The sequence below is a fragment of the Pseudomonas sp. fls2-241-TYG-175 genome (genome assembly GCF_030209155.1).
Classification (GTDB): Bacteria; Pseudomonadota; Gammaproteobacteria; order Pseudomonadales; family Pseudomonadaceae; genus Aquipseudomonas; species Aquipseudomonas viridiflava.
In genome coordinates, this window is record NZ_JARVSO010000016.1 from 1 (window position 1) to 57,671 (window position 57,671).

Annotated in this window: 37 protein-coding genes (1 of these 37 running past the window's edge); 12 read left to right on the plus strand and 25 right to left on the minus strand. The window is 58.5% G+C overall.

Translation table 11 applies throughout. From position 1 onward, the window contains the following. Window positions 1-261: 261 nt before the first annotated feature. The 6 genes from QRN20_RS13065 to kdpF form a co-directional block, all read right to left on the minus strand. Window positions 262-954 (minus strand): response regulator, encoded by a 693-nt coding sequence (locus QRN20_RS13065; RefSeq protein WP_058433045.1) that lies wholly within the window; start codon window positions 952-954, stop codon window positions 262-264. Between the two features lie 55 nt (window positions 955-1,009). Beyond that, entirely contained in the window at window positions 1,010-3,673 is a 2,664-nt protein-coding gene (locus QRN20_RS13070; protein ID WP_122605082.1) for a DUF4118 domain-containing protein, read from the minus strand. Window positions 3,674-3,817: 144 nt separating this feature from the next. Continuing rightward, entirely contained in the window at window positions 3,818-4,390 is a 573-nt protein-coding gene (gene kdpC / locus QRN20_RS13075) for a potassium-transporting ATPase subunit KdpC (RefSeq protein ID WP_058433043.1), read from the minus strand. A gap of 59 nt (window positions 4,391-4,449) precedes the next feature. Continuing rightward, a complete protein-coding gene (gene kdpB / locus QRN20_RS13080; protein ID WP_423242100.1) occupies window positions 4,450-6,510 on the minus strand; it encodes a potassium-transporting ATPase subunit KdpB in 2,061 nt (686 codons plus the stop codon). Between the two features lie 16 nt (window positions 6,511-6,526). Then, window positions 6,527-8,221: a potassium-transporting ATPase subunit KdpA gene (gene kdpA, locus QRN20_RS13085; RefSeq protein ID WP_043306358.1), complete on the minus strand. Its 1,695-nt coding sequence runs from the start codon at window positions 8,219-8,221 to the stop codon at window positions 6,527-6,529. Between the two features lie 8 nt (window positions 8,222-8,229). Further along, window positions 8,230-8,319, minus strand: a complete 90-nt coding sequence (gene kdpF, locus QRN20_RS13090; protein ID WP_004882540.1) for a K(+)-transporting ATPase subunit F — start codon at window positions 8,317-8,319, stop codon at window positions 8,230-8,232. 269 nt (window positions 8,320-8,588) lie between these two features. Here kdpF and QRN20_RS13095 point away from each other — a divergent pair, with 269 nt between their 5' ends. Continuing rightward, window positions 8,589-8,831, plus strand: coding sequence for a helix-turn-helix domain-containing protein (locus QRN20_RS13095; RefSeq protein ID WP_004882541.1), 243 nt, complete (start codon window positions 8,589-8,591; stop codon window positions 8,829-8,831). An 87-nt stretch (window positions 8,832-8,918) separates the two neighbouring features. On the opposite strand, the gene QRN20_RS13100 is transcribed toward QRN20_RS13095, so the two are convergent. From QRN20_RS13100 to QRN20_RS13125, 6 genes are all read right to left on the minus strand, one after another. Then, window positions 8,919-12,770: an RHS repeat domain-containing protein gene (locus QRN20_RS13100; protein ID WP_285360522.1), complete on the minus strand. Its 3,852-nt coding sequence runs from the start codon at window positions 12,768-12,770 to the stop codon at window positions 8,919-8,921. A gap of 78 nt (window positions 12,771-12,848) precedes the next feature. Beyond that, window positions 12,849-13,346, minus strand: a complete 498-nt coding sequence (locus QRN20_RS13105) for a hypothetical protein (RefSeq protein WP_029243925.1) — start codon at window positions 13,344-13,346, stop codon at window positions 12,849-12,851. Window positions 13,347-13,373: 27 nt separating this feature from the next. Further along, window positions 13,374-16,307: a hypothetical protein gene (locus QRN20_RS13110; RefSeq protein WP_096767757.1), complete on the minus strand. Its 2,934-nt coding sequence runs from the start codon at window positions 16,305-16,307 to the stop codon at window positions 13,374-13,376. Between the two features lie 3 nt (window positions 16,308-16,310). Then, window positions 16,311-18,695 (minus strand): hypothetical protein, encoded by a 2,385-nt coding sequence (locus QRN20_RS13115; protein ID WP_122605076.1) that lies wholly within the window; start codon window positions 18,693-18,695, stop codon window positions 16,311-16,313. A 100-nt stretch (window positions 18,696-18,795) separates the two neighbouring features. Beyond that, window positions 18,796-23,514, minus strand: coding sequence for a hypothetical protein (locus QRN20_RS13120; RefSeq protein WP_285360525.1), 4,719 nt, complete (start codon window positions 23,512-23,514; stop codon window positions 18,796-18,798). Between the two features lie 35 nt (window positions 23,515-23,549). Then, on the minus strand, window positions 23,550-25,346 hold the full coding sequence (locus tag QRN20_RS13125; protein WP_088234964.1) for a hypothetical protein: 1,797 nt from the start codon (window positions 25,344-25,346) through the stop codon (window positions 23,550-23,552). A 267-nt stretch (window positions 25,347-25,613) separates the two neighbouring features. Here QRN20_RS13125 and QRN20_RS13130 point away from each other — a divergent pair, with 267 nt between their 5' ends. The 5 genes from QRN20_RS13130 to QRN20_RS13150 all read left to right on the plus strand — a co-directional run bounded on the left by QRN20_RS13130 (window position 25,614) and on the right by QRN20_RS13150 (window position 36,276). After that, window positions 25,614-30,647: an RHS repeat-associated core domain-containing protein gene (locus QRN20_RS13130; protein ID WP_122605074.1), complete on the plus strand. Its 5,034-nt coding sequence runs from the start codon at window positions 25,614-25,616 to the stop codon at window positions 30,645-30,647. Between the two features lie 495 nt (window positions 30,648-31,142). Next, the gene (locus QRN20_RS13135) at window positions 31,143-31,694 is read left to right on the plus strand and encodes a fimbrial protein (RefSeq protein WP_004882549.1); all 552 of its coding nucleotides are present in this window, start codon (window positions 31,143-31,145) and stop codon (window positions 31,692-31,694) included. Window positions 31,695-31,795: 101 nt separating this feature from the next. Continuing rightward, window positions 31,796-32,551 (plus strand): fimbrial biogenesis chaperone, encoded by a 756-nt coding sequence (locus QRN20_RS13140; RefSeq protein ID WP_029243921.1) that lies wholly within the window; start codon window positions 31,796-31,798, stop codon window positions 32,549-32,551. Between the two features lie 37 nt (window positions 32,552-32,588). Then, window positions 32,589-35,102 (plus strand): fimbria/pilus outer membrane usher protein, encoded by a 2,514-nt coding sequence (locus QRN20_RS13145; RefSeq protein WP_285360529.1) that lies wholly within the window; start codon window positions 32,589-32,591, stop codon window positions 35,100-35,102. Window positions 35,103-35,163: 61 nt separating this feature from the next. After that, a complete protein-coding gene (locus QRN20_RS13150; RefSeq protein WP_502942161.1) occupies window positions 35,164-36,276 on the plus strand; it encodes a fimbrial protein in 1,113 nt (370 codons plus the stop codon). A gap of 30 nt (window positions 36,277-36,306) precedes the next feature. On the opposite strand, the gene QRN20_RS13155 is transcribed toward QRN20_RS13150, so the two are convergent. From QRN20_RS13155 to QRN20_RS13165, 3 genes are all read right to left on the minus strand, one after another. Beyond that, the gene (locus QRN20_RS13155) at window positions 36,307-37,743 is read right to left on the minus strand and encodes a hypothetical protein (RefSeq protein ID WP_032664240.1); all 1,437 of its coding nucleotides are present in this window, start codon (window positions 37,741-37,743) and stop codon (window positions 36,307-36,309) included. Window positions 37,744-37,925: 182 nt separating this feature from the next. Then, entirely contained in the window at window positions 37,926-40,244 is a 2,319-nt protein-coding gene (locus QRN20_RS13160) for an autotransporter outer membrane beta-barrel domain-containing protein (RefSeq protein WP_029243918.1), read from the minus strand. A 372-nt stretch (window positions 40,245-40,616) separates the two neighbouring features. Further along, entirely contained in the window at window positions 40,617-42,617 is a 2,001-nt protein-coding gene (locus tag QRN20_RS13165; protein WP_285360532.1) for a hypothetical protein, read from the minus strand. Between the two features lie 357 nt (window positions 42,618-42,974). On the opposite strand from QRN20_RS13165, the gene QRN20_RS13170 reads away from it, so the two are divergent. Both QRN20_RS13170 and QRN20_RS13175 read left to right on the plus strand, forming a co-directional pair. Next, the gene (locus tag QRN20_RS13170) at window positions 42,975-43,724 is read left to right on the plus strand and encodes a response regulator (RefSeq protein ID WP_029243916.1); all 750 of its coding nucleotides are present in this window, start codon (window positions 42,975-42,977) and stop codon (window positions 43,722-43,724) included. Further along, window positions 43,721-44,776, plus strand: coding sequence for a sensor histidine kinase (locus QRN20_RS13175; protein WP_029243915.1), 1,056 nt, complete (start codon window positions 43,721-43,723; stop codon window positions 44,774-44,776). The genes QRN20_RS13170 and QRN20_RS13175 overlap by 4 nt, the downstream gene beginning before the upstream one ends. A gap of 57 nt (window positions 44,777-44,833) precedes the next feature. Here QRN20_RS13175 and QRN20_RS13180 read toward each other — a convergent pair whose 3' ends face one another. From QRN20_RS13180 to QRN20_RS13215, 8 genes are all read right to left on the minus strand, one after another. After that, complete coding sequence (locus QRN20_RS13180; RefSeq protein ID WP_029243914.1) at window positions 44,834-45,883, minus strand: AI-2E family transporter; 1,050 nt, start codon at window positions 45,881-45,883, stop codon at window positions 44,834-44,836. A 91-nt stretch (window positions 45,884-45,974) separates the two neighbouring features. Further along, on the minus strand, window positions 45,975-46,805 hold the full coding sequence (locus QRN20_RS13185; protein ID WP_080665301.1) for a DUF4892 domain-containing protein: 831 nt from the start codon (window positions 46,803-46,805) through the stop codon (window positions 45,975-45,977). A 127-nt stretch (window positions 46,806-46,932) separates the two neighbouring features. Further along, complete coding sequence (locus QRN20_RS13190; RefSeq protein WP_122418855.1) at window positions 46,933-47,787, minus strand: alpha/beta hydrolase; 855 nt, start codon at window positions 47,785-47,787, stop codon at window positions 46,933-46,935. Beyond that, complete coding sequence (locus QRN20_RS13195) at window positions 47,784-48,605, minus strand: alpha/beta fold hydrolase (RefSeq protein WP_029243911.1); 822 nt, start codon at window positions 48,603-48,605, stop codon at window positions 47,784-47,786. The genes QRN20_RS13190 and QRN20_RS13195 overlap by 4 nt, the downstream gene beginning before the upstream one ends. A gap of 131 nt (window positions 48,606-48,736) precedes the next feature. Further along, complete coding sequence (locus tag QRN20_RS13200) at window positions 48,737-49,180, minus strand: hotdog fold thioesterase (RefSeq protein WP_096767767.1); 444 nt, start codon at window positions 49,178-49,180, stop codon at window positions 48,737-48,739. Window positions 49,181-49,248: 68 nt separating this feature from the next. After that, complete coding sequence (gene sixA, locus QRN20_RS13205) at window positions 49,249-49,704, minus strand: phosphohistidine phosphatase SixA (RefSeq protein WP_058433026.1); 456 nt, start codon at window positions 49,702-49,704, stop codon at window positions 49,249-49,251. Then, complete coding sequence (locus QRN20_RS13210; protein WP_058433025.1) at window positions 49,701-50,045, minus strand: DUF4389 domain-containing protein; 345 nt, start codon at window positions 50,043-50,045, stop codon at window positions 49,701-49,703. The genes sixA and QRN20_RS13210 overlap by 4 nt, the downstream gene beginning before the upstream one ends. 25 nt (window positions 50,046-50,070) lie before the next feature. Next, a complete protein-coding gene (locus tag QRN20_RS13215; protein ID WP_025996428.1) occupies window positions 50,071-51,096 on the minus strand; it encodes an NAD(P)H-dependent glycerol-3-phosphate dehydrogenase in 1,026 nt (341 codons plus the stop codon). 285 nt (window positions 51,097-51,381) lie between these two features. Between QRN20_RS13215 and QRN20_RS13220 the strand changes: the two genes are divergently transcribed. The 4 genes from QRN20_RS13220 (at window position 51,382) to QRN20_RS13235 (ending at window position 56,305) form a co-directional block, all read left to right on the plus strand. Then, entirely contained in the window at window positions 51,382-53,307 is a 1,926-nt protein-coding gene (locus QRN20_RS13220; RefSeq protein WP_122412540.1) for a response regulator, read from the plus strand. Between the two features lie 220 nt (window positions 53,308-53,527). Next, a complete protein-coding gene (gene fabA / locus QRN20_RS13225) occupies window positions 53,528-54,043 on the plus strand; it encodes a 3-hydroxyacyl-[acyl-carrier-protein] dehydratase FabA (protein ID WP_024686114.1) in 516 nt (171 codons plus the stop codon). Between the two features lie 10 nt (window positions 54,044-54,053). Next, window positions 54,054-55,271: a beta-ketoacyl-ACP synthase I gene (gene fabB, locus QRN20_RS13230; protein ID WP_088234953.1), complete on the plus strand. Its 1,218-nt coding sequence runs from the start codon at window positions 54,054-54,056 to the stop codon at window positions 55,269-55,271. A gap of 182 nt (window positions 55,272-55,453) precedes the next feature. After that, window positions 55,454-56,305 (plus strand): pirin family protein, encoded by an 852-nt coding sequence (locus tag QRN20_RS13235; RefSeq protein WP_122510922.1) that lies wholly within the window; start codon window positions 55,454-55,456, stop codon window positions 56,303-56,305. A 21-nt stretch (window positions 56,306-56,326) separates the two neighbouring features. Here QRN20_RS13235 and QRN20_RS13240 read toward each other — a convergent pair whose 3' ends face one another. Next, window positions 56,327-57,061 (minus strand): dienelactone hydrolase family protein, encoded by a 735-nt coding sequence (locus QRN20_RS13240; RefSeq protein ID WP_122410023.1) that lies wholly within the window; start codon window positions 57,059-57,061, stop codon window positions 56,327-56,329. 91 nt (window positions 57,062-57,152) lie between these two features. Further along, window positions 57,153-57,671: the end of a molecular chaperone HtpG gene (htpG, locus tag QRN20_RS13245; RefSeq protein ID WP_285360540.1), read on the minus strand. It continues 1,389 nt past the right edge of the window; 519 of the gene's 1,908 nt are visible here — the last part of the coding sequence; its start codon lies off the right edge, out of view; it ends in the stop codon at window positions 57,153-57,155.

Genomic DNA, 57,671 nt, shown 5'->3' on the forward strand with positions numbered 1-57,671 from the left:
CCCCCGAATCAGCGCCAGGACTCAGCCTTCACCCACGTCGCGTTCTGCGGTGTTCTTACCATCGCGTTAGAAAAGCGCATCAGTGCTGCTGCCTCTCTGGATAGCCAGGTGACTTGTGTAAAACGATGAGCGCTGGAGTGGGCGTGATTGGTGTGCTTGAGACCTCTGATCGTTACCACGCTCCAGCGTGGTAACGCCTCTCGGGACGCTCCGCGTCCGGCCGTGATGTGGCGCAGAGCGGCACGTTTGCGGGCACTGCGCTTAATCCCTGGCCAGCAACCGGTAACCCACGCCCGCCTCGGTCAGGATGAACCTGGGCGCTGTCGGGTCGTCGCCCAGTTTCTGACGCAGGTGCCCCACCACAATGCGCAGGTAGTGGCTGTCTTCCGTATGGGTCGGGCCCCAGATGTCCTTGAGCAGTTGCTGCTGAGTGATCACACGTCCGGGGTGGCGCGCCAGTTGCGCGAGCACTGCGTACTCCTTGCGGGTCAGTGCGACTTCGTTGCCATCCAGCAGCACTCGGCGATACGCCAGGTCCACCGTCAGCGGGCCGAAGCTCAGTGCGGCGTCGGGTTTTTCAATGCCGGAGGACTGGCGCAACAGTGACCTGACCCTGGCCAGAAACTCTTGAATGCCGAAGGGTTTGGTCACGTAATCGTTGGCCCCGGCGTCCAGCGCCTGAACCTTTTGTGCTTCGCTGGCGCGCACCGACAGCACCAGAACCGGCACCGCCGACCATTCCCGAAATTCGCTCAGCACTTGCTGGCCATCCATGTCAGGCAGCCCCAGATCGAGCACCAGCAGATCAGGTTTGTTCAGCGCCGCCTGAGTCAGACCCTCCGCGCCGGTGGCCGCTTCCAGCACTTTATAGCCCTGCGACACGAGGCTGATGCGCAGGAATTTGCGGATCTGCGGCTCGTCGTCGATCACCAGAATGGTTGCCGTCTGACTCATCGGTGCGCTGCCGTTTCAATGCGGGAAGTGAACACAAGCGTAACCCAGGATCGACTCAAGCCGGCTCCTCCGTTTCAGCATCGGGCTGAGCCTGCAACGGCAGAAACAGGGTAATGCGCGTGCCCAGACCGTCGATGCCTTCGCCGACGCTCAAACGACCGCCATGCGCGCCGACCATACCCTGACAGATCGCAAGCCCCAACCCCGTGCCCTGCCCGCCCCGGTCACCACGTGCAGCGGTGTAGAACATGTCGAAAATCTTCGCACGCTCCTCTTCGGGAATGCCCGGCCCCTCATCGCTGACCGAGAAAAACAGTTCGCTGTCGATAACGCCCGCCGCCACTTGCAGACGTCCTTCCGGCGGCGAAAATCGTGCAGCGTTTTCCAGTACGTTGACCAGCGCCTGCTCGATCAGCGCAGCATGCACGTACAGCAGCGGCAACGCTTCGGCGACCTGGGTGCTCACCTGTAACGGCGTCATGACCGCACGCAACCGGTTGAGCGCACTGCCGACGATGTCGGCGGGCGAGACCCAGTCGCGGGCCAGTTTCAAGGCGCCGTGACCGAGCCGGGTCATGTCCAGCAGGTTCTGGATATATCGATCCAGACGTTCGGCTTCGTCGCGCGTGCCCTCAAGCAGTTCACGACGATCCTCCAGTGGAATGGCCTCGCCCAGCGCCAGCAGGCTGTCGATGCTGCCGCGCATGGACGTCAGTGGCGTGCGCAGGTCATGGGAGACGGACGCCAGCAACGCGCTGCGCAATTGCTCGGTTTCACCGTGCAGGCGAGCCGCTTCCAGCTCTTCGGCCAACTGCGCACGTGCGAGGGCTTGTGCCAAGGGTTGAGTCAGCGCCGCCAGCAGACGCCGATGCTGCGCCGTGAACGACTGACCCTTGCGGGCCGTGACCCCGAGCAGCGCCAACGGCCCCTCTTCGGCGGTGATCGGCCACCACCACCATTGCCCTGACGGCAAGGTGCCGGTGCCGCTGCCCGCAGGCTGCTCATGTTGCCAGGCCCAGTCGGCTGCAGCGCGCTCGGCCTCGGTGAAGGTCAACGGCCCGCCGGTCTCGACAGTCCAGCCGCCCTGCTTGTCGCGATCCAGCAGACAAAGCTTCAATTCCTTCCAGCCACTGAAATGCTGTTCAGCGGCATGAAACACTGCCTTGCTGTCGGCGGCGGCGGTCATCTTGCGTGACAAGTCCAGCAACTCGCTGGTCTGTTCCTGAGTGTCGCGCAACGCCTGCAACTGCCGACGCTGACGTGCCGCCAGCTTGCCGGTGAGTGCCGACATCAGCAGAAAGAACATCAGGGTCAACACGTCTTCGTCGCGCTGGATGCTCAGCGAGAAACTGGGCGGGATGAACAGAAAGTCGTAGGCCAGAAACGACAGTCCGGCACAGGCCAGCGCCGGCCCCATGCTGCTGCGCACTGCTACCAGCAGCACGGCCGCGAGAAAGATCAGAGAAATGTTGGGCAACGCCAGTACGCCCGAAACGCCCCATGCCACCACACTGGCCAGCACCGTTGCGATCAGCGCCAGCCCGTAGTCGAACCACACCACATCACGAAGCGGCCGGGCGCGTGGCGGCTGATCGGGCTGCTGCTCGCTGTCGTCGAGCACACAGACTTCCAGCCCGTGCCCTTCACGCAGCAGCCTTGCGGCCACACCGCCGCCGAAAATACGCCGGTGCCAGTGTCGATGCGACTGGCCGACCAGCACCACATTGGCACGACGCTCCACCGCATGCTGAATCAGGGTTCGGGCCACCTCTCCGGCGCGCAGGGACACCACTTCGCCGCCCAGTCGTTCGGCCAATTGCTGGGCACCTTGCAGACGCGCACGGGACTGTTCGTCCAGCGTCTGCCCGTCGTCTACATGCACGGCGCTCCACGGCAGGTGACGGCGCTGGGCGACCCGGCTGGCATGACGCACAAGGCGCTCGGCCTGCGCATCGCCGTCAATCCCCACCAGCAAACGACCGCGCACTGCCGGAGCAGCCTGCCCCAGTTGCCGATAGCCCTGGGCCAGATCGTTGTCGACCTGAGTCGCCGCGGTCTGCATGGCCAGTTCGCGCAGAGCACTCAGGTTGGTCGGGGTGAAGAAGGCGTCGATGGCAGCGCGTGCCTGCTCCGGTACGTACACCTTGCCCTCACGCAACCGCTCCAGCAGTTCGCGGGGCGGCAGGTCGATCAGGATAAGATCGAAGGCTTCCTGCAACACCCAGTCGGGCAGCGTTTCGCGGACCTGCACGCCGGTGATGCCGCGCACTTGATCGTTGAGGCTTTCCAAGTGCTGAACGTTGACCGTGGTGTAAACGTCGATGCCCGCAGCCAGCAACTCCTGAATATCCTGCCAGCGCTTGGCGTGACGACTGCCGGGCGCATTGCTGTGCGCCAGTTCATCGACCAGTACCAGACTCGGCGCGGCCTTGAGCAAGGCGTCCAGGTCCATTTCTTCCAGCGTCATGCCACGGTATTCGCTGCGCAACAGCGGCTGCTGCGGCAGGCCGTTGAGCAGGGCTTCGGTTTCCGCACGCCCGTGGGTTTCCACGACACCCGCCATGACGTTCACGCCCTGACGCAGCTGTTTGTGAGCAGCCTGCAGCATGGCGTAGGTCTTGCCCACGCCCGGCGCCGCGCCCAGAAAAACCTTCAGCCGCCCTCGGCCGTCGCGGGGCAATTGAGCCAGTAATGCGTCTGCTCGACCGGAATCACTCACGTTGGGTATCACTCTCTTTCGGTGTGGCCTGGGCGCCGTTGAACATCATGGCGGCCGGAAGAACGCCTTTTCTGAAACAGCGTTGTCTCGCATCGAACACCGGACTGTGGGCGTTATCGCGAACCAGCGCTTTGTCAGCGAATGTTACAGCTGCGCGTTGCGTTGTGTAGACGTTATCTGATTCAGGCTCATATTCAAGGTCAATACGTTGACCACTGGCGGGCCGATCGATGGACGACGGGTGTTCGCTTCGATCAGCGCCTGAACCCTGTCCAGCGGCAATTTCCGCGCTGCAGCCACACGTGCGGCCTGCCAGTCCGCCGCTTCAGGCGACAGGTGAGGATCAAGCCCGCTGCCGGACGTAGTCAGCAAGGCCAGCGGCACCGGGCCCTGACCGGGAACAGCCAGTTTTGCGGCGTCTTCGGTAACACGTGTCGCCAGTGCCGGGTTGCTCGGTGCAAAGTTGCTGGCACCGCTGGCAACCGTTGCGAAAGCACCGGCCGAAGGACGCGGCTGGAACCACTCATCACCAGTAAACGCTTGGGCGATCAGCTCGGAACCGCGCACCTTGCCCTCGTTGTCATACAGCAGGCTGCCATTGGCCTGCGCCGGGAACGCCACTTGCGCCACACCCGTCACCACCAGCGGATAGGCCACGCCGGTGATCAGGCTCATCAACACAATCAGGCTCAGGGCCGGACGCACTACATTCGACATTTCTTCATCCTCAATCAGGTGAAGCTGCGCGCCGACCGGCGCGCAGCTCAGTCATCCACTCAAACCAGGCCAAACGCGACCAGCAGCATGTCGATCAGCTTGATCCCCACGAACGGAACGAAGATGCCGCCCACGCCGTAGATCAGCAGGTTGCGACGCAGCAGGTGCGCAGCGCTGGCGGCCTGCACACGTACGCCACGCAGGGCCAGCGGAATCAGCACCACGATGATCAACGCGTTGAAGATGATCGCCGACAGAATCGCGCTCTGCGGGCTGGCCAGTCGCATGACGTTGAGCACGCCCAGTTGCGGGTAGATCGCAGCGAACAGCGCGGGCAGCACCGCAAAGTACTTGGCCACGTCGTTGGCGATGGAGAACGTGGTCAGCGCGCCGCGGGTCACCAGCAACTGCTTGCCGATGTGCACCACGTCCAGCAGCTTGGTAGGGTCGCTGTCCAGGTCGACCATGTTGGCCGCTTCACGAGCCGCCTGGGTACCGTCGTTCATGGCCATGCCTACGTCAGCCTGCGCCAGTGCCGGGGCGTCGTTGGCGCCGTCGCCGCACATGGCGACCAGACGGCCTTCACCCTGTTCCTGACGAATCCGTTCCAGTTTCTTCTCCGGAGTGGCTTCGGCCAGCACGTCATCCACACCCGCCTCTGCTGCAATTGCCGCCGCAGTGAGCGGGTTGTCGCCGGTCACCATCACGGTGCGGATACCCAGCTTGCGCAACTCTTCGAACCGCTCGCGGATGCCCGGTTTCACCACGTCCTTGAGGTGAATAGCGCCCAGCAGACGGCCATTGGCGCAGACCAGCAGCGGCGTACCACCGGTCTTGGCGATCTTGTCGACTTCACGTGCCAGCGGTGCAGGCAGGTCGCTGCGCTGCAGGTTGATGAACGCCAGCAGCGAATCCACCGCGCCCTTGCGATACACATGGCCCTGGTAGTCCACACCAGACAGTCGCGTGTCGGCGCTGAACGGCACGGCGGTCACCGAGCTCAGCGTCGGCTCGTTCATCGGGTGCAGATTGCGCAGGAATTCGACGATGGATTTGCCTTCGGCGGTTTCATCGGCCAGCGAAGCGAGCAAGGCGCCCTCGCCCAACTCTTTGGGGGTCACACCGGGGGCTGCGTAGACGGCGGCGCAACGACGGTTGCCGAAGGTGATGGTGCCCGTCTTGTCGAGCAGCAATACGTGCACGTCACCCGCCGCTTCCACGGCGCGACCGGACTTGGCGATCACGTTGAGGCGCACCAGCCGGTCCATACCGGCGATACCGATGGCCGACAGCAGGCCGCCAATCGTGGTCGGAATCAGCGTCACCAGCAGTGCCACCAGAAACACCAGCGGCAGGCTGCCACCGGCAAAGTGAGCGAACGGCTGCAGGGTGATCACCACCAGCAGGAAGATCAGCGTCAGGCCGATCAGCAGGATATCCAGCGCCACTTCGTTGGGCGTCTTCTGACGCTTGGCACCTTCCACCAGCGCGATCATGCGGTCCAGGGTCGATTCGCCCGGGTTGGCGCTAATGCGCACCAGCAGCCAGTCGGAGACCAACCGCGTGTTGCCGGTCACGGCCGAGCGATCACCACCGGACTCTCGGATCACGGGGGCCGATTCGCCCGTGATCGCCGCCTCGTTGACGGCTGCAATGCCTTCGATGACCTCGCCGTCACCGGGAATCATCTCCCCGGCTTCGACGCGTACCACATCGCCCTTGCGCAGTTCGCTGGCATTAATGGTGCGCAGGCTGCCGTTCTCGTCACGGATACGGGCTTTCAGCCCTTCGCTGCCCGCCTTGAGGCTGTCGGCCCGCGCCTTGCCACGACCTTCGGCCAACGCTTCGGCGAAGTTGGCGAACAGCACGGTGAACCACAACCACAGCGCAATCTGCAACGCGACCGAGGTCGAGACCTGCGGATCGGGAATGAAGCACAGCACAGTGGTCAGAATGGCGGTCAGTTCCACCACCAGCATCACCGGCGAACGCTTGAGCAAACGCGGGTCCAGCTTGACGAAGGCTTGCACGAGCGCCGGACGCCACAGGGCCGACATACCGGTTTTGGCAGAGGTCTGAGCGGCCTGGGATTCGGCCTGTCTGGCAGAAGAAATAGGCATATTCATGGTCGGTTCCTCAGAAACCCAGGCTCAAGTGTTCGGCAATCGGACCCAGTGCCAGCGTCGGCAAAAAGGTCAGCCCGCCGACCAGCAGAATGGTCACCGTCAGCAATGTCACGAACAGCAGGCCATGGGTCGGGAAGCTGTCCTGACCCTGCGGTATGCTCTTTTTCATCGCCAGACTGCCCGCCAGGGCGAGGACCGGCAGGATGTAGCCGAAACGGCCGATGAAGATCGCCAGACTGAGCATCAGGTTGTGGAAGACGGTGTTGGCACTGAAACCGCCGAACGCCGAGCCGTTGTTGGCTGTGGCCGAGGTGTAGGCGTAAAGCAACTGGCTGAAGCCATGCGGACCGGGGTTGCTGATAGCTCCTGCAGGGCCTGGCAGGCTGGCCGCGATGGCGCCCAGTACCAGTACGCCGACCGGCATCACCAGCAGCGTCGCGACCAGCAGCCGCACTTCCTGAGCCTGCAGTTTCTTGCCCAGATACTCTGGCGTGCGACCGATCATCAGGCCTGCCAGAAACACGGCGATCAGCACGTTCAGCAGCATGCCGTTGAGGCCGACACCAACGCCGCCGAAGATCACTTCGCCGACCATCATGTTGACCAGCGCCACCATGCCCGTCAGCGGATTGAGGCTGTCATGCATGCCATTGACCGAACCGTTGGAAGCCGCGGTCGTGGCCACCGACCAGAGCACGGTGCCGGTGGTGCCGAAACGGGTTTCCTTGCCTTCCAGCGGTGCGGTCTGTTCGACGCCTGCCAGATTCAGCATCGGGTTAGGCTGGTACTCGGCCCACAGTGACACTGCACCGCCAATCAGCAGCAACGCCAGCATGCAACCGAGAATCGCGCGGCTCTGGCGCATGTCCTTGACGTAATGCCCGAAGGTGAACACCAGTGCCGCCGGGATCAGCAGGATCGAGACCAGCTCGAACAGGTTGCTCCAGGCCGTCGGGTTCTCGAACGGATGCGCCGAGTTGACGCCGAAGAAGCCGCCGCCGTTGGTGCCCAGTTGTTTGATTGCAATCTGGCTCGCGGCTGGCCCCATCGGCAGGCTCTGATCGGTGCCTTGCAGGGTCAGCGCATCGATGTAATGGGCGAAGCTTTGCGGCACGCCCTGCCAGACCAGAAACACGGCCAGCACGATGCTGATCGGCAGAAGGCCGTACAGTGTGGCGCGAGTCATGTCGGCCCAGAAATTACCCAGGCTGTTGGAAGAACGACGGCTGATGCCTCGGCACAACGCAACCAGCACGGCGAGGCCGGTGGCGGCGCTGACGAAATTCTGCACGGTCAGACCGACCATCTGGCTCAGGTAGCTGAGCGACGCTTCGCCGCTGTAGGCCTGCCAGTTGGTGTTGGTAATGAAACTCATCGTGGTGTTGAACGCCAGTGACCACTCCATGCCGGGCAACTGCTGCGGGTTGAGCGGTAGCGCGCCCTGCAACAACAGGATCGCAAACAACAGGACAAAGCCCGCCAGATTGAAGGCCAGCAAGGCCCAGGCGTACTGTTTCCAAGACTGTTCCACCCGTGGATCAACGCCGGATATCCGGTAGCAGGCCCGCTCAACGGGTCCCAGCACAGGCGTCAGCCAGGTACGCTCGCCTTCCATCACTCGGTAGTAAAAACGCCCAAGCCAGGGTGCCGGCAACAGCAGCAGCACCAGAAAGGCCAGGATCAACAGATAGTCATAACTGTGCATGGCCGCTCCTAGTTCTGGTCGGCGCGCAACAGCGCCACCAACAGATAGATGAACAGCCCGACTCCCATCAACAGAGAGATACCATCCATAACGCTCATTGCAATTTCCCCATGATCAGGCCACATCGAATACGGCGATGGCCGCGTAATGGCATTGTCAGGATCAAAGGCGTAAAGGAACGAGGGCGAGGCGGCAGAACCCGCATAAAGAAACTGTAAAATTCGGGATTTTGCGCTAAAAAACGCTCGCGCAAAGAACATCAGGTCGGTTGGCGAACCGGGAGTGAATAAATGACATTTCTGTCAGGTTTCAAGCGCTCATTGAAGCGCTAAGTTAATGGCTGGTTTTCAAGGATGAGGAACCGGCCATGAACACTGTAGAACGCTATTATCGCGCCCATGAAGCGCCCGTACGCTTGACCCCCAAGGAACAGGAGGCCCTGCACTGGGCCATGCTCGGCAAGACCGCGTGGGAAACCTCGCGCATACAGGATTGCAGCGAAGCGGCGATCAACTTCCACCTGAGCAATATTCGTCGCAAATTCGGGGTCAGCTCGATAAGAGCGGCGCTGGTCATCGCCATCAATCAGGGCATGTTGCTTTCCAGGTAGGCAACTGCTTGAAATGCTTTTCAATCCCTCATAAAAAAGCCGGCCAGGATACAAAGCATTCTTGGCCGGCCTTCTACAAGCAACGCCTCAACGCCTGACTTGCGTATCCTCAGAGCTTGCGACTGCCAGAGGATCGGCAGGGTCGTGGGGACTGTCAATCGTCACGCCCGGACTGCCGACCTCGATCAGACGGCCAAGGGCGTCGTATTTAAGCGTGCGGTTGCATTCATCGCGAATCAGATTGCCGTCCGGATCATAAGTCAGATCGATTCTGGCCGGGTAATCCGCGTGTTTATTCGTGACGGCGCTCAATTGTACAGGGTCGGGATTTTCGTAAAGATAGCTGGCAATATTGCTTTCGTTACCGAAGCTGGTCTGGACCAGTCTCAGGTTGTCCAGACCGTCGAAACTGAACAGTTGTCTGGAGACGGTCTTGCCGTAGGGATCCACCGGACAGTGAGTGCCTTCACAGGCGTATCGGGTCAGACGTCCACGCAGGTCATAACCGTAAGCCTCGTCCCGAATGACGGTGTTTCCTTCAGTCAGCAGACGCCTGGTCATGTCATCAACATGATCGTACTCCTGTTCCATTTGCTGCATGACGCCGGCAAGATCAAAAGTGCGCAGGATCTCGCGACCGAAATCGTCGTACTCCAGACCGACCGCGACACGCTGCTGATTTCCGGTGTCAGTCGTTGTGATGCTTCTCGTGCGACCCAGGGCATCGTAGGTGAAATCCGTGGATGTAGTACCCAGCGAGGTGTACCTCAAACGCCCGTAGTCGTCGTACAGGAAGGTTTGCTCCTGTTTGAGCACATCGGTATAGCCCAGCATTCGGCCAAGCCGACTGTAGCGATACTGCATTGAGTAAAGATTGCCATCGGAGAGCCGCTGCTCGCTTTTCAATTCTCCGGTGCTGTAGTAATTGCGCTCCAGACGTTCGCCCTGCTCCTGGGAATGAAGCAGACGTGCATTTTTCGGATCATAGGTGTAATCAGACGTCACGCCCTCCAGCGTCCGTTGCAACGGATCGGAGCCCAGCCGAGGCTCGTAGGTATACCCCACAGTTTTTCCGCTGGCCGTGGTGACCGACTGGGGTTGCAACATTCCCGCCTCATACTTCAATACGCGCTGTCGTCCACCCGTGACGGTTTTCCTGATGCGGTCAAGGCCATCGAACACCTGTTCGCCCAGTGGAAATGTCTTGCCGGCATGTTCGACGCTGATGGAAACAGGCAGGTCTTCGCTGCTGTGGCGCGCAAAGGTACGGTGCACGATGGCGTTATCCGGCAAGGTGGTTCTGACAGCCCGGCCAAAGGCATCATAGGAAAACTTCGTTTCCCTGAACGGTGGCTCGAGGCCGACGATCTCCTCCACGGTACGTCCCAGGCCATCGTAGTGGCTCTGCGTCTGGCTGACTTTTTTACCGTCACGGTCAAACCGGACGACAAGGGTGGGTTTTTCAAACAGATTGAGCCAGGTTTCGGTGACGCCGGTTTTTACAACGATACCGTTTTCGTCGGTTCCTTCGCTCCAGCTGCGCCGGACAGGTCCTTTGGACTCATCGGTACCGATAGGGTCGGTTTCTTCAAAATTCCTGACACCGTCCGGGCCCGTCACGCAGCGTTGTTCTCCCCAGTCGTCGTACTCGAATCTGCTGGTCAACGCCAGAGCACGCGCATCAAGCCAGTCGTACTCGCACTCCCACGCCAGCCGCCCCCATGGATCATAGTGGGCCGCATAGGTCGGACGTGTAAAACGGGTACCGAACGGGCTGGGGTTGTCAGCATCGTCACGTTCCTCGCGGATCACCCGGTGCAAGCCGTCCATGTAACTGATGGTTTTCACGCCCTTGACGTCGAACACCCCTTGCTCGGCCTGATCGCCGTCATCGGCGCAAAGGACATAGCTGTAGAACCGGGAAGCCTCGTACATCGTATCGGGCGCAACGGTCTCCGAAAAAACCCGTCTGAGCGAGTCGTATGCATAGCGGATTTCCACATCGTTGTCATCGCGATTGAGTAAAGGCTCACCCATGAGCAGAGAGTGCTCAAACGTCGTGACTTTCTGTTCGCAATCAAAGCCGGTGACCGTCTGAACCGTACGCTGCACACTTTCGCCAAAGACGGGGCTTTGCAACGTGTCGTAGGCGAAATCGGTTGCGGTGTCCTGGCCGTCCAGTGTCAAGATCTGTCGCCCGATGCGCCCATGCCGAAATGCATCGGTGGGCACGTCAATATAGTCGTAGAAAGTACTCTGCAGCGGCTGCTCGCTTTGTGCGACTTTCTTCCTGACAGCCTCGATGAGCTTGCGCGCAGTGCGTTGAAAGATAGGGGCCAGTTTTGAAACTACAGCCGCAGCCATTTTGTCCAGACTCGCTTGCAGCTTGTGTAGGGTCCCTGTCTCAATCTGCACCTGCGTTTCGCTCTGCACCGCCAGCCAGTTGTCGAGCTCGCTGTCCGCTATCGGATCAAGCGACGTGTAACGGTAGCGTGTAACAAGTGTCGGCGCCTGACCGTACTCCGAAGCCGCAGGCTCGACAGTGCGGCTCTTGATGTTACGAACAAACCCTTCCGGATCGGGCGGGCAACCATCCTCTCCTTCGGCCTCATACCACACACTGGTTTCGACCACCCCGTTTGCGTCGGTCTGACTGAGCAGGTTGCCGTGCGTGTCATAGCGGCTGCTGACGATTTCAATGCGCGGTACACGCCCACTTTCCAGTTGCCGCCATACTGTCCTGACCTCCCTGGGAAGCTGACAATAGTTGGGCTGCTGGTCGAAGGGCTTGTCCGGATCAACGTAGTAGAGGGTCTGCACCTCTTTGACATTGTTGTTCTGGCGGGTGGTTTCCAGGGTGAGCAGGTGGAACTGATTGAACACACGCTCAATCGTGCGTGCGTCCTGATCGTCCACGCACAGGGTTTCGGTCGTGACATAGTTATACGCTTGCGCCCCCCCGTATTTGTAAAGATTGTCGAGGCCGTCGTCCGCCCAATCAATCTCGAGGCCGGCACCGAGGAAATTATGCTCACGGCCTTCGCTGTCCTGATAGGTGTAGTGCACCTCCACTTCAGGCTGGTCAAAACCGGGCGTGGTGCGATGACAGGTCACGCGCGGCAATGGCTGACGTCCCGCTGACCCCGGAAACTGATGGCCGCCGTCCAGGTAGGCAATGTCTTCGTGACCTCCGGCAGGTGTGTCGAGTGATGTGACACAGAGGTGTTCGCGAAACACCTCGTAATCAAAACGCCAGGATGCGGCATTCTCGGTAGGAAGTTCAATCCTCTGGACACGATGATCCGAACCGCCCAGTCTCATCAAAAACTCGACGTCCGGCCCCTCCCCCGCACTCATCCGGAGACTGACAGACAGATCGTCTCGACAGATGCTCAGCAAGGTGTGGCCTGCATCATCGATGACTTCGCTGAGCAACTGATGGGTATTGTCGAAAGACGTGTAGGTCAGTTTCAAACTGTGCCCTTCAGGGGCAAACAGTTGCACGGGCAGCGCAACGGGATTCTCGCGACTCCCGACAACTTCAAGTATCTCTACCTGTCCGGACTTGTGCACGACCCGGTACGTCGAGTCGACCTGTTCGTGAAAGTGGAAACTGTCGATCTTCTTTTCCGACATCAGTAACTGATCGCCGCTACTGTCATCCACCTTGAACGTCTCGCCGGTGCTCAAGGCAAGTATCTGACTACCCGGTGTGTATTGCGACAACCCCAGATTCCAGCCCAGGCCAAAACCACTGTCTTGGGTATTGAGCGGGTTATAGTTCAATGCCAATGGAAAACCCGGACCGCGAAGCCCATTGGTTTTTATATCCGGCAATGTAATGGAAACGGTGTACTGACCGGTACGGGGGTCTACGCCACTTTGGACGAAACTCATGAAATTGAAAGCGTTGGAATGTACGGAAGTTGAAAGCGTCATTGCGTGATTCTCCCATTCTTTTTCGCAAGGGAAGACAGGCCTCATCGTTCCCTTGCAACGAAACCCATGCGCTCACCGTCAACGAGAGGTTCTCACCCTGACACAGGACAGCTTTCCTTTTATCTGATCGTCGTCTTCACGTTTTTTCCACTCGAGATAAACGCCCTCCCGAACGATATAACCAGGCTCTTGGCCTTTCAGTTCCTGGATGTCAATCCAGTCCGTACTCACCGGATCAACGTACGTCTTTAAAGCAAACACCCACCCACCGGAATCGTTACAGTGCCTCGACTCCAATTCGATGCCCGTGGCCGAACGAACATTATTCAGCTGAAAATAATTCATCTGATCATTCTTGCAGGGATTATCATCCGCGAAACTCCAATCCACAGTCGAATTGATGGGGACCGAGCACTGATCGCCCTCAGGTCTTTGATTTTCATATTTTTCTGCAAAATTTATGGAGCGTGATGTATCGCCTTCGAGCGCTACCGGCTGCCTGTCAGAGCCGAATCCTTGCAAACTCGTCAAGCCTGCCACCAGCAGGCAGGCAAAAAAACCATTCCTTATATTCATGACCCTGACTCCCTGTCGTTCAATAGCCTAAGGTTTAAAGGGGGTATACAAACTATGAAGCAGACGATTTCGTCTTCCGACACCGCTGGGTCTAAAGTCGATGTATCTTCGGTGAACGTTTCCTTTCTGATCAATCAACATGACCGCCAGCGGACGGTACAAACGATCGCGCACCGCATCGCCTGCGGGACGGTAAGGTATTTTCCAGGAGCGGTGCAGGCTGATGACCAGCGACCCCACTTCAAACCCCGGCAGTACCACGCCCTTATCCAGACTTTCACCGGTGCCTGTAACGTCCGAAACACCGGGATCGAATGAAATCTTTTCAACGCTCGGGCCATCCGGGATGGCCTGAAATATATAACCTGTCCAGCTGACAAACGACTCGTTCACTTGTTCGCTCTCCCAAAGCAGTGCCGAACAATTGATATCATCGCTCCCGTTGACCGAAGGCAGGAACTCAACGGTGTAAAACTTCATCCATTGACGCGTCATCGGATCCAACACTTTCAACGCCCAGAAATCAACAGACTTAAATACGAGATTGAATGCGGGGTCTGAAGTGACGTCGCCATCCGCCGCGGGCGGGGGCGGTTCCGCTGTGGGAGGAGGAATATCATTGCCCTCGACCCGATGCGGTTCGAACGAATAGTCTTTCGTGTCAAATACAACAAGCGCTAACGGCTCGATCGTTATCCTGTTGAACTCGTCGGCAAACTGGATCGATTCAAACCACGCTTTTGTTTCAGATTGAAACCTGGCATAAAACTCCGTGACCATTCCTGCAGGTGCACGACTTTGCAGATAAAAGGGCTGGACGACGGTGCTCGAACTAATAAGTGACGACTCGGCCGCGGCGAACGTATCCGGCACATCCGCACTGGCCATCGTCCAGGTAGCGAGATCGAAACGATTGGCGAGACTGTGGGTCGCCCACAGTTGCTGCTCTTGCAGTGCGGCCGCTTCAGCGATAGCCTCCTGACCATCAAGCAGGAATGCTATCTCCTGACTGGTAGCTTTATCGACCAGTCGCATCGAAGCCATTTCTGCCGGGCTCAACGGATAATTCACACCGCTGACGTCCATGGTTTGCGTCTCGACCCGGAACGCGAGTTGCTGGCGACCGTTCGGAAGCAACTTCCCGGCATGAAGGTTATATATGTTTGGCACCACCACCTTGAAAACACTCAGCTCACTCCACGTCGGCTCATCGATCAGATCCGACACCTCGATAACGCTATAGCCACAGGCCAGCACCATACCCTCGCGGACGATCTCACATCTGACCACGCTGTTTGACCCGGTATTCTCCAGAGGCGGGCTGAACTCGCCCTGGTCATTGACGCTGCCAGCGCCACTGATCACGTGCCAGCGGCGCTGAAAGCCCGGAAGCATCGTGGCGTCGTCGGTCAGCTTGACGGGAGTCGATTTTCGCGCCCGCGCTACAAAGACGGGATCGATTCGCAGCATGGGTTGCCCATTGGCTATCAAAACTGTGGCAACTTTCCCGTCCGCCCCCCCTGCCTCGATCTGCTGGGCGATCAGTGCCTTGTTTACAGATCGCTCATCGGGGGTGAACAGTGCACCACCTTCGACCTCACTCAGTACGCCGTACTCAGGACTGTGTAACGCCCAGAGCGTTACGGCACCGTCGGAATCAGATGCCTTCAGGGTCACAGATTCAGGGCGTGTTCCACCTGCGACGAGCACCAGGCGTGGCCCGAGTTCCAGTTTCTCGTACACGACCGTCACCAGCGCCGAAGCGACGCGAGGTCTGGCACCACCGTAAGTCGCGATGATCGCGACACGGAGGGATTCGTGGCCCAGCAGGTCCACGCGGGCTGCCGTGTAAACGCCAAGTGGATTGATCTTGCCCTGGCTTTCAAGCGTATGGCTTTCCAGGCCCCGCACCTCCCACCTGTCAACGTCCAATTCCATACCGTCAGCATCCTGCAGCACAAACCGCCGCTGCTCCCCGGCATACAATCTGGTCGTCGATGGGCTGATAGCAGCCTGCGGCGACGCGAGCGTACCGAACAGCACCAGATCGCTCGACACATCGCGCTCCACCTCGACAAACCTGCTCCGCCCAGCGAAGCGCAGGCTGTCAACGATCATCGCAAGCCCCTCGGCAGTCATGCCTCGTGCGTCGCGCGAAAGTGCCAGCGTCACCCCGAACCCAGCACGTTTGTCCGCGCCGGAGGCGTCAGGAATCAGGAATGGAAAATCACTGGTGGGTGGGAAACGTCCGGACTCAGGACGCCCCCTCAATCGCATGAATACCACCAGAGCACCCGCACCGAAGTTTCTGGCCCCCCGCACGTGCGATCCAGGCGCTGGCTGAATGAAAAGCCTGCTGCCCGAAAGCACCTGTGGAGGTAACTTCTGCACAAGAAAAAATGAACTCTGGTGCAGACGAAGATTGTTGAACTTCTGCTCAATAAATTTGGCAACAAGCGCACTGGAGACTTCGTCAGCCCCCGCCACGTTGCAGGTGAAGTCGAATGCTTTTGCCAGATCCAGTGTCACGCCAAGGTCATCATCAAGCTGCAGTTCAGCGACTGCCTGCAGGCTGAAACCCATGGCCTCAGTGATGCGTACATCCTGTGACACTGTGGTGGCGCTGCCTTGCGGGCAGCGCGATATTCGGCAAGTACCGGACACCACCCCAATCGTCACCTGCACGAACTGTTTGTACGCAGACGCACTTGAGATGGACAGAACCGGCACACCCAACTCGATGCGAGACAGATGAATGTTCACGGCCTTGTCTGTCGAGTCGATGTCACCGGAAAACGATGGAAGAAAACTCAACCGCGCATGGCGCTCCAGATACTGAACGAGCAATTGTTCGTTCAGCTCGGAGAAGCTGATGGCCAGAACAGCGCCCCAGCCTTGAGTGACCGAACCGTTGTCGGAAGTCTGTAACCGGTGTTTCAGATACCTGAGGGAAATTGACATGATTCACACTCCGGGCACAACAGGCTGCGCCTGGTCATCGGGTTTGATCGAAAGCGCCTTGACTACGGCCGCAGCCTGTTTGAGCGGCAGGGGCAGAATGATGTGCCCTGCCAACTCTCCGAGGAAATCGTCTTCCCAGGTGGCATAAATCAGGACGAAACAGTCGCCGGCATTGGAAGCGCTGGTGTAGACACCGTTCTGATCAATAGAGCCGGGGCCACCGGCAGGCAATGACCACACGAGCCCTTCCTCGTCGGAAGTCTTTGCCGGAATGCGTTCTCCCTTTTTCAAGCTCGTTGTATCGACGCCGCTCAAGACCTCCAGGCGAATTTGCCCTTCGGGAAGCGTTGCATCCTCGACAGGCCTGATCGCGAGCGAAGGCGGCATCTGCTTCACAAGGATCCAGGCCGAACGGGCGTCATTGCCATCGCTGACCGTCACTTCATCCAGCACATAGGTTTTATCTGCCACCCTCGGCCCGGCGGTGTAGATCTGGCCGCCTGCCGGATCAGTCTCGTCAGGCCCGAGGCTGCCGCCACTGGCCGCGTCCTTTTTCTTCCAGACAAGATCTGCGCCACTGACACTTCTGGCCGACAGCCTTACCGACTCGCTGTGATTGCAGACTTCGATCAGAGGGTTCAGGCTGACGCCATGAAACTGCACGGCAATCAGCGTTGTAGCGCGCTCGTTGCCGACAGCGTTCTCTGCGCTGATCAACACCTGATGAAACCGCTGCCCCATCGCCTCGGTATCAGGGGCCTGATACAGGCCTTGAGCACTGATCGTCCCCGGGGCGCCATGACTGCCATCAGGCAGAGTGACAGACCATCGCAAGCCTTCGCAGATGGGCTCAGCCCTCAACTGCAGGCTTGAGCCAGCCACAACCACGCCCTGAGGCGCGACAATCCTTAGCGTCGAGGAGTCAGGCCCCATTCGGCCGAACACTGCCAGATCGTGAGGCAGCCTCTTTGCCCGAGCTTGCAATCCGTGCCCGCCGCACAGTTTCAGACCCGACAGGTAGGTTTCACTGCCATCGGCACGAAAATGCGGGGCCAGTCCCTTGAGCAGACCATGTTTGGCCGTGTAGGCAACGAAGCCATTGATCTGTTGCAGTTCTGCGGGCGAAATGTCTGCCAAATGACCTGCCACAGGGGTGACCTGCGCATCATGGTTATAAGGGCAATAGAAATGGCCCTCGATCACATCCTTGTCGAATTCGCCAGGCGTCAGGTGAAACTCATGCTTGAGGGTGACGTTGAACGTTGCCTCCTGATACGGCTGCCACTCGCTACTGTTCAGCGCCCGGTACCGAAAGTTGAGCGTGCAGGGAAAACCCCAACTGTGAACAGCGTTGCCGTAATCGAAATCAACCGTCAGTGGCTGGTGCGTGTCAGAGGCCTGCACACTGAATGCGGAAGACTCGAAAACAAAGTCGGCGCTTTGGTAACTGTCGCCCGCCACGTCGAACGTGCCCGACCGGGCGACCATTGATCTCAGCGGCTCCTTGTCAGGCATTTCGAAAAAGAATTCGGGGCTATTGAGCATTTCCATCACGGCATGGCCAAGCGCGGCCCTGTGGAGCGCGTGAGAGGAAAACACCATCGCCGCCGAATAGTCAGCGCCTGCGTCATTGGGAATCAGATAACGGAAATCCGAGCTGTCATCCGGCAGCCCACCCGCCACGCCATAATCAAGCGTGACAAACAGCAGCAACGCTCCCTTGCCCTGCGCCTCTGCGGTTTGTCGAGAAACACCTTGAGCGTTCTCGAGCTGGGCTCTTGCCTCGATCCTGCGCACCTTCAACAACGGGTTGTCCGTGGCGCTGAATTCGACGATCGGAAACACGCGCGCAGATTCGGAAAGGCTTTGCAACCAACTGTGAAAATATTTGCCCGCCTCGCGCTGCTCAGTCTTCGTGCCGGCAATCGTCAGCTCCGGGCCCTCGCCAAGCGCCAGATCCACAGAAAGGGTATTGGATTCGCTGGCCAGCGCCAGATCCATATCAAGCGCCGGACTGTTAAGCGGCTCATAGGCCGATATCCGCAGTACCTCGTTCTGACCATACTCTCGGGCCAGAACAGTATGCAGGCCACCGACCATCGACACTCGCCATGCCAGTGGTGCATGTTCAAGCGAGGCCTGCCTGAGTGAAAGGCCTGGCGGCCCTGATACGAATCCCGAGAAAAAGTGCGAGATGTTGGTGTCGAGGATGGAGACGCTTCCGTCGGGTACGGTTGGCGTCACGCCATTCTCGAGGTTGAGCTGGTAAATGCCCTTCAGGCCCTCACTGACCTGTCGAGTATCCAGCGCTATCACATTATCCCAACCTCTCAACCGGGTCGTGTCCCTCAACCACACCAACAGACTGTCCATTGAATAACCCGCCATGACATCACCTCCTGTGATATCCGTGTGCATCTTGTTTACAAACTACCGTCAATTGCTTTGCTGAATACATTGCGAATCGTGAAGGCAGCCTTGACCCACTTTAGCGTTCACGCAAAGGCAACGGCAGAATGATATGCCCCTCGAACGCCCCCAGGATCGGGTGCTCCCACCTTGCGAAAATCAGAACAAATCGTTCGCTGGATTGCGGATCACTGAGGTAGGTGCCGGTTTCGCTGATTGACCCGGGCCCGTGCGCCCCGATTGACCAGTTAACGACCTGATCGGGCGGCAAGGGTTTGCCATTGGCGAACGCCAACAAATGGATGCTGTCTGCGGTAAGCCCCGCCTCTTCATGTTTGATCACCAGGCCTGGCGGCTTCTGTTGCACCAGCACCCAGGCCGATACGCAGCCGTCGACGCCTGTCACGACAACCTCATCCAGTACGTAGGTTTTGCCTCGTACGGCCGGCGCCGCGAGATAGGCGCGATTGCCGTTGTGATCACTGCCTGGTTGCTCGCTGAATTGCAGTTCTCCACTTTCGCCCTCGACAAAATTGTCAATGCGCCATTCCAGATCACCGCCGCCAAGGGCACCGGCAGCCAATTCCACGCTAGCCAGGGCATCGCAGACCTGAATAAGCGGATTGACGGTCAGCGCATTGGCCAGCACGGTAACCAGCGCCGAGCTGGCATGCCCGGTGGCCGGATCCGTGGCGGTGACCCTGATCCGGGTGAACGACTTTTCAAGCGAGCTGGCTTCCGGCGCGTAATACTTGCCCACCCCACTGATCGCACCAAAATCTTCGGATTCTCCGTACAGATTTTCGATACTCCATTGCACATCCACCTCGGGTGGATCGGTCGTGAACTTCATGGAGCTGTCAGCCGCCATCAGGTGCTCCTGAGGCGTCACGACAAAATCGTCTGCCACCGCAGCCACACGACCGACCGATAGGAAATCCCGAGGTGCACGCAACACATCGCTGGTGACGGCGCGATTGAAATTGAGCTGGACGCTTTCACGGATGAACCCGCTGACTTGCACACTCGCATTGAACGTACTTTCCAGGATGTCCGTAATCCTTGTGATGAACAGCGCCCGGCTGCTGGTCGAGGCAGCATAACCTGCTGCCATAATCAAAGTCATAAGCGCGAGAGAAGGGGTCGGGGCACCGGGTTCGATGCCGATATCCTGGTCTGAACTGCTTACGTCCAGGTTGAGCTCGGGCTTGAGGATCAATTCGCCGGTTTCATCGTTGAAACTGTACTGGACAGTCACGTCAATCGAGATTTTTTCCGCGAACACAATCGGCGGAAACTGTATGCCTTTCAGCTCAAGCATATTGGCAATCGTGAGGCTGTCCTTCCACTTCAGCAGAACACGGTTACGTCCGGCCAGCTCCAGAACCATCGGCTGCGATCGCGCAATATCAACCTGCGCACCGTTCCAGTAAATGTGGGGAGTCACCAAAACACCGTCGACCCTGCTTGGGAGAAGATCCTGACTGGAGGTCGGAAAATTCAGCAAACCACTGGTTGCAGTAGCATTGATCACGACGCCGTCAGCGTTTTGCTTATAGTCAAACTTGGCGGCCTCGAAGCGCGCCTTGATGGCCTCTGCCACCGTTTCAACGAAACGCGCGGCGTCAAAGGCTCGCTCAGCTTCGAGCAGGACGGTGGCTGAATAGTCCTTGCCCTGATCATTTGGGATGAGATACGCATACTCGACCGGAATATCTCCGCCCTCCGAGCTGCCCTCCATCCGTATGAACACGAGAAGAGCCCCGTCACCAAAGCTCGCCGCACGCCCATAGCGCGCAGCCATGGGATCGGACTGCGTACGCAGCTTGAACGACGCTGGCGCCAGCAACGGGTTGCTGTTCTTCTGAATGACACCCAGTGTCCAGATCCGCTGTGAGTCGGGCAGCTTGTTGAAGAGCTCGCTGAAAAAATCACCGCCCAGCTTTCGCTCATATTCGGTGTCTGCAAACGACAGCGTGAAATTGTCACTGTCCTTGAGGTCCAGTCGCACCCGACCGTCACTTTCGACAAGACCAGGAACCTGATCGAGTTGCAGGTCAAGCGTCAACTCAGGCCCCTGCAGCGGGTCGATGTACACCGCCTTTTCGACCTGCCAGACATCGACGTTGTTGTGAAGCGTGAACTGCGTTCCGCTGTAAATGGAACATTTCAAGGTCGCGCGTGAGCGACCAAGGTCATCATTGGTAAAGGCCAGACGTGGTGCATCGAGGATGAAATCGTGAATGCTTTCCTTCCACACCCCGTTCACTGTCGACACTTCACCGCTGATGGGCGGCAGGTAAGTGTCGCTGTCGAAACGGGCGGTATATTCCTGTAATAACAGATCGTTGATCTTGCCCCGTGCCATGGCACAGATGGCGCCCCACCCCCACATGACGTTGCTGTCGGGTTTGGCCATCCATTGCACGAGCCCCTCGAGGGAAGGATCATTGAGCAGCGATTTCTGACCCATTTCTTCCTCTTCAATGCCCACGCTCAGCAACCCCAGCTCGTCAGGGAAGTCTTCCAGCGGAAGTGGCAGGATGATGTGGCCTTCGATGTCGCCAAGAAATGCATCGTCATACGAGGCAAATATCAGGACAAACCGGTCATCGGTACCTTGAGGTGCGGTATAGATGCCCTCTGCATCGAGAGAGCCCGGACCTTCCAGCGGCAGACGCCATGAGACAGGCATGGCCTCGTCGCTGTCGAAGAAGGCTCGCAGACGTATCTGCCCGGCGGACAGGTTGACGTCCGGGAACGGTCTGACTGTCAACGGTGACACTATCTGCCTGACCAGCACCCAGGCAGAACGCGTCTCGCCTGCGCTGCTGACCTGCAGTTCATCGATCACATACGTCTTGTCCGGCACTCTTGCCGCCGCGACGTAGCTGCAATCGTGGCCAGGCACCTTACCGGGTTCCAGCGTACCGCTTTCCCCCGCCACCGGGTTGCGCACCGTCCACTGCAGCGCTGCATCGTCCAGTGCGCCGCCCGCCAGTTCCACGGTTTCGCCGGCGTTGCATACCTGAATCAAGGGACTGATGTTCAACCTGTGTTCCAGTACAGTGACAAGCGCAGCGCTGCTGTGCCCGTTGTGCGTGGCGACCACCCTTATGCGATTGATCGCGGGGCCTGACGTTTCAGCGCCAGGTGCCTTGTACAGCCCTGCAGAATTGATGCTGCCCAGGCCTGCACCGCCGCCTGCCGGGTCCTCCAGTGACCAGATCACACCTGCGACACCGGGTTGGGTGCTGAACTGCTGACTGCCTCCTGCCGCCATTATCGGCTGCAAAGGATTGATGACGAACGTCGTCAGGGTCGGGTTGACGCGGCCAAAAATGACAACGTCACGAGGGATGTGCAGGCTCTGGCTTTCGATGAACTGGTCAGCCCCCACCTTGATGTTGTCCTTCAGGAAAGCTTCGGCACCGGTCCCGGCCGAAAAGGTGGTTTCAAACATCGGATCGATGCTTTCGCTGACTGTTTCCAGAAATGCGTAGTGAACGAGGTCGAGTATCACCTGCTCGATAAAACTCCAGAACCAGCCCGTCCGGCGAGCCAGATCAAGGTCAGCGGGGGCAACGTATGTTTTATCGAGCGTATAAGCCGTTCTGGAGAACGTGAGGCCTTGCAGTTCATAAGTGGCGTCGAGCCTTAGGGACACACCAAAGGTGATGCTGTCCTCCTCGGACTGATCCTCTGCCGACATACGCATTGTCGCTGAGGCTGCCGAAGACCAGGTGATATGAATGCTGGTGCCCTCGATGCCCAGTACGAGCGGCTGCTCGACCGTGGCAGGGAACTTCATTTTTTCAATGACGCAAACCACCACATAACCCGTGTCCGGATCGGTTTGCTCGATCGTCATGGGCGGCACGCTCAATTCTCCGGAGGTCAGCTTCGCTTCTGCGCGTGAACTCTGTGCATCGTAGGCAAACGAAAATGCCTGGCCGCCGAATGCTTTCTCGATAGCAGCGAACAAGGCAAAGGGGGTTGTGGCCTGGTCAAAAAGTACCGTGGCCGAATACTGCTCCCCGACATCGTCAGGAATGAAATAGGGGTAATCAGCCGGAAAGTCGTCTCCCCTGTCCTGACCCGCCATGTTGATGCACACAAGAACAGCGCCGTCGCCATCATTATCCCGCTCCGCTGCCGGGTTTTTCTGCGCACGCAGCGTAAAGCCATCCGGCGTCATCAGCCCTCCACCTTCGCCGCCTATACTGCCCAGCTCCAGGATACGTTTGTCATCCGGCTGTCCTTTGAACCAGTTTTGAAAAATCTGCCCGATCCTTTTTTGCTGCTCTTCAGTGTCGGCTCCCATAAACCTGAAGTCATCACAGTTCCTGAGGTCCAGCAGGATGCGACCGTCGTCGTCCACGTCTCCCGACGCAGTTGTCAGGTCCACGTTCAGCAGTACTCTGGGGGCGGTCAAGGGGTTGATCGCCGTGACTTTCTGGATATGCCAGCCCTGAGTCTCGGCAACGAGCAAGAGCCAGGAACCGGCTGTGACCGGACAGCTCAGGCTTGCATGATCGTGCTCGGCCCTCTCGAACGATAACTGGGGCGCATCCAGCAAAAAACCGCTGAGGATGTCTTTCTGCTTGCCCGGAATCGTGTCAACCGCTGCATCGATACGAAACCCGGTATCAGCGGTATGGCTGGCAATGTGATTCTGCACCAGCACCTCATTGAGCTGCTTGCGCGCCAGTACTGCAATGCATCCCCAGCGATGCATCACGTCGTTTTTGCTGTCGCGCATCCATGACACGAGACCTTCCAGCGAACTGCCATCCATAGCGATTTTCTCCCAGCCAAACGTCAGGCGTTGAATCAGTCGAGCACACTGAAGTCGATAAAGGGGAAGGTCACGTAGGTCGCCCCGTCATCAAAGCTGACGGCAACCGTAACCCTGTTGGTCTCGCTGTTTCTCTTCAGGCGCGCCAGAAAATCCTTGGGAAGGATTACCGATACCTCTCTCGCCTGATACTCCGTAGGGGTAACGGGTTCGGCAGCCCCCGTACGAATGTCGATTCTTTCTTCCCCTCCTGCCTGCAATACGCCTATGGCCTTGACCTGTACGCGCTGGCCCTGCGCCATATAGACCCATGAGGCCAGATCAAGCCCGGCGCCCTTCGCAGGCACGCTGCCCAATGGAATTCGCGCATCAGTGGCAGGTGGACGCTTGATCTGGATCACTGGCCAGCCTTCCTTGATCCCTCTGACTTCCAGATCGAATATTTTCGACATTCCCGAGGGTTGCGAAACAGGCTTGACCTCGTAATAGACACTGACATGCCGCCCCATGTTGGCAGGCACGGCAGAGGCAGGGATATCGAAGGAACGGGGATCACCTGGTAAAGGAATGGCAATGAAGCTGCCGGTGTTGCCGTACCCGTCCCAATGCATTTGCACGGTATCGTCGACACCGATGAAGGCGCTGTCCGGAATACGGACACGTGCTCCACGAACAAGGCTGGATGCAAAGATATGCCCCGCCACGCCGTTTTCGATCACGCCGTCGATAATGGCATCGTCGATCTCCGGCGGCGGTAGATCGAGGGGTTTGCGGATCATTACTTTGTGTGCAATGGCGCTGCCCGCCTGGCCTTCACGCGCGTACTGCCATGTAAACTCGATTTCCTTGCCGTTGTTCTGCAACAACCATTGATACGAAAGATCGAACTGCAGCACGCCGCTGTCGAGATTCGAACGATCAGTACGCAGGCTCTGTGCCTCTTGTTGCACACCGCTTGCGTACAGCACCACGCCGTCGTCGATACGCATGCCGGGATAGGGCTCGATGACCAGTGTGAGGCCGTCGGGAAAGGAGTTGGGGTCCAGCGAGCCACCGCTGAACCCTTCAATCGTCAACGCGGGCAGCATAGGTTGCGAAGGAGCGACGACAGACAGCCTCTGAATGAGCGACACCGTCGGTTGCGTGGGTGTCGCATAGTCGACGCTGTAGTGCATGAAAAAAAAACCGTCTTCGATCATCGACAGCTCGGTCACACCGATGACCCACAGCAACGTTTGCCCCACATCCGCCTCGGTCACCTCTTTTGACTGAACGAGGGAGATCAGGCAAAAATCCTCAACCAGGTAAAGGTCGAGCGTGAGCGTGACCTTGTCACCCGCAAGCATGGCGCGATAAGGCGGCGTCACGATCGAAATGGTATCGATCTTTTCCAGCAGCGCAGGATCGAGGTGCAGGTCATGAGACTCCTTGCACTGCGCGACTGCCAGGGCAGGCAACATCATCGACCGCTCGCCGACGTAGAAAAACAGCCGCGCGGACTCTTCGCCCGGATCGTTCGGCTGGGCGGGATCGAGGAGCCGATAGGAATAAAACACCCAGCCCTGATCCAGCGCCTTGAGCAACGCATTATCAATCTCCAGAAGCATGCCTTCGGGCCCTGGATTGATGACCTGCTGCATATCTGCAAAGAAATCCACAACCTCTCCTGCAGCCCCGCAGCCTCGCCAGTTAGGGTAGAAAAAATCACCGTCAGCGATGCCCGGATAACTGACATACGTCGTCAGGGCAGCGGTGCCCAACCTGGCCAGATCGATGTAATTGCCAGGCTGTTGCAGGTCAGGCACCTTTGGCGCAGGCAGATTGCGGGTCATATCGGATGGCTCCTGTCGCATTCGTACTCGACTCAAGAACGAAACGCTGCGGGCATCAGGCTCACGACAGCGGGTGGAGCATTTCTACCCCGCGCCCACGGCCCCGCCTACTCGCACAATTGCTAGGTTGCCTGCCTGCGGAGGATTGTTAGGGTTAATACGAGCCTGGCTTCAGCACTGCAGGCTCAATAATGCCCAGGCGCACGGATCAGAGATTGTCAGGCGTCCGCGCACTCGTCTCTTCGCCGATCAAAGAGGTCCGCCTCCATGCCTGCAGCCACCAGTTCCGTGCATTCCAAAGCGCTCAGTTTCATGAGCAACCTGAAAAGCGGTGTCGATCCGCGCACCGGGCTTTACAACGTATCGATCGATCTGCCCGAGTTGAAATGCAATGACTTGCGCGGTCCGGACATCAAACCCACGCTGTCTTACAGCCCCTTGAATACCCTGGACAGTGGCTATGGCTACGGCTGGACCCTCGAACTTTCGCACTACGATATCAGTCGGCATATTCTGTCTCTAAGTACCGGTGAAACGTACCGCATCGACAACACCGACGGCGCCGAGCTGCTGGCGACGGAGAAAAAACTGGATACGTTTCACTTCTGCAGGATCGATCAAAAAAGCTTTCGTGTGGCACATAAATCCGGACTCACGGAACTGCTGACCGTGCACAGCGCCGGCGACCTCCAGGTTGCCCTCGTCACCCGGATCATTGCGCCCTCCGGGCACAGCGTGCACCTCAGTTATTCCGCTGCGGGCAACAGTCAGTTCAGGTTGAAAGAGATCACGGATGACGCCGGTGAAAGACTGCTTGCCGTGTCGCGCAGCGATAACATGGTGAGCATTGATCTCTACCCTGACTCAGGCACGGATGGCCAACTGACCGATTACAAGCTGATCCTCGGTTACAGCGATAACCGCGTGAAACGCGTTGTTTTGCCTACCGATAATGAGGCGAGCTGGGAGTTCGAATATGATTACAGCCACGAACAGCTGTGCATCGTGTCTGTACGCACGCCGACGGGTGGAAGGGAATTCCTGAGCTACCATGACGCTGGGCACACATTTCCTGCCAGTGCCCACCGTACCGCTCTGCCCAGAGTTACCCATCACCGGACTGAGCCGGGGTTTGGTCAATCTGCGGTCGATGTGGAATACATCTACAGCGACAGGAACTTCCTGGGTGCCGGTCTTACCATAGCCTGGGAAAACGACGGCCTGGACAACCTGTTCAAAACCCTCCAGGACTACGACTACGTCTGCACTGAAAGCCTGTGTATCGATGACAAACCCGCACGCACTGTTCAGCGCACCTTCAACCGGTTTCATCTGCAGACGCTGGAAGTCACCTCCCAGAACAACCATACCCAGACGTTACGTACGGACTACAACATCAGACCGGGCCTGCCTTTTGACCAGCAACCCATCGATTGCCAGATGCCCCGCGAGATCACTACAGAGTGGACCGTGTCGGGTGAGTCGGCGATACGCAAGGAGACAGTCACCCACACCTACTACCCTGACGGCAACCTGCAGACCAAGACACGTGCGGACGGAGTCGTCGAACACCTGACGTGGTATCCAGCGCAAGGCGAGAGAAGCCCGGACGGCAGCGAGCTCTGCCCTGCCAACCCCAAAGGTTTTGTCAGTCAGTTGAAGGAAAAGACTATTACACCCGCGAAGTCCAGTCAGGATGGCGCTCCGACGTTGAGTACGCGTTACACCTATACAGCGCTGCCTGCGCTGGAGGGCAGCAACATGCCTGAATGGATCGTGCCGGTCACCGAGACGATGGTGCACCTGAACGCTGACGGCAACGGTAATGAGCTGGAGCTGCAGCGGACCCGCAAAGAGTATTTTCACGCTCTGGAGGAACCATTTTCGCATGGTCGCACCCAGCGTCAGACTCAAACCTTGAATAAAAAATCGACCTCTATCACCTACGATTACAAAAAAATCACGAGTGAACAGACGGGCCTGCAAGCCTTGCAGACCAAACAGTGCCTGAGCAACGATTTCGATGAAGCCAGCAAGACGAGCCTGCGCCAGCAGTCACTGCAGACGGCACTTGAGCAAATGAGCCTTGCCGATGGTGTGAAGATTCACTACAAGTACGACGTTCTGAGAAGAGTGATTCTTGAAACGACTGCGCCAGGCACGCCACTCTTCGAGGCCAGCCGTTCTTACCAGTACACCTTGTGCGCGGGACCTGAAGATCAGGCCGAACAGGTCATGACCGATGCACTGGGTGTAAAGACCTGTACCCGAGTGGACGGAATGGGCCGGATCATCTTCGAGGCTCGGGACAACCTCGACAGCAATAACCCCCAGGCCCTGAAGCAAATATATTCGGCCTGCTACGACGCCTGGAGCAACATGCTCACAGAGACCGTGTACGACCATCGCGACAATGATCAACCGCTCGTTCTCACCAACCGTTACCTGTATGACGACTGGAACCAACAACGCTGCGTTATCGGCAGCGATGGTGTGCAGACCCATCAGTTGTTCGATCCCGCCGGCAGCGCAGAATCCGCCAGCCCGATTCTGCGCAGCTGGGTTCAAAGCGCCGAGCCGGAACCGCTCATTACCGGTCGCCAGGAAACCTGGCTGAACCTGTTCGGCAAACCGGACCGCATCATCAGCCAGAACGGCGATGGAGAGACAGCCAGCACTCAGACCTTTTTATACGATGGCCTGGGACGCTGTACGAAGCAGATCGATCAACTGCAGCAGGAAACGTTGTACCGCTACGATGCATGGTCGCGCATGATCACGACAACGTTGCCCGACACCAGCGTGGTCGAACGCAGTTACGCCGTACACAGTTCTGCCGAGTTGCCGGAAAAAATTGAAGTCATTCACGCCGACGGCACGACCCGGACGCTGGCAGGTGAGCAGGTATTCGACGGGCTGCAGCGTCTGACGCAGACCCGGATTGGCAACCGGACCGAGACCTTCACTTACGAGGATAGCCGATCACAGATCAAGGCAAGAACAACCGGCAAAACCGACACGATACAGTTCACTTACGACCCGACACTGACGCATCAGGCCCTGACCAGCACTGCGCCGGATGAAAGGGCCCGCTTCGAATACCACGACAAGAGCGCCCGCCTGCTGCTTGCAGAGAACGAACAGGGTAAACGCACCTACCTCTATGACGCGCTCGGCCGCCTGCAGCGTGAGGCATGGACCGATAAGCAGGGCAACGACTGGACAACCTTTCACGAGTCGTCATCAAAGGGACGCCCTATAAAACGTAGCGAGCAGATTCCCGGCACGACCCTGTCTATCGACACAACGTATGACTATGACACGCTCGGTCGAATCGCAACGCTGGAGCAGGGCAATCTTGTTGCAGAGTTCGGCTACGACGACTTGGGTCGCGTTCAGCTGATATTGACGACCGACATCAACGCATCGACCGTGTTAAGCACGGCACTTGAATACGATGATCAAGGAAGGGAAACCCTCAGAACGCAGTGTTTTCCCGACCAGCCCGCGCGCTACATTCGTCAGGAATGGCAAGCGGACAATCTGCTCAAGAGCCGACATCTTCACCTGAACGACGGAACCAGTCTGCTGCTTGAAGAGTTCAGGTACGACGCCAGGGGACGTCTTGACGATTACCGTTGTTCAGGCGCCACGCTCCCCAAAGATGTCATGGGTCGCGAGATCACGAAACAACAGTTCAGCTTCGATGCTCTGGACAACATCACGCTGAGCAAAGCCGAATTTGCCGATGGCAAGCTCGAACTCGCCATGTTCTCGTATGACACTCATAACCCCTGCCAGCTGACAGGTATTGCGTACATGCCTGCAAGGGCAACACCGAATCCGTCGTTCACCTACGACCTGAACGGCAACCAACTCAATGACGAGCGAGGCCAGAAGCTTGAGTACGATAGCCAGAATCGTCTGGTGGGTGTTCATGGCTCCGAGGGCGAGCCAGTCAGCGCCTATGCGTATGACGGTCATGATCACCTCGTAACCTCCAGACACGGCAGCGCCAGTGAAACGCTGCACTTCTATCAGGGACATCAGGAAAGCAGCCGTGTCCAGGACGGTCACCGCACCCAGCACCTTTATCTCGACGAGCAACCACTGGGCCAGCAGACGACGGACGACCCGCAAAAAACACTGCTGTTGCTCACCGACGCCAACCGGAGTGTGCTTGGTGAATTTCAGCAAGACACGTTGAGAACGGCGGTCTACAGCGCCTACGGGGAGCAGCCGTCGGACCAACCGCTTCTCGCACTTCATGGGTTCAACGGCGAATCGCGAGAGGCATCCACCGGCTGGTACCTGCTGGGTAACGGCTACAGGGCGTACAACCCTGCCCTGATGCGTTTTCACAGTCCGGACTTCATGAGTCCATTCAGCGAGGCCGGGGTCAATCCTTATGCCTACTGCCTGGGCAACCCCATCGCCCTGCGTGACCCCACCGGCCACGACGCAGCCAACCAGAGTGGCCGGTTGCGTCGACCGGATGAAAATGTGGTGCCGGGAAGTTCCGCTGGTGGTGGTTTTGGAGTGGTGGACTGGGTGATGCTGGGTGTGGGCGTCGTATTCACCATAGCGGGTGCCTACGCGACAGTTGCCAGCTTCGGAGCAACCGCGCCGGTAACGGTTCCTGTCTCGGTAATGGGGATCTCGATGAGTGCCGCATCAGCCTCGACAATAGCCACCGGGATGCTCGCTCTGGGTACGGTGGTGCAGGCTGCGTCAACTGCGGCCAGCGCATATGGCGCTGCTACCAACAACAATACCTGGCGCGCAGCAGGCCTGTACGCGGGTCTGGCATCGATACCTCTCTCATTCGGCGGCGGTGCAATCGCCTCCACAGTGAAAAGTACCGTCAAAGCGGCTCTTGGGCCTGCGGCAGCCGCGCAGACGGCAGCTAGAAGCAGCTTATCGTCAAGCGTCGCAGTTATAGCAGCGAGTGAGTCGAACGCGGGAGGCGCTGCGTCGAGAACCTCGAACGGCCTGAGAAGCGCTCTCGACGATTTCATCACTCTACCAAGAGCTGCCCTTAAACCTCAGTTCATGGCGATTAACGTAGACATGAGCGCTTCAAGGCTGCACACGCTGCCGATAAAAGTGTCAGGCAGTAACCCCGGTGTCAGCGGTGCGCGGACCGCAGCCAGCGCCAATCGAGCCGCTCAACCGGTACTGAACAACGTGCCAGCCATGGCAGTCACAGGTCAGAATATCCAGCCGACATTCGTCATCGCAGAGCAGTTTCCGGCGAACGGCAAACTGAACTATGGGATCAGAATGATTGGATACAACTGATGTGACGCAACGCTACGGGCTTGCTGTGACATGAAGCCTACCCAGTGAGGGCATGATCACATAAAAGGTGGAATGGCCGGAGTGCTCTGAGCGAGCACTTCCGCCTGCTTAAAACCTCACTACAGATTACTCTTGAAACAACTTCTAATAATCGATGTTGCCCTGCCACCATTACAAAAACTGCAGTTACACCCCCATCACTGCAACGACCCACAACTTCCAGGCCGCCTTGTTTTTAAACGAGAAATATCCACATACAAAAAGAAATAGAAAACCCCGTCACATGCCATTTATTTCCCTTTAAAAAATCATCAGGAAAGTTCTTACAGGCACAGTCATCAACCAAGTAAGACTCGCCCCTTTATCAATCAAATTTCCCGCACTAGAATCCCGCCCCGTCATGACACGCAATAAAAACGCCATACCGTTTGATATAAACAGATACATATAACGCAAAAAACTTTCGACACTTCACCTCGCCATAAGGTTCTTACCGTGAAAAAAACAGTATCCGCACTGGGCCTGACCGTGGCCGCCGCACTTTACGCAGCGTCGGCATCGGCCAATACCGGCACCATCAACTTCGAAGGCAAGATCACCAGCAGTACCTGCCCGATTGAAGTCGTCAATCCCGGCGACGGCGCAGTGGGCAATCTGGTGAAAATGGGTTCGGTCGACGCCAGCCGTTTTACCGGCGTGGGCCAGGAATACAGCGGCAAGCGATTTGCCCTGCGCATCGACGATAAAGGCAGCTGCGGTCTGACCGGCGTCGATGACGTCGCCAAGGTGACATTCAACGGTACTGCTGACACCTCTGGCAGCTATTTCGGTGTTACCCCTACCTCGGATGGAGCGACCGGCGTGGCCATCGTGATCAAGGACCACACCGGCGCGGCTGTTGCCCCCGGCGCGGAATCTGCCGAGTACCCGCTGATCAAGGACGGCATCACAGACATGGTATTCGATGCCTACTACCGCTCGACCGCTGCCACAGTCACTGCGGGTACGGCCTCGGCAGACGTGCAGTTCGTCGTTGCAATCAACTGATCTGCCCGCTGGCTTCCGACATGGTCGTCCACGCACCATCCACCTGAAACATCGTCAATGCATCCAGACCTCCTGAGGTCTGGATGCACAAGGTAAATCCAATGATCGGCGTAACCCGTCAGCAGGTTTTTCCAGGCCGTGCACGCGCGCTTTGCGTGGCTTTGCTCATGCTCACCGCTTTCATGCACGAAGCTCGTGCGGCATTGACCGTCAATGCAACTCGCGTGGTATTTGCCAGCGACAAGCGCAGCACTTCGGTCATCATTTCCAACCCGAGCAATCGACCTTTCGCCGTTCAGACGTGGGTCAACACCCAGGCGGACGACGCCACCTCACTCGTGCCGTTTGCCCCCTCACCTTCGCTGTTTCGCCTCAACCCCGGCAAGGAACAGCAGGTGCAGATAAACGGCCTGCCCAATGATCTGCCCCGTGATCGCGAATCGCTGTTTTTCTTCAACGTCCAGGAAATCCCACAGGCCGACGCGTCACAAGGCAACGTACTGAATATCGCACTGCGCACACGCCTGAAACTGTTCTATCGGCCTGCGCAGCTCAAGGACAACCCCATCTCGCGGCTCAAGGATCTGCAATGGTCGATCAGCAGTCTGGAGGGAAAAACCTACCTGACTGCCGCCAATCCGACGCCTTTTCACGTGTCGTTCATCCGTCTGGAAGTCAATGGCAGCGGCAAGACTGAAAAGCTCAGGCAGGCCACCATGCTCGCCCCCTTTTCGACCCAACGTTACCTGCTGGATGAGACCTACGCGACACCAGGCGTGCAAGTGGTGTTTTCAGCTATCAACGATTACGGCGGTTACAGCACGCCACAGACCGCCCCTGCCTCGCTGACACCCTGAGTCGGCCTTTTTTGGATTCACCTCCAGGACATAGAAAATGACGCTATTACCCGAATCCGGGCTCATACCGGTGCGCCTGCGTTTCATGCGCCTGTTATTGGTATGCGGAAGCGGTGCCCTGATCCTGAAGCCGAGCTCCAGTGATGCGGCTACGCTCCAGTTCCAGTCAGGCTTCCTGCGTCAGGGCCCCGGTTATTCCAGCGATGCGGGCGTACAGGCGCTCGATTCGCTCACCGACACTCAGGATCTGGTCCCGGGAAACTACTGGATAGAGATCTACGTGAACACGCGCTATTTCGGCCAGAGACAAATCCGTTTTATCCAACGGCCGACGGACGAAGGTCTTTTGCCATGTTTCTCCAGCCCAATGCTGGAACAGATGGGGCTTCGGGTTGAAAGCCTTGCTGAACCTGCCTTGTTGCAAGAGCAGTGCGTCGACCTGCTGCGGCTGGTCCCGGGATCACAAATCGAATTCGACGGCGGCAGGCTCCAGTTGTCACTCTCCGTCCCGCAGGTTGCCATGCGCCGCGACATGATCGGCCAGGTCGATCCAGCCCTCTGGGATCATGGTATCAACGCTGCGTTTTTCAGCTATCAGGCGTCAGCCCAGCAAAGCACCGCAACCCATACCGGAAGGCGCAACAGCGCTGACCTCTACCTCAATAGCGGGATCAATCTGGGTGCCTGGCGACTGCGCAGCAATCAAAGCATACGCCACGATGAAGAAGGAGGCCGCCAATGGAAACGGGCCTACGCCTATGCACAGCGGGATCTGCCCGGTACTCATGCGAACCTGACCCTGGGCGAGACCTATACCGCAGGTGACGTCTTCGCAAGCGTGCCGATAGAAGGGGCGCTCATCAGGACCGATCAGGAAATGCTGCCGGATGCGCTTCAAGGCTACGCACCGGTGATCCGTGGTGTTGCACAAAGCCGCGCCAAACTGGAAGTGCTTCAAAACGGCTATCCGATCTATTCAACCTACGTCAGTGCGGGCCCCTATGTGATTGAAGATCTGACCACAGCAGGCAGCGGCGAACTGGAAGTCGTGCTGACCGAGGCCGATGGGCAGGTCCGGCGCTTTATCCAGCCCTACGCCACGATCAGCAATCTGCTGCGCGAAGGCGTATGGAGGTACAGCGCTGCGCTCGGACGTTACAACGGCGCTCGGGACAGCGAACAGCCCTGGCTGTGGCAAGGCACTTTGGCCATGGGTATCGGCTGGAACTCGACGCTTTATGGTGGCTTGATGACCAGTGATATCTATCACGCCGGAGCGCTCGGAATATCAAGGGACATGGGACAGCTGGGTGCCCTGGCCTTCGACCTCACCCATTCGCGTGCCGATACAGACCGGCTTGATGAGAACAGCGTGCAAGGCATGAGTTATGCGATCAAATACGGCAAGGCATTCGCGACCGACACAAGCCTGCGTTTCGCGGGTTATCGCTACTCCACCGAAGGGTATCGGGACTTCGACGAAGCTGTGCGCCAACGCGACCAGAGCAACACGTTCAGCGGCAGCAGACGCAGCCGTCTGGAAGCGTCCATTCATCAACGGATCGGGTCACGCAGCAGCCTCGGCATGACGCTGTCACAACAGGACTACTGGGGTACCCGGAGTGAGCAACGCCAGTATCAATTCAACTTCAACACTCGATATGCCGGCATCACCTATAACCTGTATGCCTCGCAATCGCTGAGCGAGGGGCGCAATCGCAACAGCGATCGGCAAATCGGTCTCAGTCTGTCAATGCCTCTGGACATTGGTCATTCCAGCAATGTCACGTTCGATATGCAAAGCAGCGGCAGCCGTCACAGTCAAAGAGCGAGCCTGAGTGGCAGCCTTGACGATAACCGCCTCAGCTACCGAACCAGCCTGAGCAGTGACGACGGGCACCAACGCAGCGTCGGGCTTTCGGCAGGCTACCAGGCCGCTTTCGGCAGCGTTGGTGCAGGCGTCACTCAAGGTACCGGTTATCGCAGCACATCGATCAACGCCAATGGCGCCGTTCTGCTCCACGCCGACGGCATCGAGCTGGGACCCAATCTGGGCGACACCATTGCGCTGGTGCAAGTGCCTGGCACGCCAGGTGTCGGCATTCTCAACGCCACAGGGGTCGAAACAAACCGCCAGGGCTACGCGTTGGTCCCCTATCTGCGCCCCTACAGGTACAACCAGATTGCTCTGCAGACCGATCAGCTCGGCCCGGAAGTCGAAATCGAAAACGGCAGCGCTCAAGTGGTTCCCACACGAGGGGCCGTGATCAAGACCACCTTCGCTGCCCGTACGGTCACGCGACTGATCATTACCGCCCGGACCGCCGGGGGTCAGCCTTTGCCATTCGGAGCCCGGATCAGCGATGCAACCGGAAAGCCGCTGGGAATTGCCGGCCAGGGTGGACAGGTCCTGATCGCCACTGACGCCCGACCGCAGACCCTTGACGTGCGCTGGGGCGAACAAGGCGAGCCGCAATGCCAACTGCACATTGATCCAGCAAGCATGCCGCAGACCGATGGCTATCGCTTGCAAGAGCTGACCTGCACCTGATCGCCACGCAACCGACACCGTCAAACCGCCCGCCGCCAAGGAATACTTGATGAACGACCCAATGAAGCGCCTGACACGGGGCCTGATCGCCCTTGGTGTCCTCTACGGTGCCAGCGTCCAGGCACAACCGCAAAAGCAAAACCCCAACAACGATTGTTACTGGGTTTCTACCCCTGGAATCAAAGACTTCCGTCGCGACATCGGCACGCTGTATATCCCCCGGGATGCACGCATCGGCAGCGTTATCGGTACGGTGGACATGAGCGCGAGAAGCACTGATCTTGCCAACCTGCACGCCGCCTGTGGCAACAACGGCACGGTGCTTCTCGAATTCAACGCGGTCGCAACTGCACCGATCTTTCCGGGCGTAATCGACCCGATCAATGGTGAAGATGTAACCGGCAAAATAGTGCAAACCAATATTCCAGGCGTCGGTGTCAGGATCAAACTGGGTTATCCGTTCACTACCCCGTTTGGCCCTTGCGCCAATTGCTTCTTACCGGTGGGGGGAAATCCGACGGTGCCCTACCTCGGGATCAACGACCACCAGCAGATGCTGACTTCGCTCAGCATGACGTACCTGACTAATGTGATCACACTGGTGAAGACCGGACCGATCCCGCCTGGCCCGCATCAACTGGACGGTGGCGAACTCTGGTCCGGCAGCGTCACGACGCTGGGCAGGATCATGAGATATGGACTGGTCGGCACCATCATCCAGGCTCAGTGCACTGTAGGCAGCAACCCGGTCAGTGCAGATCCGGTACAACTGGGTGAATGGGACAGCTCGGACTTTACAGGACCAGGCTTTACCACTCCCCCGGTTCCTTTCAGCATTGCCCTGAGCAATTGCGAGACCGATGCCAGCGGCGCGTTCGTGAGCACCGCACACATCGAGTTGGACGGCGTCAATGGCTCAACACCTATTGGGCCGGCCAGCAACGGCATTTTCAGCCTGACGAGCGATTCGGGAGCAGAGGGCATGGGGATTCAGATCCTCAAGGCAGATGGTGTTACGCCGATGGAGCTGCAGGCAGAAGTGCCTCTGGTCACGATTATGCCGGGCAGCACCACGCTCAATTTCAATGTCCGTTTCTACCAGACCCATACCAGAAGCGAGATTCGTCCGGGGCTGGCAAAAGGAGCGCTCAGTTTCACGATGACCTACCGGTAGTGGTGAGCGCTCGATAGCCGACTTTCCGGATCAGTTGGACAGCGTCGGCCTCAGCGACCCGAATGGCAGCCAGCTGACTTTCTCATCGAAACTCACCTTCGTGCGCACTTCCAGCAGACCACCTGTCTTGAAACGTTGCAGGTCGGTTTTGGTGATGTGCCCGACATCGATGGTATCGGCGACATGGGGGACCGGAGACTCTTTCAAGACATCAATGGTCAGGTTCTGTCCCCCGACACTCAGGCCGACAACCTGAATGTTGATGAATTGGCTGGTGTCCATGAACGGCCAGCTACCCAGCGTAAAAAGGGCCCTTCCGCCATCTGCAATGCTGCTCAGACTCAACCGCCCGCCCGAAACCTTGTCGCACTGCACCACGGGAAAGCCGCTGATCGTCGACACCCTCAAGGTGTGAGTGTTCGAAATGTGAGGATCCGCGACACCGCTTTCGTGCACCTCGTAATAGACCGGAATTGATTTTCCGAAGTGCTGCGCGATGCAGGTGGACGGGATGGTGAACTCCCTCGCATCCTTCTTTGGCGTGAGATAGGAACCCACGCTCTTTGGCTCCGCCCACTGCACCGAGACTGTTTCTCCGGCACGGATCACAGCGTCGTCAGGTATTGTTACCGTGGCGCCGTGGATGGCATTTATCGGGTCGAGCGTGCTGGTTGCTGCCGAGCCAGTCGCTTGTGTGACTCTCGGGGGAGGCAGTACGCGAGGTGCAGGCTGGGCCTTGACCTCAAGTTCAAAGGGGTGGGAATACGGGCTGAGATTGCCCGCCCGATCGCGGAGTCTGTAGAACGCGTAACGCGTTCCGTCCTGGCGCGACAGAATCATGTCACCACCAAACTCGAGCGCGACCGGCTTGCCCACTTCTTCTCGCTCGAGGATCCTGGTTGAAACCACGTCAGCGTCACTGAAATTGAAGGCATTTTCACTCCAGTACCAAGTCACCACATCACCTGCCTTGCCGCCACTGTAAGCAGGCACAATGCCAATGACCTTATTGTCGTGGTCGTGCAGATACTGTTCTGTGATAGTCGCAGTGTCGAACTCCAACTGGCCGGAGGCGGCGTTCAGTACAGGAGCGATCACATCCACCGTAACGATCTGTCTCAACGAATCGTTCGAGTTGCCATCTGAATTGACCACAACGTAATGAAGCTCATGCGCCCCTTGGGTCAATTGCGCAACAGGTATGTCGAAGATCAGATCGTTCGCAGGCAAGGTAGGCACCTCGCCATCCAGCTCCCGTCTGTCAAGCAGCTTTTCATCCCATAATATGTTGAGATAAAAACGCTCATTGGGCTTGGGGGTGTATCCCCAGGCAGGCACTTCGATCCGCAAGGGCGAGGTCGCCATGCTGGCGGGCAGCAGACCCGTTTCGTCCCATCGGGAATCGTCAGCCATCAAATCGGCGACAACGGGCAACGCGAGTTCTTGCTTTGGAGTGGAGTCGGTCATGTGCACCCTCACCATCCGTTTCATAGCGTCATGAAATCGGCATCAATTCTTCAAGATCCAGATTTAACACGCTGACCCGTGTCGTAAACACTGGCAGATCTGCTAGGTCGTCGATGAGAGACATACGAAAAAAGGGAAGACCTGCTGGCCTTCCCTTTGGATGCGGTAGAAATTTCTGGCGATTACCAGTTGTACCTGAGTCCGACGTTGGCACCCCAAGGCTGCTCAATGCTGCTGCCATTGCTGTATTCGAAGTCCATGTGCGCCTCCAGCCGCTCGGAAAACGCAACGGCGACGCCAGCTCCCAGCTCACCGCGTGAACCGGAAATGTCATTGTCGAACCGGTTTTCGTTCACTTTCACTTCGTTGCTTTTGACGAACTCATGTGCCAGCGCGACGCGCAGATATGGCTGAACGATCCGGCCCTGCCCCATATCGAAGTTGCGCCCTGTCGTGACACCCACCTTGCCCAACAGCGAGCGGGTCGAATCACCCTCGGCACGCAGACCGTTATCCAGCTCGTAATCCTTGCCTTCGATGAATGCCCCGATCAGTTGGGTATAGGGCTCGACGTAATAGCTGCCGTCCAGTTTGATGTGACGCCCAAACTCAACGGACGCACCAACGCCGGAATTGCTGTAGTCCCCCTTGGTGCGCGTACCATCACTGAGATTCACTCGCGCCTTGTTATTGAAGCGGTTGAGCTTGATCACGCCGTCCAGATAATAGCCGCTCTGGCTGTCCAGCCAGGTGCTGTAGGCGCCCACGTAATAACTGTCAACCTTGCCGTTGGCTCCCAGATCCAGATCCAGGTCGGACGTGCTTTGCCCAGCCATCACCCCTGCCAGCCATTGCCCGTTAGAGGTCGGTATGCTGCCGTCCGCTCCCAAAGCAGTTCCGTGCTGCACCTGTTTGTAGCCGAAGCCGGATGCATTGGCCACATTGAATTTATTGCCGTAAGACCTCATCCAGACGCCTGAGCGCCCACCATTGGCGCGCAGCTCACCCATACGTGTGCGCAGACTGCTCAACTCGCCGTACCACACGGTAGGTGCGGCGTTGAACAGGGCCAGAACTGTCTGCGGTGCAGGACCGATCGTGCGGGTAGTAGCGTCCAGATACCAGTCGTTGTCGCCCTGCTTGATCAGGTCATAAGACCAGGTGCCCAGGTCCACGCGTCCGCCGACCAGCGCGAAACTGGCATCACCCGCTTGAGCATGTACCACATGCAGACTGGTGTCGGTAGTCGGATCGCTGCCAGTACTGCCGACCAGCAACTGGTGGCTGCCCGTCGCGCTGCCAGTGATGTCGATAAAATCGGTTTGCGCCCCGCCGAAGTCCACATCCATCCTGAAGGTGCCGCTGCCAGACAGATTGGCGACCGAAAGGGTGTAAAACGCGGCAGCCTCGCCGAGCTGGACGGCACCGCCGTTCATCACGAGGTTTTCGACGTTGCCGTTGTCGACCATCGTCCACTGCGACCCGTTGCCGACAGCTACACTGCGAGTGTTTTCAAGACGACCGGTCAGTAGAGAGCCGTTGTCCAGTCGCACATTGGCCGTACCGCCGGACTCGGCAACGATATCGCCCGTGAGGCTACTCTGGTTCAGATTGACGGTGGCCGTACTGCTGGCATCAACCTGGACATTACCGTTCAGGCGGCTGTCGTTGACGTTCAGGGTAGCGTGCGACCCGTCCGCGGTTTCGAGGATATTTCCGTTGCCGCCCGTCAAGGTGGAACCGTTATTCACATTGATGACGGCGATGGGTAGAGCGCTTGTCGGGTTCGATTGTGCGACCCTGATTGCAGCACCGGTCTGCCCGGTCACCTGGCTGGCATCGAGGCTCAACGAACCCTCCCTGTAACCCTGTTCTGCGACGACCAGCACACCCTGCTTAGTACCGGTAATGCTACTGCCGCTCGCCTCGGCCGCGCCTGCAATCAGTCGCAGGCCCAAACCGCTGGTACCGTTGCCGGTCAACGTCGAGTTCTGCAAATTGAGCAGGCTGAAGTGCGTCACCGAAGCCCCGGCAGTCACGCCAGTGCTGGTGCTGTTGGTCAGGGTCACGGTCGAGCCGAAGGTATTGCTTGACTGCCTTATAAGGGAAAGGCCGCTACCCGTGCTGTTGAGCAATGTACTGTCGACGATCGTTCCCTGGCTTTCGTTCAACGTCGTTCCGCTTCTGACCGTCGAGCCTGTCATCGTAAACGATGAGCCGAACGACAAATCGGCGTACTCGATCGAGGATCCGGCGGTCATCGTCAAGGTGGAGTTCCGCACAATGACCGAGCCGTGCTGGGTTCCACCTTTGACATTCAGCGTTCCCCCCTCGGTCACGATGTAGTTATTACTATTGCTGAGTCGATCAATGTCCAGAACGCCCTTGACTGGAATAGTGGCACCCAGCGCCGTATGGCTGAAGAGAAAAACCGGCAAGAGCGACGTCAGGTTGATCGCAGCCGGCAAGGGGCGACGAATGAACAAATCGGCGATCGACATACATAATATCCTTGAGGCCATGGGCGGCTGATACGCATCGGGTAATGCCAGCCGGGCCCTTCATAAGTGAGCGGCCGCGCAGACTACATGCTTGCACCTCAAACTTATGCAAGACCAATCTGATGCTATTGTAGGACTCGTCCTACGTAATAATGCCGTCAGCCTCTAAGTTTAAAGCCTGGAATTCAACGCAACAGAACGTTTTGAACTATAAATTCATCGGCTTAGTTAAATCGGGTGGCCCGCAACAGAAAGGATGGACGCCTCGATTTCGCGACCCTTTGAATCAAAATCGGCAATACCCACCCCCCTACAATCCTCAGGTATTGCCGTATTCACTACAGTTCAATCGTCACGCCGCGTCGCAGGCCGTCATTCAGCGAGATCGGGGATATCGCAAACTCCCGGTTCTTCCCGTGTGCACAGGTTTAACTCGCCTGGCAGTACGCGCGTTACAACGACCAGGGTCGATTTGACACTTATCTGGGTTGGCGATTTCTTCAACACATAGGTGACGCGGCCACTGCCACGCGTCACGATGGGCTCGATGTAATCGGTATAAGGCACCGTGATGGTAAAACCGTTTCTCACTGCGTCGTCATCCAGCGTTACAGTGGGCGCCGAATAGGCCGTTCCAGGAATAGGCGAGTTACCTTGCGAGTCATCGTATGCCTGCCAGCTGACATCAACCGTGTTACCCACTTCGAAACTCACCCGATCCCCCGGGATCCTGGCTTTGATTCCGTCCCAGGGTTTCGAGCAGCAGTTGATCACCGGAATGGCCGGATTTCCTCCGGAATACCGGTCTGGAAACTCTACATCGGCGAGTTCTTCCGACTCGACGATAGTCACCTTTACCAGGGTACGCGGGGATTGTTGCTCGTTGACGCCATTCCAGGTGCTGTAATAGACCGGTAATTGTTCGTTGTAGCCACCTTGCTGGATTTTGTCCCAAGGCACTGTGAACTCAACGGGATCGGCGGGCGGGTCGGTAATAACCACCTCATCGACATGAGGTATCAGCGCCCCCCAGAACAGACGCAGGCTCTGTCCGGCGATCACAGGATTTGGCGTCACCAGCGCCTTGGCATCCTGCCCCTTGTCCTCCTCGCTTAGCTCGTTATCTACAGGCCCGCGGCTCTTGATGACCACCGGTGGCAGCTTGTCATTTATCGGATCAGGCCCTTCGGGATCCGGATCCGGATCTGGATTGACACCTGCCACGGTGAAATCCACAGAGATGTCAATTTCCTGAGATTTTGTCTTGGCAGCGCCCCGGACCACGCTATAACTCACTTTGAAGCTGCGCGCGTCCAGCGCTCCTTCTGCCGACAACGTAGGCCAGTCAATGAAAATCGACATCGGAAAGGTTGACAGAGGCACCGCTGGAACCGTGGTGTTTTCCCAATTGACCTCAATCATGTCCTTGCCTGGTTGCGGGTTGCCGTAACCCGGCGCGGGAATTTCCACGTACACGCCCAGACGCGCGTCGGCACGATCGATCAAACCATCATCTGCCAGCGGTACCAGCGGCGCCACAAGACTTTCCGGCGACGGATCAAGATCAACGTAGATCTCCTGCCACCTTGAGGGCTGACCCAGGTTGCCGGTTCGATCGACATAGCGATAAAGCACTGCGATCGAGCCATCCTGAAGCGTTTTGACGAGATCAGCGTCAAGGCTTATGACCGGGTCACCATCTCCTGGCAAGGCTTGATCCTTTGAGACGGTAATGGATTCGATGTGGTCTATCGGATCGGCCATGCTTTTTGGACCGACCGCCCCCCAATACAATCGAATATCATCCCCGGCAATGATATCGCTGGTACGAGGAATACTGATATCAAGCGTCGCATGAGCATCGAAGTACGCCAGTGTAAGGCCGTTACCGATGACGTCTTGCGGCAAGCCGGGAGTCTGCCCGGGAATGTTTCCGTTGGGCGCCGTGTGGTCGACAGTCACTGACCGGGAAGCCGAACCAATTGTGTTGCCATCACTATTTGCGTGCAGATATTCAATCTTATAGACGCCTTCGGATTCGAATTTATCTGCGGGTATCACATATTCGCGAATGGCAGGGGTCACTGGATCAGGCAGGTTGATAACATCCAGTCGATCTCCATTCATGAAGAAATGCAGTTGTTCATAAGGGTTCAGTTGTACAGAGTTCGGAATCCTGATCGTCCAGTCGTTTCCCCACTGAGTTCTGGGCCAGAGGTACCTTTCATCTCCATCAATAAACCCGAGCACGCCATCGACGTCGGGCTGATCCAGGTCCACCTTTTTCTGTGAACCCTCGGAACGTTTTTTTCGATAGGACTGCCGCGCCTGCTCAGCGGCGGTCAGTTCGGGTTGAGGTTTTGATACAGTCATCAATGCGTCTCCCTGACGAAGACCCGCCGGACCGACGGGCAATGACACATGGGCCTGAACGGACTTTTCATGACCGAGAAGGCGACCTGCCGGCACGCAGTAACACTGCGTCTGCGCGACCGTACAGACGCCATTTAACGTGGACAGCGGCGTTGTCGATACTGTTGGAAACGCTAGGTGCAGGCACAGAAATGAGGTAAAAATTCTGAGGTGTATCAACTCTGATACATTCCCGACATGCCGATGACAATCAGAAGCGCCACCCTCTTGCCGCGCCTCCCGGCGAATCGGTATGACGGGAGCCTGAATCATCAACAGCGGCCAACCATGGCAGCATCAACAGGCAGCACAGGCACTATGCAGGCATTCACCGAGAATTCATCCGACACTACCGCCCCCGAGCAGCGCTGGGCAGTGCGCGCCCTGATCGTCGATGACGACGTGGCGATCCGTGAACTGCTGTGCGATTACCTGACGCGCTTCAATATTCAGGCACGCGGCGTGACTGACGGTGCCCAGATGCGTCTTGCCCTTAGCGAAGAAAGCTTCGACGTAGTCGTGCTGGACCTGATGTTGCCCGGCGAAGACGGCCTGTCGCTGTGCCGCTGGCTACGCAGCACCTCGGACATCCCCATCCTGATGCTGACCGCCCGTTGCGAACCCACCGACCGAATCATCGGCCTGGAACTGGGTGCAGACGACTACATGGCCAAGCCGTTCGAGCCCCGCGAACTGGTAGCACGCATTCAGACAGTCCTGCGCCGGGTCCGCGATGAACGCAGCGATCAGCGCAGCACGATTCGCTTCAACACTTGGCGCTTGAATAGTGTCCTGCGCCAGTTGATCGCGCCTGACGGCCTTGTGGTGCCACTGTCGAACGCCGAGTTTCGCCTGCTTCGGGTGTTCATAGAACGTCCGCATCGCGTACTGAGCCGCGAGCAATTGTTGGATGCCGCCCGAGGCCGCTCCATCGAGGCATTTGATCGCAGCATCGACCTGCTGGTCTCGCGCCTGCGCCAAAAGCTGGCTGACGACCCGAAGAACCCGCAACTGATCAAGACCGTACGCGGCGAAGGCTATCTGTTCGATGCCAGGGACCTGGGTTGATCCGCAGGTTCGATACGCTCTTCGCCCGCCTCTTCGGTGGCGCGCTATTGGCCATTCTGCTCGCTCACCTGCTGGCGTTCATTTGGTTCATGAATTACGGCATGCACCCGATGCAGCCTCCGCCAGGGGGTGAACTTTCTGTCCAGCACGATCAGAGCAGGCCGGATTATCCGGACGAGCGACGCAGACCGCCCAGACCACCACTACTGGGCGGTCCTGTCGTGCCACTGATCTTTCAGTTCATTACGCTGATCATCGCAGCGTGGTATGGCGCCAAGGCCCTGAGTCGTCCTGTGCAGCGATTGAGCGAAGCCGCCGAACGCCTGAGTGAAAACCTCGACAGCCCGCCGCTGGAAATCTCCGGCCCGCGCGAAGCACGTCAGGCGGCGCAGACCTTCAACCTGATGCAGCACAAGCTCCGTGAGCAGATGCAGCAACGCGGGCGCATGCTGGCAGCGGTCTCTCATGACCTCCGCACGCCCCTGTCGCGGCTCAAGCTGCGTGTCGAACAGATCGAGGATCCCAGGCTGCACGGGCAGATGACCCAGGACCTCAACGACATGATCAACATGCTTGACGCGACCCTGGCGTACCTCAACGAACACCGCAGAACCGAAGTCCTGCAACAGCTGGATTTGCAGGCGCTGATCGAATCACATGCTGAAAACGCGCAGGACAATGGCGACGATGTTCAATACGAAGGCCAGTGCAAGCCGCTGAAAACCCAGCCCATGGCGCTGCGCTCATGCCTGCAGAACCTTGTCGATAACGCCCTGCGCTACGCAGGCAGCGCGAAGATCGTGATTGAGGACGGCGCTGATCGGGTCAGGATTTCGGTCGTCGATCATGGCCCCGGCATTGCGCCTGAACTGCATGAGAGCGTGTTCGAGCCCTTTTATCGACTGGAAGGTTCACGCAATCGCAACTCCGGTGGCGTCGGCATGGGCATGACCATCGCCCGTGAAGCAGCGCGACGGATCGGGGGGGAATTGTCGCTGGAACAGACACCGGGTGGAGGACTGACGGCAGTGCTGTATTTGCCGCGTCATTGAGCCCCGGACGCCACAGGTATTAGCCCTGCGACGTCGCTGGCCTGCGCGAACGTCAATTCAACGCGGCGTGCGCGCCCTCTCGCTGCCCACCCAATCCGTCAACAGACTATAAGCTACCGCCAGTAAAGTCGGCCCGATGAACAGACCGATAAAACCGAACGCCAGCAGCCCGCCAAAAACACCCAACAATACAATCACCAACGGCAGGTTGCCGCCCCGGCTGATCAGGTACGGCTTGAGCACGTTGTCCACGCCACTGATGACGAACATGCCCCAGATGCCTAGGAACACGGCCATGCCGTACTCACCCTGCCACACCAGCCAGGCGGTGGCCGGCAGCCAGACCAGCGGCGGGCCCATGGGGATAAGGCTGAACAGGAAGGTCAGAATACCCAGCACCAGCGCGCCGGGAATGCCTGCAATCAGGAAACCGATCAGCGCCAGCACCGCCTGGGCAGCAGCGGTACCGATCACACCGTTGACCACGCGCTGAACCGTACCAGCGACCAGATCCAGATAATACTGGGCTCGATCGCCGATCAGACGCTCGAGCAGGCTGAGCACGAAGGCCGCCAGACGCGGGCCGTCGCGGTAGAAGAAAAACGCAAAGACGATGCTCAGGGTCAGCTCGAGAATACCGCCACCGATTTGCGCACTGCGCGCCAGCAACCAGTTACCGACTTCGCCCAAATAGGGTTTGACCGTCGTCATGAAGGCTGCGCCCTGCTGATCGATGGTGGTCCAGAAACCCACCAGCCGCTCACCCACGATCGGAATGCCTGCCAGCCAGGTGGGCGGATCCGGCAGACCATCGACCTGAACATCTTTGACAAACGCCGTGGCATCACGCACGTGGTCAGCCAGATTGAAACCCAACCATACCAGCGGCGCGGCCACCAATAGCAGCCAGCATAGACTCATGACCAATGCGGCCAGCGATTCCCGCCCCTTGAACCAGCGCGTCAGCAGGCGCATCAACGGCCAACTGGCAAACGCCAGCACCGCGCCCCAGACCAGTGCCGACCAGAACGGCGCCATCACCCACAGGCAAGCGCCGAACAGGGCCAGCAGCAGGATCTGAACCAGTAGACGATCGTTGTTGAACATGAAGGGCCTGCGAGAAGGAATCGGAAGTGGCGAGCATAAAGACGAACACGGCTCGCGTCAGCCGTATTCGTCGCGAGCAGAACATGGAACGCTAGCGAATCACTTCGATGGACACGCCCTTTTTATCGGCACCGCCGGTCTCCAGTCGTGCAGCACGGACACCCTTGGCGATCAACGCATCGCGCCATGCAGCCGCGCTGGCCCCGGAAACGGTGACACGCAATGTGCTGTCGAGGTTGAGCCCGCGCGATATCAACGTCACCCAGGTCTCCTGAGGGTCGCCACTCAACCTTGGCAGATCGAGCCTGCCGGTGCTCTTGAGCTGACGCAGCAAGGTAGCCGAGGTCGGCAACAGATCGCCCAGCGGCGCGGCGGATTCGAACTGCTCGACATGCAGATAGGCACGGCGATTGCCACGGGTAATGCTGTAGAGCGCAACCAGCGTATCCGTATCGGGTTCAGCAAGGCGCAACAGCAGATACGCTTGCCGGTCATCGGCGCCGTACAATTTGGAGTTGCCGAATACCTCGTTGGCCCACAGGCTGCTTTCGCCACAGTCGCGGGCCTGGCACCAGAACAGCAACTCGGCACCCTGTTGTTGCAAGGCTTCGCGCGCTGCGGTGAATGCGTCGTCAGAAGAATGCTCGGCAGGCAGCTGATAGGTAACCGACGTCAGATTGCCTCGCGCACTGACCTGACCATCGAACCGCAACTGGCCGCTGATCTTGCGGATCGAGCCCATCGGGTAGACACGTTCGAGTTCGGCGCGGGGGCGATAGTCGACGATTTCAGAGTCGGCCAGCCGCGGCAGAATCTGCAAATCCTGACTGCCCGGCAGATCGGCAGCACCCACCATGGCACTGAAGACCGACGCAAGGAGTGCGACGAATGGAACACTTGATACACGCATGAGTGCTCTCATTGGCAGGCAGACAAAAGGAAAACGTTAAGGGCATTGCCAACAAGGCAATCTTGCAGAGTGGAGGATTGATCCATCGTGGTTGGCTCCTGTTTCAACCTGCTCAGCGTCGGCAGTTGCCGACCGCAAGTCAAGAAGCAGCGAAGAAGCGATTGAAACAGCGTGCAACAGCGCACGCGCCCTCCTCGTCATCCAGATGCAGGTGATGGCCGCCCGGCAAGGTTTCGATTCCGAAAGGCAGACGCTCGATGACGTCGTGCTTTTTTGCCAGCATGCCCTCGCGAGCGATGACCAGTTGCGTCGGACATTTCACATTGTTGATGAACGCCATGGCCTGTTCGTGAGTCAGGCGCGTTGCAGAAGGCAGGGTCAGGCGGCTGTCGCTGCGCCAGGTGTATCCACCCGGCACCGGCATCAGTCCGCGCTGCGCGAGCAACTCGGCAGCCTCTCGGCTGACTGCCACCACGCCCTTCATGCGCGCCTGAATGGCCCGGTCCTGATCCTGATAAACCGGTTTTTTCTTGCCGGGCAATGCCAGTTGCGCCTGCAGCGCAGCGCCCATCCTTTCGGCAGAAGAGTCAGCCTCGCCTGTCAGCGGGATCAGGCCGTCGATCAAAGCAAGATGGCTAATTCGCTCGGGCAGCGCGCCAGCCAGCATGACCGAAATGATTGCCCCCAACGAATGCCCGAGCAGCGCGAAGCGCGACCAGCCCAACTGCTCGGCGACCTGAAGGACGTCGAACACATAATCGGCCAACGCATAGCCGGCACCTGCCGGTCGGTGATCGGAGTGACCGTGCCCGGCCAGATCCAGTGCCACGATACGCAGGCCGTCAAGCTTCGGGGCAAGTCTGGCAAAGCTGTTGGCGTTGTCGAGCCAGCCATGCAACGCGATGACCGGCGTGCCTTCTTCGGGGCCGAACAGATGCGCAGCAAGCTCGACATGCCCGAGGCTCAGGCGCACTTCCTCGACAGCACACCTCATGCAGGAGTTTTCTGTGCGTGACGACGTGCATTGCGTTCGTCCCAGCGCGCGAACAGTGATTTGAGCAACTGCGCCGTTTCATCCGGCCTTTCCAGTGGAAACATGTGCCCTCCCGGCATCGACAGGTATTCGCCTTCACGCATGCGTCTGGCCAGATAGCCATGGTGCGGCATGATCACACGGCTGTGCTTGCCACGCACCATTGCCAGCGGCACCTTGAGCTGCCGTGATGGAACGGGGCTGGTGTGGGGAATGCTGCGGTAGATACTGATTTCAGTGGCCGGATCGAAGCGCAGGCGCAACTGCTCGCCATCCCGTTGCAGGCCATGCTGCAGATAGGCATCCAGGCATTCCGGATCGAATCTGCGAAACAGCGTCTTGCTGGAAAAATAGGCCCGCGCAGATTCCAGATCGGCAAAGGCCTCCCGACGCCCCAGCGTTCGCCCCGCAGGTGTGATCCGGTCAATGAACCCAAGACGCTTGGCAGCGCGGATGAACAACTGGTCAGCCAGCCCCAGTACCGGCGAATCGAGCATCACCACCCCTCGGTAAAGCTCGGGACAACGCAGGGCGGCATGCAGGTGCAACAACCCGCCCAGCGAATGCCCCACGCCCCACACCGGCTCGGCCTGCTCTCGCAAATGATGGATCAGTTCATCGACCAGATTCAGCCAGTTGTCGTCCACGGGAAAACGCGGATCATGGGCATGCTGTTCCAGATGTGCCACTGCATATTCAGGCCCCAGCGCAGCGAACAACTTGCCGTAGGTGGCCGAGGGAAAGCCATTGGCGTGGGCGAAGAACACGGGCTGGGGCATGCCGATAGACTCAAGGGCCGGACGAGTATTGATTGTGCGCACCGGGCCAAAACTACGACAACGATTGGAACTGCCATCGAAGGTGTCACTCCGGCCATTTACAGGCCGAAGTGTCGGAAGCCCGAGGCTAGTCAACGAGCTGGCGGTTCCTGCCCGTGTGGCACCACCGCGACGGTCAGCCGCGAAATACAGCTCAGCTTGCCCTCTTCAGTGGTGATTCGAATGTCCCAGACATGGGTCGTACGGCCCAGGTGCACCGGCTTTACCACGCCTGTGACGCGTCCGGAACGCACGCCACGCAGGTGGTTGGCGTTGACCTCAAGCCCAACGCAGAAAAACTTGTCCGGATCCACAACCAGGTAGCTGGCCATCGAACCCAGTGATTCGGCAAGCACCACCGACGCGCCACCGTGCAGCAGGCCGAAGGGTTGATGGGTACGCTGATCGACCACCATGCTGGCGGTCAGGGAGTCGTCCGTGAAGGCTTCGAAGCGGATATCAAGCACTTCGCCGATGGTGTTCTTCTGCGCCTTCATCAGGGCATCGATATCCGGGGTGACACGCCATACACTCATGTTCAGTCCTTTTTATGGTGGGGTGACGCTGGTTTTTCACACGGCGAGCGACCGACTTTTCGGTCCGCTCACACGTGGCGAATACTGTTGAGGTTCATGCCACCTGCGAGCACATGATCGCCTTCAAGCTCGGCAAGGCTGGCCGTGCTCATCGGTTCGGCATGCTGATAACTGCCGTGGGCCAGCAGCCCGATCAGGGCACCGACCAAAGGCTGGTGGCTGACCAGCAGGACTTCGTCGACAGTCAGCGCCGCGAGTTGATCCAGAACCTCACGCGGATCGCTGTCCGGTGTCAGCCATGGCACGGTCACGACCGCGTCATCGAAGCCCAGCGACCTGTGCACCAGCCCGGCTGTCTGCTGCGCGCGGACATAAGGGCTGGCAAGTATTTTCTGCAACGGCTTGTCACTCAGGTGAACGGCGCTCTTGAGCACTTCTTCTCGACCATGATCGGTCAGCTCCCGCTCGGCATCGCTGCGCGCCCGGGACTGGGCTTCGCCGTGGCGCAACACCCAGACCTTCATAGCTTCGGCTCCTCGTCACGCACCGGATGCGGCGCAGGGGCAACGAAATGCGCAGCTTCGCCCTCCGGCAAACGTGGCGTAGGCCAGTCAGCGAACGGCCAGGGTTTCTGATCCGAATGGAAGGTGCCGAAACGGCCGATCTGAGCCAGAAACTGGCTGAGGCTGTCGCCAAAATTCATCAGGCTGCCGCTGGGTGCGCCATAGATCAGGCGATAGCCCAGTTGCACAATGACCACGCCTGCCAGCACCACTTCTGCAACCTGCCAAACGATGACAAATAGCAGCATCCAGAGGATGCGCAGCGCGATGGATTCGTTCTTCTGGGTATTCGACTCGTTCAAGATCCTTCTCCCGGCTGAAGTGGTTTCAATTGAAGCCCGTGATTGAAATGAAATCGACGTCCGTCTTGGGCTCGGCGCGCATCAGCGCTTCGATGACCTGGTTGAGCGTACGACCTTCGAAAAGGATGGCATGCAGGCCCGCGACCAGTGGCATATAAACCTGGACTTCCTGGGCTTTGACCTTGAGCACCTTGAGGGTGTTCACCCCTTCTGCGACCTCGCCCAGACGCGTGACCGCCTCGTCGAGAGTCAGCCCCTGACCCAGCGCGAAACCGACCTGATAATTACGGCTTTTCGGCGACGAACAGGTGACGATCAGGTCGCCGACGCCGGCCAGCCCCAGAAACGTCATTGGGTTGGCACCCTGAGCCACGGCAAAACGGGTCATCTCGGCCAGGGCGCGTGTGATCAGCATGCTCTTGGTGTTCTCACCCATGTCCAGCGCCACGGCCATACCAGCGATGATCGCGTACACGTTCTTCAGCGCCCCGCCCAGTTCGACACCGAACCGATCAGCGCTGGCGTAAACCCGAAAGGTACGACCATGCAGAACGGCCTGCACCTGCTGACACAGCGCCTCGTCTTCGCTGGCGACCACGGTGGCGGTCAACGCATGCTCGGCGATTTCCCGCGCCAGATTCGGTCCGGACAACACGCCGATACGCGCCTGCGGCACGATCTCCTCGAGAATCTGACTCATCAGCTTGAAGGTCTGCGCTTCGATACCCTTGGTCAGGCTCACCAGCATCTTGCCGCTCAGGCATTCGACATGAGGCGACAGCACACCGCGCAGTGCGCTGGAGGGCAACGCGACGAAGATCAGCTCGCTGCCTTCAAGCGTTGCGGCCAGATCGGTCACCGGTTCGACTTCAGGCCGGACCTTGATGCCCTTGAGGTAGCGCGGGTTTTCACGATTGACGCGAATGGCCTCCGCCTGCTCGGGATCACGCATCCACTGGCGAACCTGATGGCCGTTTTCGGCCAGAAGATTTGCGATGGCGGTGCCAAAGCTGCCGCCACCAAGAACCGCTACAGGCTGCTGCGTGGTCATAAATCAATCCATCCTGGGCCATTGACTGGCAATGTCGGCATTATACGGAGCGTTGCGTCATCGGCCAGCGTCAAACGCGCCAGAGCCTGTCAGCAAGCAATAAGGTGTCTGGAACTGCAGTCATCTCGGTTAACATATGCGCACACTGCATGCATCATCGTGAACATCGGCTTTCCTGAGCATCCGGAACGATGCCATCGATGCATTGATACGAACCCGCGAGCGCACCGGCATGGACGCATCAGTCGAATTTCAGGAACAGGCCGCCGCCGAACGGGGCTGGCGATGACGTTTCGTCACTGGGACATTAACACCCGCACGCAAATGATCAGTCTCGGCCCGGCCCTGCTGCTGACCGTCCTGCTGATCGGGTTCTTCACGTTCGTGCGGATTCAGGATCTGCGTCAGGAACTCAACCACACCGGCCAACTCATCGCCAACCAGCTGGCACCTGCCGCCGAGCCCGGATTGCTGGTCGGCGATACCGAAAGCCTTAAAGGCCTGATGCGCGCCACGCTGTCCATGCCCAGCGTTCGCTATGTCGAGATTCAGGACAGCTCCAACACCGTTCTGGTTTACATCGACCAACCAAGGGAAAACGAACACCAGACGCGCCAGATGGAAATTTTCCAGGCACCGGTACGCGCCCAGCATCTGGTCGTACACAAGGCACCTGCAGCGGGAGAGCCGTTATCGACGGCAGGCTCCAAGCGTTATCTGGGCCGGGTACTGGTCGGCATGTCCAGCGAAGCCTTCAACCGACGCCAGCAGGAAATCCTGCTCAAGGCCGGCATCCTGGCGCTGTGCGCCTTATTGTTCACGTTTCTCCTGGCCAGACGCCTTGCCCTCAGCCTGTCGCGCCCGATCAGCCGCATGGGTGAAGCCCTCAAGGCCATTCAGCAGGGAGACTACAGAACGCCGCTGCCGATCAGTGACGATGCCGAACTCGGGGCGCTGGCGCGGCACATCAATAATCTGGCAGCGAATCTGGACAAGGCCAGCCTGGAGCAGCAACGCTCCATGGCGCAGCTCATCCAGACCCGCGAGGAAGCGGAACAGGCCAACCGTGCCAAATCCGACTTTCTGGCGATGATGAGCCACGAGTTGCGCACGCCCATGAACGGCGTGCTGGGCATGCTGCAATTGCTGGAAACGACCCGCATGACCGACGAGCAGAGCGAATACGCCACGCTCGCCACCGAGTCCACCGAGCATCTGTTACGCGTCATCAACGACATTCTCGATTTCTCGCGTATCGAACGCGATGCCCTGCAGATGGAGGGAATTGCGTTCAATCTGGCCGAACTGGTCAACGCATCCACCCATGCCTTCAACCACAACGCACAGCAGCGCAACCTGCAGTTGAATCTGCACGTCCAGCCAGGCCTGGAATCGCTGACCGTCATCGGCGATCCGACACGTATCCGGCAGATACTGGTCAACCTGATCGGCAACGCGCTGAAGTTCACCGAGCAAGGCAGCGTCTGCATCAAGGCGGGCTGGAGCCTGATCGAAGAAGACCGGCTTCAGTTCACCTGCACGGTTCAGGACAGCGGCATCGGCATTCATGCCGACATGCTGGAATCGATGTTCGACGCCTTCCAGCAGGCTGACAGCTCCATCTCCAGACGCTATGGCGGAACCGGGCTTGGCTTGCCGATTGCGCGCACCCTGGCCGAGCGCATGGGTGGCACGTTGCGCGCGCAAAGCGAAGAAGGCGCGGGGTCGCTGTTCACCCTGCAGATACCACTGTCGATATCGCGGCAATTGCCCGTCGATATTCGCCAGCCGCTCTCGGCACTGGACGCTTCCGGCAAGGAGCGCAGTGTTCTGCTGGTCGAAGACAATCCGGTGAACCGCACCGTGGTTCAGGCCATGCTGCACAACCTGGGGTGCCGGGTGGACGTCGCCGTCGATGGTGCCGAGGCTGTTAACATGGCCGCCGCAGGCGAATACGGCCTTATTCTGATGGATTGCCGACTGCCGGTCATGGACGGCTATGAGGCCACGCGCCGTATCAGGCAACTGGAAGGCCTCGAACAGTTGCCCATTATCGCGTTGACGGCCAACGCACTGCAGGGTGATCGTGACGCCTGTTTACAGGCGGGGATGGACGACTATCTCGCAAAGCCCTTCAAACACGCTGATTTACAGCATGTTTTGCGCCGCTGGCTATTCTTTCGGACACCTGTGACTGGCGATAAATGTTAAATTGCGGCAGTCTTGACAGCCTGATCGACCCTGAACGGCGGTCGAGTGACAAAATTCAGTGCACAGGTGTACTTTGATTTCTCCTGTCCTGTGACTTTCATTACAACGCAACAGTCTATGAGTAGGCTGCCGGACATAGTCCTGGCAATTTAGTCCGCCAGGACTGGCGTTTGGGCCAGTGGCGCCCCAACCTGCCGCACAAGATCATTGAGGAGCTCGCATGACCAAACAACACGCCTTTACCCGGGAAGACCTGCTGCGCTGCAGTCGTGGCGAGCTGTTCGGCCCAGGTAATGCGCAACTGCCCGCCCCCAATATGCTGATGGTTGACCGCATTACGCACATCAGCGAAGAAGGCGGCAAGTTCGGCAAGGGTGAGTTGGTCGCCGAACTCGATATCAATCCTGACCTGTGGTTCTTTGCCTGTCACTTCGAAGGTGACCCGGTGATGCCGGGCTGCCTGGGCCTTGACGCCATGTGGCAGCTGGTCGGCTTCTATCTGGGCTGGCAAGGCAACCCCGGCCGCGGCCGCGCCCTGGGTTCGGGTGAAGTGAAGTTTTTCGGCCAGGTCCTCCCGACTGCCAAAAAAGTCACCTATAACATCCATATCAAACGCACCATGCGCGGCAAACTGGTCCTGGCAATCGCCGACGGTACCGTGAGCGTTGATGGTCGCGAAATCTACAGCGCCGAAGGTCTGCGTGTCGGTCTGTTCACTTCCACTGAAAATTTCTAAGGGTAATCGCATGCGCCGCGTCGTTATCACTGGTCTGGGTATTGTTTCCTGCTTGGGCAATGACAAAGACACCGTCACCGCTAACCTGCGTGCCAACCGCCCTGGCATCAAATTCCAGCCGGAATATGCCGAAATGGGTCTGCGTAGCCAGGTTGCCGGCTCCATCGACCTCAACCTTGAAGAACTGATCGATCGCAAGATCTACCGCTTCGTCGGCCATGCGGCAGCCTATGCCTATCTGGCCATGAAAGACGCCATCGCTGACGCCGGCCTGACCGACGAGCAGGTGTCCAACGTGCGTACCGGCCTGATCGCCGGCAGCGGCGGCGCATCGACACTGAACCAGATGGAAGCGCTGGACATCCTGCGTGAGAAAGGCGTCAAGCGCGTTGGCCCTTACCGCGTCACGCGGACTATGGGCAGCACCGTTTCCGCCTGTCTGGCCACGCCGTTCAAGATCAAGGGCGTGAACTACTCCATCTCTTCCGCCTGCGCCACCAGCGCCCACTGCATCGGCAACGCTGTCGAGCAGATCCAGCTGGGCAAGCAGGACATCGTCTTTGCAGGCGGTGGTGAAGAAGAACACTGGAGCCAGTCGTTCCTGTTCGACGCCATGGGCGCACTGTCGACCCAGTACAACGAGACGCCAGAAAAGGCTTCCCGCGCCTACGACGCCAAGCGTGACGGTTTCGTCATCGCAGGCGGTGGCGGTATGGTCGTGGTCGAGGAGCTGGAACACGCTCTGGCACGTGGCGCGAAGATCTACGCGGAAATCGTCGGCTACGGCGCGACATCCGATGGCTACGACATGGTCGCACCGAGCGGCGAAGGTGCCATCCGCTGCATGCAGATGGCCCTGTCGACCGTTGAAGGCCCGATCGACTACCTGAACACCCATGGCACATCGACCCCGGTCGGTGATGAAATGGAGATGAACGGCGTACGTGCAGTCTTCGGCGACAATGCTCCGGCAATCAGCTCCACCAAGAGCCTGTCGGGCCACTCGCTGGGTGCCGCTGGCGTTCACGAGGCGATCTACTGCCTGTTGATGATGGAGAACAACTTCATCGCCGGCTCCGCCAACATCGACGAGCTGGACCCGAAAGTCGCTGACATGCCGATCCTGCTGGAAACCCGGGAAAACGCAAAGCTCGATCGCATCATGAGCAACAGCTTCGGCTTCGGTGGCACCAACGCAACTCTGGTTCTGCAGCGCTACAACGCATAAGCAAGACCGTGCAAGACTGAAAAGGCGCCTTTCGAGGCGCCTTTTCTGTTTTCAGGATGCCGCACGCGGCACGCTGGATGATACGGTTCGCTGGAGGCGGCTTGCCTGCGATGACATTCGCCCCTCACCCAGCCCGCGTTATGATTCCTGCCATTCCCTGCCTCATCATCGAGACTCGAATCATGCTCACCCTCACACCACGCGCTGAAACGGTGGAAGGCCAGCCGATCCTGCGCCCCCTGCCCTCCGCACGCTGTCGCAGCGTGGGGCCATTCGTGTTCTTCGACCATATGCTCGCGACGGATTACCCGCCTGGCACCGGCATGGATATCCGCCAGCATCCGCACATCGGCCTGTCGACGCTGACGTACCTGCTGGAAGGCGAACTGCAGCACAAGGACAGCCTGGGCAGCGATCAGTGCGTCAAGGCGGGAGATGTGAGCTGGATGACGTCAGGCGCAGCCATCGCCCACATCGAGCGCACGCCGGAGCCGTTGCGGGTGAGCGGATCGCGCCTGCATGGCCTGCAGGTCTGGCTGGCATCGCCCCGCGACCACGAACAGGGTGAAGGTCATTACAGCCATCACCCGGCACACAGCCTGCCGCAAAGCGACAGCATGGGAATTTTCATACGCATGCTGGCGGGTAACGGCTTTGGCCTGCAATCACCCGTACCGGTGCTCTCAGACACGCTGTACGCTGAAATACGCCTGCAGACCGCCACGACCCTGACAATTGAACCGGAACATCAGGAGCGCGCGCTGTATGTGCTCGAAGGTGAAGCCGCACTGGACGGCACACCGGTCCTGCCCTGCACGCTGGTCGTGTTGGAACCGGGAACTACCGTCAACCTGTGCGCGGAAAGCGAATGCCATGCAGTATTGATAGGCGGCGCAGCCCTGGACGGCCCCCGACGCATGAACTGGAATTTCGTCGCCAGCGAGGCCGCACTGATCGAAGATGCACGGCGTCGATGGGCAGAAGGCGACTGGCCGACAGTTCCGGGAGAAACGGGCCGGATCGAGTTGCCTTGAAGATCCGGCCGTTAGACTGACTTACTTTTGGTTGAACACTTCGCTCAACAGATCGTGCATCGACTTGAAGGCGCGGGTGGCGACCTTGGCGTCGTACATCATCTTGCCCGGAACATTGGCGTGCGGGTCGGTGAACGAATGGAACGCGCCGCCATAGTTGTGCAACTGCCAGTCGACATTCGCCGCGTTCATTTCATCTTCGAACGCCAACTGCTGCTCTTTCGGGACCATAGGGTCCGATGCGCCGTTCAGGACCAGAACAGAACCCTTGATGTGGCTGGCATCACCAGGGTTTGGCGTGTCCAGTGTGCCGTGGAAGGATATCGCCGCCTTCACATCAGCACCGCTGCGCGCCAGCTCCAGCGAGCAGCAGCCGCCGAAGCAGAAGCCGAACGTCGCAATGCGCTTGGCGTCCAGTGACACACCCGCCTGACTCAGCAGCAGATCGAGACCGGCCTGCATGCGCTTGCGCAGCAGAGCACGGTCATCTTTAAGGGGCATCATCGCCGCGCCGGCTTCATCGCCATTGGCTGGGCGAATTTTCTGACCATACAGGTCGGCCAGCAGTACTACATAACCCTGCTCAGCCACGGCCTTGGCGATGTCCTCGGCGCCTTCGCTGACGCCCATCCAGTTGGGAGCCATCAACAGGCCAGGACGGGACGAGGTCGCGCTGGCGTCGTACACGAGACGACTTTCGTAGGGCTGACCATCAATCTGGTGTACTACGGAACGGACAGTAATCTTGCTGCTCATTGCTGACTCCTGATCATTTGAGGTTGTAAAAAATACGGTGCGCAAGCACAAACAAAAAACCCGCCGAAGCGGGTTTTCTGTTACTCGGTCATCAAACCGACAGCTCTACCAACAGCTTGTTCAGACGACGCACATAAGCGGCCGGATCCCTGAGGCTGTCACCGGCAGCCAGCGCAGCCTGATCGAACAGGATGTGCGACAGTTCGCCAAAGCGTTCTTCGCTCTGCTCGGCGTCCAGCTTCCCGATCAAAGGGTGAGCCGGGTTGAATTCGAAGATCGGCCTGGAGTCCGGAACCTTCTGACCGCTGGCTTCCAGAATCTGACGCATCTGCAGACCCATGTCCTGCTCGCCGATGGCCAGAATCGCAGGTGAATCGGTCAGACGATGCGACACACGCACCTCACTGACAGACTCGCCCAGGGCTGTCTTGATACGCTCGATCAAGCCTTCCTTGTCCTTGGCAATCTCTTCCTGAGCCTTCTTGTCCTCTTCGGAGTCGAGCTTGCCCAGATCCAGATCACCACGTGCCACATCGACGAAACCCTTGCCGTCGAAGTCGCTCAGGTAGCTCATCAGCCACTCGTCGATACGGTCGGTCAGCAGCAGCAC

What these genes read in the sequence shown, in the direction of transcription:
- QRN20_RS13065 (WP_058433045.1), bottom strand. Translation starts at nt 954, where the DNA reads ATGAGTCAGACGGCAACCATTCTGGTGATCGACGACGAGCCGCAGATC.
- kdpC (WP_058433043.1), bottom strand. Translation starts at nt 4,390, where the DNA reads ATGTCGAATGTAGTGCGTCCGGCCCTGAGCCTGATTGTGTTGATGAGC.
- kdpB (WP_423242100.1), bottom strand. Translation starts at nt 6,510, where the DNA reads ATGCCTATTTCTTCTGCCAGACAGGCCGAATCCCAGGCCGCTCAGACC.
- kdpA (WP_043306358.1), bottom strand. Translation starts at nt 8,221, where the DNA reads ATGCACAGTTATGACTATCTGTTGATCCTGGCCTTTCTGGTGCTGCTG.
- kdpF (WP_004882540.1), bottom strand. Translation starts at nt 8,319, where the DNA reads ATGAGCGTTATGGATGGTATCTCTCTGTTGATGGGAGTCGGGCTGTTC.
- QRN20_RS13095 (WP_004882541.1), top strand. Translation starts at nt 8,589, where the DNA reads ATGAACACTGTAGAACGCTATTATCGCGCCCATGAAGCGCCCGTACGC.
- QRN20_RS13100 (WP_285360522.1), bottom strand. Translation starts at nt 12,770, where the DNA reads ATGACGCTTTCAACTTCCGTACATTCCAACGCTTTCAATTTCATGAGT.
- QRN20_RS13105 (WP_029243925.1), bottom strand. Translation starts at nt 13,346, where the DNA reads ATGAATATAAGGAATGGTTTTTTTGCCTGCCTGCTGGTGGCAGGCTTG.
- QRN20_RS13110 (WP_096767757.1), bottom strand. Translation starts at nt 16,307, where the DNA reads ATGTCAATTTCCCTCAGGTATCTGAAACACCGGTTACAGACTTCCGAC.
- QRN20_RS13115 (WP_122605076.1), bottom strand. Translation starts at nt 18,695, where the DNA reads ATGGCGGGTTATTCAATGGACAGTCTGTTGGTGTGGTTGAGGGACACG.
- QRN20_RS13120 (WP_285360525.1), bottom strand. Translation starts at nt 23,514, where the DNA reads ATGGATGGCAGTTCGCTGGAAGGTCTCGTGTCATGGATGCGCGACAGC.
- QRN20_RS13125 (WP_088234964.1), bottom strand. Translation starts at nt 25,346, where the DNA reads ATGACCCGCAATCTGCCTGCGCCAAAGGTGCCTGACCTGCAACAGCCT.
- QRN20_RS13130 (WP_122605074.1), top strand. Translation starts at nt 25,614, where the DNA reads ATGCCTGCAGCCACCAGTTCCGTGCATTCCAAAGCGCTCAGTTTCATG.
- QRN20_RS13140 (WP_029243921.1), top strand. Translation starts at nt 31,796, where the DNA reads ATGATCGGCGTAACCCGTCAGCAGGTTTTTCCAGGCCGTGCACGCGCG.
- QRN20_RS13145 (WP_285360529.1), top strand. Translation starts at nt 32,589, where the DNA reads ATGACGCTATTACCCGAATCCGGGCTCATACCGGTGCGCCTGCGTTTC.
- QRN20_RS13150 (WP_502942161.1), top strand. Translation starts at nt 35,164, where the DNA reads ATGAAGCGCCTGACACGGGGCCTGATCGCCCTTGGTGTCCTCTACGGT.
- QRN20_RS13155 (WP_032664240.1), bottom strand. Translation starts at nt 37,743, where the DNA reads ATGACCGACTCCACTCCAAAGCAAGAACTCGCGTTGCCCGTTGTCGCC.
- QRN20_RS13160 (WP_029243918.1), bottom strand. Translation starts at nt 40,244, where the DNA reads ATGTCGATCGCCGATTTGTTCATTCGTCGCCCCTTGCCGGCTGCGATC.
- QRN20_RS13165 (WP_285360532.1), bottom strand. Translation starts at nt 42,617, where the DNA reads ATGACTGTATCAAAACCTCAACCCGAACTGACCGCCGCTGAGCAGGCG.
- QRN20_RS13170 (WP_029243916.1), top strand. Translation starts at nt 42,975, where the DNA reads ATGCAGGCATTCACCGAGAATTCATCCGACACTACCGCCCCCGAGCAG.
- QRN20_RS13180 (WP_029243914.1), bottom strand. Translation starts at nt 45,883, where the DNA reads ATGTTCAACAACGATCGTCTACTGGTTCAGATCCTGCTGCTGGCCCTG.
- QRN20_RS13185 (WP_080665301.1), bottom strand. Translation starts at nt 46,805, where the DNA reads ATGAGAGCACTCATGCGTGTATCAAGTGTTCCATTCGTCGCACTCCTT.
- QRN20_RS13190 (WP_122418855.1), bottom strand. Translation starts at nt 47,787, where the DNA reads ATGAGGTGTGCTGTCGAGGAAGTGCGCCTGAGCCTCGGGCATGTCGAG.
- QRN20_RS13195 (WP_029243911.1), bottom strand. Translation starts at nt 48,605, where the DNA reads ATGCCCCAGCCCGTGTTCTTCGCCCACGCCAATGGCTTTCCCTCGGCC.
- QRN20_RS13200 (WP_096767767.1), bottom strand. Translation starts at nt 49,180, where the DNA reads ATGAGTGTATGGCGTGTCACCCCGGATATCGATGCCCTGATGAAGGCG.
- sixA (WP_058433026.1), bottom strand. Translation starts at nt 49,704, where the DNA reads ATGAAGGTCTGGGTGTTGCGCCACGGCGAAGCCCAGTCCCGGGCGCGC.
- QRN20_RS13215 (WP_025996428.1), bottom strand. Translation starts at nt 51,096, where the DNA reads ATGACCACGCAGCAGCCTGTAGCGGTTCTTGGTGGCGGCAGCTTTGGC.
- QRN20_RS13220 (WP_122412540.1), top strand. Translation starts at nt 51,382, where the DNA reads ATGACGTTTCGTCACTGGGACATTAACACCCGCACGCAAATGATCAGT.
- fabA (WP_024686114.1), top strand. Translation starts at nt 53,528, where the DNA reads ATGACCAAACAACACGCCTTTACCCGGGAAGACCTGCTGCGCTGCAGT.
- fabB (WP_088234953.1), top strand. Translation starts at nt 54,054, where the DNA reads ATGCGCCGCGTCGTTATCACTGGTCTGGGTATTGTTTCCTGCTTGGGC.
- QRN20_RS13235 (WP_122510922.1), top strand. Translation starts at nt 55,454, where the DNA reads ATGCTCACCCTCACACCACGCGCTGAAACGGTGGAAGGCCAGCCGATC.
- QRN20_RS13240 (WP_122410023.1), bottom strand. Translation starts at nt 57,061, where the DNA reads ATGAGCAGCAAGATTACTGTCCGTTCCGTAGTACACCAGATTGATGGT.